This is a genomic window from Novosphingobium resinovorum, assembly GCF_027922145.1.
GTDB lineage: Bacteria > Pseudomonadota > Alphaproteobacteria > Sphingomonadales > Sphingomonadaceae > Novosphingobium > Novosphingobium resinovorum.
Map to the genome: position 1 here is coordinate 1 of NZ_BSFC01000027.1, position 41,120 is coordinate 41,120.

Annotated in this window: 43 protein-coding genes; 10 read left to right on the top strand and 33 right to left on the bottom strand. The window is 67.0% G+C overall.

Annotation, left to right across the window (positions count from 1 at the left end; translation table 11 throughout):
- The 4 genes from PKE80_RS17665 to PKE80_RS17680 form a co-directional block, all read right to left on the bottom strand.
- A partial coding sequence (locus tag PKE80_RS17665; protein WP_271183616.1) for an NAD(P)/FAD-dependent oxidoreductase occupies positions 1–537 on the bottom strand: 537 nt, incomplete at its 3' end.
- A 93-nt stretch (positions 538–630) separates the two neighbouring features.
- Positions 631–1,623 (bottom strand): LLM class flavin-dependent oxidoreductase, encoded by a 993-nt coding sequence (locus PKE80_RS17670; protein ID WP_036525801.1) that lies wholly within the window; start codon positions 1,621–1,623, stop codon positions 631–633.
- 10 nt (positions 1,624–1,633) lie between these two features.
- Complete coding sequence (locus tag PKE80_RS17675; protein WP_211150663.1) at positions 1,634–2,515, bottom strand: tetratricopeptide repeat protein; 882 nt, start codon at positions 2,513–2,515, stop codon at positions 1,634–1,636.
- Positions 2,516–2,520: 5 nt separating this feature from the next.
- Complete coding sequence (locus PKE80_RS17680; RefSeq protein ID WP_271183617.1) at positions 2,521–3,297, bottom strand: alpha/beta hydrolase; 777 nt, start codon at positions 3,295–3,297, stop codon at positions 2,521–2,523.
- Positions 3,298–3,547: 250 nt separating this feature from the next.
- Between PKE80_RS17680 and PKE80_RS17685 the strand changes: the two genes are divergently transcribed.
- The gene (locus PKE80_RS17685) at positions 3,548–4,885 is read left to right on the top strand and encodes a glycosyltransferase family 39 protein (RefSeq protein WP_271183618.1); all 1,338 of its coding nucleotides are present in this window, start codon (positions 3,548–3,550) and stop codon (positions 4,883–4,885) included.
- Between the two features lie 151 nt (positions 4,886–5,036).
- On the opposite strand, the gene PKE80_RS17690 is transcribed toward PKE80_RS17685, so the two are convergent.
- Genes PKE80_RS17690 through PKE80_RS17700 form a run of 3 tightly spaced genes read right to left on the bottom strand, consistent with a single transcriptional unit; the run spans position 5,037 to position 6,009 of the window.
- Complete coding sequence (locus PKE80_RS17690) at positions 5,037–5,189, bottom strand: hypothetical protein (RefSeq protein ID WP_155986255.1); 153 nt, start codon at positions 5,187–5,189, stop codon at positions 5,037–5,039.
- A gap of 44 nt (positions 5,190–5,233) precedes the next feature.
- Positions 5,234–5,428, bottom strand: coding sequence for a helix-turn-helix transcriptional regulator (locus PKE80_RS17695; protein ID WP_036525793.1), 195 nt, complete (start codon positions 5,426–5,428; stop codon positions 5,234–5,236).
- Positions 5,425–6,009: a hypothetical protein gene (locus PKE80_RS17700; RefSeq protein ID WP_069708527.1), complete on the bottom strand. Its 585-nt coding sequence runs from the start codon at positions 6,007–6,009 to the stop codon at positions 5,425–5,427. The genes PKE80_RS17695 and PKE80_RS17700 overlap by 4 nt, the downstream gene beginning before the upstream one ends.
- A gap of 404 nt (positions 6,010–6,413) precedes the next feature.
- Here PKE80_RS17700 and thrS point away from each other — a divergent pair, with 404 nt between their 5' ends.
- Together thrS and PKE80_RS17710 are read left to right on the top strand one after the other, a co-directional pair.
- Positions 6,414–8,408, top strand: a complete 1,995-nt coding sequence (gene thrS / locus PKE80_RS17705) for a threonine--tRNA ligase (protein WP_271183619.1) — start codon at positions 6,414–6,416, stop codon at positions 8,406–8,408.
- Positions 8,405–9,082 carry a spermidine synthase gene (locus PKE80_RS17710; protein WP_271183620.1) on the top strand — a complete coding sequence of 226 codons (678 nt, stop codon included), beginning with the start codon at positions 8,405–8,407 and terminating at the stop codon, positions 9,080–9,082. Before thrS ends, PKE80_RS17710 begins: the two co-directional genes overlap by 4 nt.
- Before the next feature lie 233 nt (positions 9,083–9,315).
- On the opposite strand, the gene PKE80_RS17715 is transcribed toward PKE80_RS17710, so the two are convergent.
- The 6 genes from PKE80_RS17715 to PKE80_RS17740 form a co-directional block, all read right to left on the bottom strand.
- Positions 9,316–9,540, bottom strand: a complete 225-nt coding sequence (locus PKE80_RS17715) for a hypothetical protein (protein WP_271183621.1) — start codon at positions 9,538–9,540, stop codon at positions 9,316–9,318.
- Positions 9,541–9,550: 10 nt separating this feature from the next.
- On the bottom strand, positions 9,551–10,438 hold the full coding sequence (locus tag PKE80_RS17720; protein WP_036525784.1) for a bestrophin family protein: 888 nt from the start codon (positions 10,436–10,438) through the stop codon (positions 9,551–9,553).
- Between the two features lie 22 nt (positions 10,439–10,460).
- The gene (locus PKE80_RS17725; protein ID WP_051586844.1) at positions 10,461–10,691 is read right to left on the bottom strand and encodes a hypothetical protein; all 231 of its coding nucleotides are present in this window, start codon (positions 10,689–10,691) and stop codon (positions 10,461–10,463) included.
- 195 nt (positions 10,692–10,886) lie between these two features.
- A complete protein-coding gene (locus PKE80_RS17730; protein ID WP_256434585.1) occupies positions 10,887–11,012 on the bottom strand; it encodes a hypothetical protein in 126 nt (41 codons plus the stop codon).
- A gap of 49 nt (positions 11,013–11,061) precedes the next feature.
- Positions 11,062–12,054: an agmatine deiminase family protein gene (locus PKE80_RS17735; protein ID WP_271183622.1), complete on the bottom strand. Its 993-nt coding sequence runs from the start codon at positions 12,052–12,054 to the stop codon at positions 11,062–11,064.
- Positions 12,039–13,766, bottom strand: a complete 1,728-nt coding sequence (locus PKE80_RS17740) for a M28 family metallopeptidase (RefSeq protein WP_271183623.1) — start codon at positions 13,764–13,766, stop codon at positions 12,039–12,041. Before PKE80_RS17740 ends, PKE80_RS17735 begins: the two co-directional genes overlap by 16 nt.
- Before the next feature lie 218 nt (positions 13,767–13,984).
- On the opposite strand from PKE80_RS17740, the gene PKE80_RS17745 reads away from it, so the two are divergent.
- The 5 genes from PKE80_RS17745 to PKE80_RS17765 all read left to right on the top strand — a co-directional run bounded on the left by PKE80_RS17745 (position 13,985) and on the right by PKE80_RS17765 (position 19,454).
- Positions 13,985–16,699, top strand: coding sequence for a bifunctional [glutamine synthetase] adenylyltransferase/[glutamine synthetase]-adenylyl-L-tyrosine phosphorylase (locus PKE80_RS17745; protein WP_271183624.1), 2,715 nt, complete (start codon positions 13,985–13,987; stop codon positions 16,697–16,699).
- Positions 16,696–17,166: a peroxiredoxin gene (locus tag PKE80_RS17750; protein ID WP_211150671.1), complete on the top strand. Its 471-nt coding sequence runs from the start codon at positions 16,696–16,698 to the stop codon at positions 17,164–17,166. The genes PKE80_RS17745 and PKE80_RS17750 overlap by 4 nt, the downstream gene beginning before the upstream one ends.
- Before the next feature lie 104 nt (positions 17,167–17,270).
- The gene (locus PKE80_RS17755) at positions 17,271–18,059 is read left to right on the top strand and encodes a ferritin-like domain-containing protein (RefSeq protein ID WP_271183625.1); all 789 of its coding nucleotides are present in this window, start codon (positions 17,271–17,273) and stop codon (positions 18,057–18,059) included.
- Between the two features lie 229 nt (positions 18,060–18,288).
- Positions 18,289–18,891, top strand: a complete 603-nt coding sequence (locus tag PKE80_RS17760) for a M23 family metallopeptidase (protein ID WP_271183626.1) — start codon at positions 18,289–18,291, stop codon at positions 18,889–18,891.
- Positions 18,892–19,181: 290 nt separating this feature from the next.
- Positions 19,182–19,454: a PilZ domain-containing protein gene (locus PKE80_RS17765; protein WP_211150673.1), complete on the top strand. Its 273-nt coding sequence runs from the start codon at positions 19,182–19,184 to the stop codon at positions 19,452–19,454.
- Positions 19,455–19,457: 3 nt separating this feature from the next.
- On the opposite strand, the gene hemN is transcribed toward PKE80_RS17765, so the two are convergent.
- The 10 genes from hemN to ccoN form a co-directional block, all read right to left on the bottom strand.
- On the bottom strand, positions 19,458–20,771 hold the full coding sequence (gene hemN, locus PKE80_RS17770; protein ID WP_271183627.1) for an oxygen-independent coproporphyrinogen III oxidase: 1,314 nt from the start codon (positions 20,769–20,771) through the stop codon (positions 19,458–19,460).
- 31 nt (positions 20,772–20,802) lie between these two features.
- Positions 20,803–21,021 (bottom strand): hypothetical protein, encoded by a 219-nt coding sequence (locus tag PKE80_RS17775; RefSeq protein WP_271183628.1) that lies wholly within the window; start codon positions 21,019–21,021, stop codon positions 20,803–20,805.
- The gene (gene ccoS, locus PKE80_RS17780; protein ID WP_008832429.1) at positions 21,018–21,164 is read right to left on the bottom strand and encodes a cbb3-type cytochrome oxidase assembly protein CcoS; all 147 of its coding nucleotides are present in this window, start codon (positions 21,162–21,164) and stop codon (positions 21,018–21,020) included. The genes PKE80_RS17775 and ccoS overlap by 4 nt, the downstream gene beginning before the upstream one ends.
- Positions 21,161–23,317: a heavy metal translocating P-type ATPase gene (locus tag PKE80_RS17785; protein ID WP_271183629.1), complete on the bottom strand. Its 2,157-nt coding sequence runs from the start codon at positions 23,315–23,317 to the stop codon at positions 21,161–21,163. Before PKE80_RS17785 ends, ccoS begins: the two co-directional genes overlap by 4 nt.
- Complete coding sequence (locus tag PKE80_RS17790; RefSeq protein WP_271183630.1) at positions 23,314–23,862, bottom strand: FixH family protein; 549 nt, start codon at positions 23,860–23,862, stop codon at positions 23,314–23,316. The genes PKE80_RS17785 and PKE80_RS17790 overlap by 4 nt, the downstream gene beginning before the upstream one ends.
- Positions 23,859–25,322, bottom strand: coding sequence for a cytochrome c oxidase accessory protein CcoG (ccoG, locus tag PKE80_RS17795; RefSeq protein ID WP_271183631.1), 1,464 nt, complete (start codon positions 25,320–25,322; stop codon positions 23,859–23,861). The genes PKE80_RS17790 and ccoG overlap by 4 nt, the downstream gene beginning before the upstream one ends.
- 125 nt (positions 25,323–25,447) lie before the next feature.
- Positions 25,448–26,359 carry a cytochrome-c oxidase, cbb3-type subunit III gene (gene ccoP / locus PKE80_RS17800; RefSeq protein ID WP_271183632.1) on the bottom strand — a complete coding sequence of 304 codons (912 nt, stop codon included), beginning with the start codon at positions 26,357–26,359 and terminating at the stop codon, positions 25,448–25,450.
- The gene (locus tag PKE80_RS17805) at positions 26,352–26,534 is read right to left on the bottom strand and encodes a cbb3-type cytochrome c oxidase subunit 3 (RefSeq protein ID WP_008828422.1); all 183 of its coding nucleotides are present in this window, start codon (positions 26,532–26,534) and stop codon (positions 26,352–26,354) included. Before PKE80_RS17805 ends, ccoP begins: the two co-directional genes overlap by 8 nt.
- On the bottom strand, positions 26,531–27,280 hold the full coding sequence (gene ccoO, locus PKE80_RS17810) for a cytochrome-c oxidase, cbb3-type subunit II (protein WP_271183633.1): 750 nt from the start codon (positions 27,278–27,280) through the stop codon (positions 26,531–26,533). Before ccoO ends, PKE80_RS17805 begins: the two co-directional genes overlap by 4 nt.
- A 21-nt stretch (positions 27,281–27,301) precedes the next feature.
- A complete protein-coding gene (ccoN, locus tag PKE80_RS17815; RefSeq protein WP_271183634.1) occupies positions 27,302–28,945 on the bottom strand; it encodes a cytochrome-c oxidase, cbb3-type subunit I in 1,644 nt (547 codons plus the stop codon).
- A gap of 423 nt (positions 28,946–29,368) precedes the next feature.
- Here ccoN and PKE80_RS17820 point away from each other — a divergent pair, with 423 nt between their 5' ends.
- Positions 29,369–30,067, top strand: coding sequence for an OmpW/AlkL family protein (locus PKE80_RS17820; RefSeq protein ID WP_271183635.1), 699 nt, complete (start codon positions 29,369–29,371; stop codon positions 30,065–30,067).
- A gap of 639 nt (positions 30,068–30,706) precedes the next feature.
- Here PKE80_RS17820 and PKE80_RS17825 read toward each other — a convergent pair.
- The 9 genes from PKE80_RS17825 to cyoA form a co-directional block, all read right to left on the bottom strand.
- The gene (locus tag PKE80_RS17825) at positions 30,707–31,153 is read right to left on the bottom strand and encodes a GtrA family protein (protein ID WP_271183636.1); all 447 of its coding nucleotides are present in this window, start codon (positions 31,151–31,153) and stop codon (positions 30,707–30,709) included.
- Positions 31,154–31,214: 61 nt separating this feature from the next.
- Entirely contained in the window at positions 31,215–31,916 is a 702-nt protein-coding gene (locus tag PKE80_RS17830) for a Crp/Fnr family transcriptional regulator (protein ID WP_008831369.1), read from the bottom strand.
- A gap of 141 nt (positions 31,917–32,057) precedes the next feature.
- Positions 32,058–32,612: a response regulator transcription factor gene (locus PKE80_RS17835; RefSeq protein WP_069708543.1), complete on the bottom strand. Its 555-nt coding sequence runs from the start codon at positions 32,610–32,612 to the stop codon at positions 32,058–32,060.
- Positions 32,609–33,970 carry an ATP-binding protein gene (locus PKE80_RS17840; protein ID WP_370425348.1) on the bottom strand — a complete coding sequence of 454 codons (1,362 nt, stop codon included), beginning with the start codon at positions 33,968–33,970 and terminating at the stop codon, positions 32,609–32,611. Before PKE80_RS17840 ends, PKE80_RS17835 begins: the two co-directional genes overlap by 4 nt.
- Positions 33,955–34,608 (bottom strand): SURF1 family protein, encoded by a 654-nt coding sequence (locus tag PKE80_RS17845; protein WP_271183638.1) that lies wholly within the window; start codon positions 34,606–34,608, stop codon positions 33,955–33,957. Before PKE80_RS17845 ends, PKE80_RS17840 begins: the two co-directional genes overlap by 16 nt.
- A 65-nt stretch (positions 34,609–34,673) precedes the next feature.
- Complete coding sequence (gene cyoD, locus PKE80_RS17850) at positions 34,674–35,066, bottom strand: cytochrome o ubiquinol oxidase subunit IV (protein ID WP_008831373.1); 393 nt, start codon at positions 35,064–35,066, stop codon at positions 34,674–34,676.
- The gene (gene cyoC, locus PKE80_RS17855) at positions 35,066–35,707 is read right to left on the bottom strand and encodes a cytochrome o ubiquinol oxidase subunit III (protein WP_271183639.1); all 642 of its coding nucleotides are present in this window, start codon (positions 35,705–35,707) and stop codon (positions 35,066–35,068) included. The genes cyoD and cyoC overlap by 1 nt, the downstream gene beginning before the upstream one ends.
- A gap of 3 nt (positions 35,708–35,710) precedes the next feature.
- Positions 35,711–37,723, bottom strand: a complete 2,013-nt coding sequence (gene cyoB / locus PKE80_RS17860; protein WP_271183640.1) for a cytochrome o ubiquinol oxidase subunit I — start codon at positions 37,721–37,723, stop codon at positions 35,711–35,713.
- Positions 37,724–37,728: 5 nt separating this feature from the next.
- Complete coding sequence (gene cyoA, locus PKE80_RS17865; protein ID WP_271183641.1) at positions 37,729–39,060, bottom strand: ubiquinol oxidase subunit II; 1,332 nt, start codon at positions 39,058–39,060, stop codon at positions 37,729–37,731.
- Positions 39,061–39,248: 188 nt separating this feature from the next.
- On the opposite strand from cyoA, the gene PKE80_RS17870 reads away from it, so the two are divergent.
- Positions 39,249–40,562 carry an MFS transporter gene (locus PKE80_RS17870; protein WP_069708547.1) on the top strand — a complete coding sequence of 438 codons (1,314 nt, stop codon included), beginning with the start codon at positions 39,249–39,251 and terminating at the stop codon, positions 40,560–40,562.
- A gap of 246 nt (positions 40,563–40,808) precedes the next feature.
- On the opposite strand, the gene PKE80_RS17875 is transcribed toward PKE80_RS17870, so the two are convergent.
- On the bottom strand, positions 40,809–40,952 hold the full coding sequence (locus PKE80_RS17875; protein ID WP_271183642.1) for a hypothetical protein: 144 nt from the start codon (positions 40,950–40,952) through the stop codon (positions 40,809–40,811).
- Positions 40,953–41,120 lie beyond the last annotated feature (168 nt).

Consider the following 41,120-nt stretch of genomic DNA (forward strand, 5'->3'; position numbering starts at 1 on the left):
CGGCAGGGCTTCGAGCAGGACCACGTTCAGCCCCATCTTCGACAGCACCGCCGCTGCCTCGAGCCCGATATAGCCGCCGCCGATGACGACGATGTTCTTCGTGCCCGCATCGACCTCGGCCATCAGCATGTCGCAGTCCTCGCGGGTGCGCACCGCGTGGACGCCCGCCAGCTCGGCGCCGCCGCACGACAGGCGCCGCGGATCGCCGCCGGTCGCCCAGACCAGCTTGCCGTAACCGAAGGTCGTGCCGTTCGAGAGCGTCAGTTCCTTCACATCGGCGTCCACCCTGGTGACTTCGGTGGAGAGCCTGAAAGTCACCTCCTTCTCAGCCCAGAACGTCGGCGGGCGGATGTAGAGACGATCGAAGGTCTTCTCGCGCGCGAAGTATTCCTTGGAGAGCGGCGGGCGCTCGTAAGGATGCTCCGGCTCGCGGCCGATGACGGTGATGGTTCCGGTGAACCCGTTCTGGCGCAGGGCGAGCGCGCACTGCGCTCCCCCATGTCCCGCTCCCACGATGACGACGTCTGATTTTTCCATGGCGCGTTGAGTTCCGCAATTTAACCGCGCGGTCAATGCCCCAGGCGAAATCTAGTTACCTTGATAGGGGGCATCGCATTGCTGGACAAACGTTCAGCCTACAGGCTGCTTCATCGCGTCCATCGTCAGTTCCAGCGAGCGAATCTGCGCCTCGGGATCATACGTGGCGATGCTGACGATCAGTTCGTCCGCCTGCGTGCGGGCGACGAAGTCCTCTATCCCCTGCCGCACCGTCGCCGGGCTGCCGACCGCGCTGACCGAGCGGACCTGCTCCAGCATCGCCCGCGCCGCGCCGGGAAGACCGGCGCGGTAATCGCGTACCGGCGGCTTCAGGCGGCCCGGATTGCCCGAGCGCAGCGCCACGAAGCTCTGGTCGGTGGAGGAGGACAGGTAGACCGCCTCCTCGTCCGTATCGGCGGCGACCACGTTGATCGCGGCCATGAAGTGCGGCTTCGCCAGGGTTTCGGAGGGCTCGAACCGCTCGCGGTAGACGCGCGCGGCATCATCCAGTGCGGCGGGAGCGAAGTGCGAGGCGAAGGCGTAAGGCAGGCCCAGCATCGCCGCCAGCTGCGCGCCGAACAGGCTGGAGCCGAGAATCCACATCTCGACATCCGCCCCCGCGGCCTGAGGCGAAGGAACGCCGCCCGCCGCCTGCCCCTGGAACCGGGCACGCAGTTCCACCACGTCGTTGGGGAAGCGCTCGGACGCGGCGTGGATGTCCTTGCGCAGCGCATGGGCCAACCGCCCGTCGGCGCCCGGCGCGCGGCCGAGACCGAGATCGACGCGGCCGGGGAACAGCGCCGCCAGCGTGCCGAACTGCTCGGAGATCACGTAAGGCGTGTGGTTGGGCAGCATGATCCCGCCCGCGCCAATGCGGATCGTGCTGGTCGCATTGCCGAGATGCGCGAGCACCACCGAGGTCGCGCCGCCCGCGATGCCGTCCATGCCGTGATGCTCGGCCACCCAGTAGCGCCGGTATCCCGCGCGCTCGGCCGCCTGCGCGGTCCTTACGGAGATATCGAGCGCCTCCGCGACAGTGCCGTCTTCGCGGACGGTGACGAGATCGAGGACGGACATCGGGATCATGGGAGAAACCTTATTTTGCCGGATCAGGAGAGCCGAGCTGGGATAGGTACTGCTTCGCCGTCACCGCAGCGTCACTGGAAGGCGCGGCCGCGACGACCGATTCCCAGCTGCGCCGCGCGGCGGCATCGTTGTGCGAGAGCATGGCGATGACGCCCGCCTCCAGCCCGATCTCGGGGTCTTGCGGAGCGAGGCTCGCAGCTTTCTCGATCTGGGTCTGCGCCTGTGCCAGCTTGTCCTGACGGCGCGAAAGCGTGGCCGAAAGCAGCCACGCCTGCGCATTGTCCGGCTGCGCGGCGCGCGCTTCGGCAAGGGCGTTGGCGGCCTCGTCGGGCTGCTTCACGGCGACCAGCCCGCGCGCACGGTCGAGCGCTATCGAGGCGGTGAGGTCCGCATCGCCGACGATCTTGGCGTCCGTCGCTGCAGGGGCGAGCAGCGAGAGCGCCTGCCCCGCCTGCCCGGCGGCGAGCGCGGCATTGCCCGCCATCGCCCCCAGACGCGCGCGGCTTGCATGGTCGGCAGGATCCGCGGCATCGCGGGCATTGGTGAAGGCGGTGCGCGCCTCGTCCCAGCGGTCGAGGTCGCTGAGCGCCACGCCGAGGCACAGGCCCGCACGCACCCGCTCGCGCCCGATGGCGTCGGCCAGCGCGCTGCGGGCGAGTTCGGCGGATTTCTCCGGGTTCGCCTCGACCGCGCTCATGCAACCGGCGCTGCTGCGGGCGGCAGGCATGGCGACGTTCTGCGCCTCGCGGGCGCGGCGGTCGCGGTCTTCCTTGTCCTTCTTCTCGATGATCTCCAGCGGCAGCTGCGAAGCATAGGGCCGTGCCGAACTCGGCAGGCTGGAAGCAGGGCCGACCTGGGCCATCAGCGGAAGGAGGAGAAGCAGCGAGGACATGGGGATCAGGACTCCGGGGTGCCCTCTGCGCGGGGCCCTGCCAACGGAAGCACCAGTTCCGCGACGGTGCGCAGGAGCAGGCGAATGTCGGCATCACGCGAGAGGCGATGATCGCCGTCCTTGATCAGCGTGACCTGCACGTCGGCTGAACGCAGTTTCTCCGCCAGCTTCAGGGAGATTTCAAAAGGCACGTCGGGATCGCGCTGGCCGTGGAGCAGGCGCACCGGGGCGTCGATGGCGATCTCGCCCTCCAGCAGCAGGTTGGCCTGTCCGTCTGCCCAGAAACCGGGGTGCGTGGGGGTCGGCTCGGGGCCGTAGGGATTGTCCTCGAAGAGGATTTCCCCGTCCGCGAGCAGCGCCTTGTCCATCTGGGGGATGCCCCATTCGGTGAAGTCCGGCGCCGGTGCGATGCCGACGAGGCCCGCCAGCCGGTCCCCCAGCGCGAGGCCCGCCATCAGCATCAGCCAGCCGCCCATCGAGGAACCGACCAGCACGATCTTCTCCTCGGTTTCCAGCGCGGCGACGAGCGCGAGCACTTCCTGTTTCCAGCGCGTGAGCGTGCCGTCGGCAAAGTCGCCCGGCGATGCGCCGCAGCCGGAATAGTCGAACAGCAGGCAGGGGAGCCCGCTGGCGCGCGCCATCTCGAACAGGGCGGCGGCCTTGGAACCGGCCATGTCGGACATGTAGCCGGGGAGGAAGACGATGACCGGGCCAGTGCCGGGAGTGAAACGGTAGGCGATCGAACGCCCGTCGGAGAGATCGAGATAACTGGTCGAGGTCATGGTGCCCTTAGTGGGAAGTGGTTGGCTGCAGGGCAAGGCGACGGTGCGAATTAAGAAAAGGCCCACCCCCGGCCCCTCCCGCAAGCGGGAGGGGAGAAGAAGGCGGCATCGCCCTCCCGCTTGCGGGAGGGCCGGGAGGCTTGGCCCGCAGGGCCTAGCCGGACGGGGTGGGCCAGATTGGTATCGAAACCTCTGGACGCCCTTACCGTAATGCGATCTTAAGTCCCGACCGCTAACCGTTCGGGCCGATATGAGCGCCAAGGTCATCCACTTCCCCACCCGCCCGTCCCGGCTTGCGCTGCGGCTCGAATGGTTCGCCACCGATCGCTCGGTGCTGCTCGGTATCTGGGCGCTGTATTTCGCGCTGCGGGTGGCGGTGCTGCTGATCGACGTGGCGCCAACGTCCGATGCGGAGTGGTATTTCACGCGCGCCGTCAGTCTCGCGGCGGGCCAAGGCTATCTCGACAACCAAGGGGCGCCCACCGCGTTCTGGCCCGCAGGCTGGCCGATCGCGCTGGGGCTGGTGTTCGCCAAGTTCGGCGCCGGCCAGGTTTCGCTCGGCCTGTTCAACCTCGTGAGCGCAATGCTGATCGGCGCCATGGCGCTGGCGCTGGGGCGCCGCCTGTTCGGCTCGGAGGGCGCAGCGCGCGCCGGGCTGTTGCTGCTGGCGGTCTACCCCAACGCGATCGGCTACGTCCCGCTGGCGCTGACCGAGGTGTTCTACACCGCGCTGCTGATGGCGGGATGCTGGGTGATCGTGACGCGCACCAGCCGCTGGCACCTCGTCAGCGCCGGGTTCCTGTTCGGCGTTGCCACCATGGTCAAGGCGCAGACGCTGGTGGTAGTGCCGCTGCTGTTCGCGATCGAGTGGCTAAGGATGGGGCAGGTGTGGAAGCGCTTCCCGCGCCTTTTCGGTGAGGGATTGCTGGTGCTCGCGCTCGCCGCGCTGACGGTGCTGCCCTGGACGATCCGCAACGAGATCCAGCTGGGCCACTGGGTCGCGGTCTCGACCAACGGCGGCTATACGCTCCTCACCGGCAACCACGACACCGCGACCGGCGACTACACCCCCGACGCGCCGGTGGTGAAGGAGCTGATGGCCCGCCCCGGCCTCGACGAAGTGGCGCGCGACGCCGAGGCGCGGCGACTGGGAATGGCGTGGATCACCGCGCATCCCGACCGCTTCGCCAAGCTGCTGCCGAAGAAGTTCCTGCGCCTCTGGCTGCCCGATGGCGAGGCCGAGTGGGCCTATCAGGGCGGCGCGCCGGGCTATGCGCGGTTCGAGATGGTCTATCGCGCGGTGCGGGTGCTCAATCAGGGGTACTACGTGCTGCTGATGGCGGCTTTTGGCGCCGCGTTCTTCGTGATGATCGCAAGACGTCGGCGCGACGGGCAGCGGTGGATCGGCTGGTGGCTGCTGCCTTACGGGATCGCGCTCTATCCGACGCTGATCTGCCTCGTGTTCTCGGGCCAGTCGCGGTTTCACTATCCGGTGATGCCGTGGGTCTGCATGACGGCCGGGTGGCTGGCGATGACGGCGCTGGGCAAGCTGAGCGAACGCGGAACGCACGTGCATACTCTGCACTGAAGGGCTCGAGCCCTGGACGGGTGGTTGTGAACCGGCAACGTGGCAGCGTGAGGCGCAGGGGCTTCGACAAGCTCAGCCTGAGCGGATTTCAGAAATACCCCTATTCCCGCTCAGGCTGAGCTTGTCGAAGCCCCTGCGCAGAAAGCACCGCTCAGTACAGGATCGGCGCCACGACCCGCAGGATCACCTTGCCATCGGCACGGATCGTGCCGAAACCGGTCTCCTCACGCGGCCGGGCAGGTTCGGCGGCGGACTGGAACAGTCCCAGCGACACCGCGACAGCCGCCGCGATCGCTACCGCCACGCCGACCCGTGCCCCACGCCTTCGCTTCAACGGCCCGCCAGCCATCACTCGCCCCTCTGGAATATCTCTTCGATCGTCATACCAAAGAGGTCGGCGATGCGAAAGGCCAGCGGCAGCGAGGGATCGTAGCGCCCCGTCTCGATCGCGTTGACGCTCTGGCGCGAGACTTCCAGCCGCTCGGCCAGATCCTGCTGGCTCCAGCCGCGCTCGGCGCGCAGGACCTTGAGGCGGTTCTTCACGCCTCCCTCCAGCGATTGACGATAGAGCTGGCGCCCAGTCCCACCGCCCACACCGGCACGGCGGCCCAGCCGGGAACGTGCGGGACCAGTTCGAACGTCTCGAGGAAGCCCCAGACGGTCGCCACCGCCAGCAGCAGCCCGGTGGCCCAGAGAGCCGCGTTGATGACACGCAGGCGAAGATACTCGTCGGTCTCCTCCACCAGATAGCGCGCCATCGTCCACAGCATGAAGAAGATCGGCAGCGCCGGCAGCAGCGCCAGCAGCCAGAGCAGAGGCCCGGATGCGCCGGACTTGGCCCCGAAGACGGCCACGAACAGGAAGATCACATAACCGAACGCCCAGATCAGGCCCCGGCGATTGTAGCGCCGCGTTGCGGGAGACAGCGCTCCGCACGCTGCCTGTGCCTTCTCGGAAGCGCGGACCAGCGGGATCAGCAGCAGCATCGGTGGGATCATCACCAGCGCCGAGGGAATCGACCCCAGATCCAGCGCACGCGCGGCGAACCCTGTGCCGAACATGCCTACGAAAAACGCGCCACCCCAGAACCAAGCGGGTCCGCGCGACAGGGTTTGGTCCGTCATGACAAGCCTCCTTGCTTATGTGTAAAGGACGTTTGTCACTCTAGTCATCATAAGTCAAGCAACATTGACATTATGGAAAGTAACCTCGTCGTCATCGGGTGATCCCGGGACCACGCTTGGCTTTCCGCGCCCGAATCGCTACATCGCGCTCATGCTGTTGCGCACCGCCAAGACTACGACCCAGACTACTCGGCTCGTCCGGGCACGGTTGGTCGCAGGCTGATCACGCGAACCGCCGTCGCCCGGATTTCGGGCGAGATTGGCGTCTCTCGTTTCCGAAATAGAGCCATTTCAGCCGACGCCGCACCTTCACCCGGAGGCGCGCCTGTGCCATGGCGCCCCCAAAGGTTTTCCGCCCACATGCTCTGGTATGGCATGGGGCAAACGAGAGAATGAGTTCGTCCATGTCCGAAATGTTCAAGATCAGCCTGCCCGACGGTTCCGTGCGCGAGATGCCGCAAGGCTCGACCCCGGCCGACGTCGCTGCCGCCATCGGCCCCGGCCTCGCCAAGGCCGCCCTCGCCGCGAAGATCGACGGTGAGCTGGTCGACCTGTCGCGCCCCTTCACCGGCGACGCCAGCCTCGCGCTCGTCACCAGCCGCGACGAGGCCGAAGCGCTGGACCTCGCCCGCCACGACTTCGCGCACGTCCTTGCCGAAGCGGTGCAGGCGCTGTTCCCCGGCACGCAGATCACCTTCGGTCCTTCGACGAACGACGGCTTCTACTACGACTTCGCCCCGGCAGAGCGCCCGTTCACCGACGAGGACCTGCCCGCGATCGAGGCGGAGATGCGCAAGATCATCGCCGCCAACAAGCCGCTGCGCCGCGAAGTGTGGGACCGCGAACAGCTCATTAGCCGCTGGAAGCAGCAGGGTGAGAGCTTCAAGGCCGAATGGGCCGCCGAACTCCCCGGCGACGAGCCGCTGACGGTCTACTGGTCGGGCGACGACTGGCTCGACATGTGCCGCGGTCCGCACCTGCCCTCGACCGGCAAGCTGGACCCCGCCGCCTTCAAGCTGACGCGCGTATCGGGCGCCTACTGGCGCGGCGACCAGAACAACGCGATGCTTTCGCGCATCTACGGCACCGGCTGGCTCAACAAGAAGCAGTTGGCCGAGCACCTGACGCGCCTCGAAGAAGCCGCCAAGCGCGACCACCGCAAGCTCGGTAATGAGATGGACCTGTTCCACCTCCAGCACGAAGCGCACGGCTCGGTGTTCTGGCACCCCAAGGGCTACGTGATCTATCGCGCGCTCGAAGACTACATGCGCCGCGCCGTCAACGACGCGGGCTGCAAGGAAGTGAAGACGCCGCAGGTCATGGACGCGCGCCAGTGGGAGCAGTCCGGCCACTGGGGCAAGTACCGCGAGAACATGTTCGTCATCCCCGACGAAGTGCCCAACACCGAGGACGACGGCCCGATCATCTCGGACGACGCGCAGTGGATGGCGCTCAAGCCGATGAACTGCCCGGCGCACGTCCTGATCTTCAAGCAGGGCATCAAGTCCTATCGCGACCTGCCGCTGCGCATCGTCGAGAACGGCTGCTGCCACCGCAACGAGCCGCACGGCGCGCTCCACGGCCTGATGCGCGTGCGCCAGTTCACGCAGGACGACGGCCACATCTTCTGCCGCGAAGACCAGATCGTCGGCGAAGTGCAGGCGTTCTGCGAGATGGCGGACCGGGTCTACCGCGACTTCGGCTTCACTTACGCGATCAAGCTGGCACTGCGCCCGGACAACCGCATCGGCACCGACGAGCAGTGGGACAAGGCCGAGGCCGAACTGCGCGACGCCGTGGTGCGTGCCGGTCTCGCCACCGAGGAATACGGCTGGGAGGAACTGCCCGGCGAAGGCGCGTTCTATGCGCCCAAGCTGGAATGGCACCTGACCGACGCGATCGGCCGCACCTGGCAGGTCGGCACGATCCAGTCCGACCGCATGCTGCCCGAGCGCCTCGACGCGCACTACATCGGCGAAGACGGCGAGAAACACCGCCCGGTCATGCTGCACCGCGCGATCTTCGGTTCGTACGAGCGCTTCATCGGCATCCTGATCGAGCACTTCGCGGGCAAGCTGCCGGTGTGGCTGGCCCCGGTTCAGGCCGTGGTGACGACGATCGTTTCGGACGCCGACGGCTATGCCGCCGAAGTCGCCGCCAAGCTGAAGGCGGCGGGCGTGCGCGTCGAAACCGACGTGCGCAACGAGAAGATCAACTACAAGGTGCGCGAACACTCGCTCAAGAAGGTCCCGCACCTCGTCGTCGTCGGCAAGCGCGAGGCGGAGGAAGGCACCGTCGCCCTGCGCACGCTCGGCGCCGAGCACCAGAAGGTCATGACCCTCGATGAAGCCATCGCCCTGCTGACGGCAGAGGCGACCGCGCCGGATCTGAAGGCATGATCCAGCGCGAACTCCTCGACAGTGCATGGATTCCGGACGGCGAGAAGCTTGAGCTGTTCCGCCACGACAAGGATTTCATGATCGTCATCGGCCACAACGAGCTGATGAGCACGCGCAAGTGGGGCTCGGAAGAGGCCCTTGCGACGATGGCCTACGACCGGATCAAGGGCTCTTCCAAGCGCCCGCACTTCCTGATCGGCGGCTACGGCATGGGCTTCACCCTGCGCGCCGCGCTTCGGGTTCTGCCCGCCGATGCGAAGATCACCGTCGTCGAACTGGTGCCCGAAATCATCCAGTGGGCACGCGGCCCGATGGCCCACCTGACCGGGGACTGCCTCGAAGACCCGCGCGTCAACCTCGTGATGGGCGATGTCGCGCAGGCCATCGTCGACGGCCACGGCGACTACGATGCGATCCTGCTCGACGTCGACAACGGCCCCGACGGGCTGGTGCGCGAAGACAACAACGTCATCTATTCCAAGGTCGGCCTGCGCGAAGCCTACGGGGCGCTGACCCCGGACGGCGTGCTGGCGATCTGGTCGGCCGGCGCCGATCCCGCCTTCACCCGCCGCATCGAACGGGCGAGATTCGCGGTGGACGAAGTGAAGGTCCACGCGCGCAGCAACGGCAAGGGGCCGAAGCACGTCATCTGGTTTGCGTCGAAGAGCGAGTAAAGGAAAATCCTGGGGCCATCGCCCCAGACCCCTTTACTGTCGTCGTAGCGCGCGCTGCAGCGTTCCGTATGGATTGCAGGCCAAAATAGCCTGCGGCGCTTTACCTCACTCTCGTCATTGCGAGCGCAGCGAAGCAATCCAGGGCGGTGCAGCACTGCCCTGGATTGCTTCGCTGCGCTCGCAATGACGAAATTTTGGGCCTCACATTTTGTGCGCAATGCCGCTGCACGCAATCAGCTCGACGGTAACAGGGGTGCAGGGGAGCCATGCTCCCCTGCTTTCTTCTTCGAGCCCTTCGAAACCGCCACGATCACCGCACTGCCGAGCAATATCCCGGTAACCATGGTCCCAACCGCCAGAAGCCCGACCGGACTGAAATCCGCCCGGGCTTCCGCGCTGAAGACCTTGCCGAAGCGCAGCGCAGCGCTGGTGACCTGACGATCCTTGTAGAGCTTCATACCCCCAAGATTACCACAGCACCCCGTGCTTGTCAGGCTGGACGGGTGCGGGCGCTGGCTCGCCGATCGCCTGCAGGAGGTCGATCTCGATCGTGCGGCACATGGAATTGAGCGGCAGGTCGTGGACGTCGTTGGCGAAGGGGTCGACGAGATCGTCACCGATCGCCAGCACCGCGAGGAACATCAGCCCTGCGATCGTCGAGCCCAGCGGCGTCGCGAACTGCAACGTCTCGACCAGCCCGATCGGCAGGAGGACGCAGAACAGGTGGGTGAACACTTCGGGGATGAAGCGGTACTGGAACGGCAACGGCGTGTTCTTGAGCCGCTCCATGCCGCCTTGCGAGTTGGCAATATCGACGAGGACCGCCTCCATCTGCGTCTGCTGGATGGTGTCGATCCAGCCCTTGCGGCGAGCCTGATCGATGCGGCGGCCGGTGCCGTCGAGAATGCCGTTGGCGACGTTGACGCGGCTGAATGCGGGGTCCTTCTCGTCACCGGGAAATACGCGAAGGACTTCCTCGTCCTGCGGCAGACGGCGGAGCTGGCAGCGCAGCGCGTTGACGTAGGCGATCTGGCGATAGACGATCTCCCGCTTCAGCTCCGACGCCTCGGGGTCGGGCATGAAGTTGCGGGCCGCACGCGCGATGTTGCGGCTGGCGTTGATCATCAGGCCCCACAGCCCGCGCCCTTCCCACCAGCGCTGGTAGGCCGAGTTGCTGCGAAAGCCGAGGAACAGCGCCAGCGCCGAGCCGAACAGCGTGATCGGCAGCTCCGGCGCCTTGAACGGGAGTATGTAATAAGTGATCGTGACGATCACGTCCCACACGAAGAGCAGCGTCAGCGGCTTCCAGATCTCCTGGATGACGCGGGTGGAACTCGGTATCTTGGCGACGATCATTGGGTCCTGGCAGGCTCCGTTGTCACGGTTTCGGGCTCACGGGCTCGGCAGCGGCGGGGCCGACCTTGGGAGCACCCTCGGTCGAACGGGCCATCGCGATCGAAGTTCCGGTGGCGGGCCGGATCGAGAACCAGTCTACACGGTCCACGGCGACCAGAAAGGCCAGAACGCCGCAACCGAACAGGAAAAGCAGGCCGTTGCCGATGAACGATTCGCGCACGCGGGCGCGGTCGGCGTCAGTCATGTTGCGCATTGTCATCTCCATCAAAGGGTCGCCTTAAAGATTGGGGACGCCCGATTTCGATTGCATCATTCCAATGCGACAAAACTTTGCTGCAACGCAATATCTAGGTGTGCAGTGCAACAAGCGAGACAAGACGCAGCCACGCTCTGTCACGAAACGTTGAATTTGTTTGAAAAGATTGCCGGCCGATGAACGGCATGGCGCTCAGAAGGGCAGTGCGTCGCGCGCGAGGATGAGCGCCAATGCGCAGCCACCGACGATCAGCGGGCGCAACCATTCGCTCCCGATGACGGGACGATGAACCTGCGCGAGAGCGACGATGCGAGCCATGCGCGCGACTATGCACGCGCAGTGGTTTCCAAAGCGTTAAGGCAACGTGTCAGACCGACGGCATCTGCTGGCTGGAACAGTGGAAGGAACCGCCGCCCGCCAGCACCGCATCAGCCATGACGCCCAGAGTGTCGCGGTCCGGGAACAGCGCGGCGATGGCGGCGACGCCCTCCTCGTCATGCTCGGTTCCGTAGATCGGCACGACCACCAGCTTCGAGGTGATCGCGAAGTTCATGTAGCTGGCAGGCTCTACCCGGCCATCGGTCTCGACCCGGCCCGGCGAAGGGACTTCGGCAACCTTGACGCCCATCGCCTCGGCCCGCGCCTTCGCGTCGGCGTAGATCGCGGCGTTGGGATCGTCCCTGCCGGTCGCGCGCGGCACCGCCAGCAGGTTCGGCGCCACGAACCGGGCGAGGTTGTCGACGTGACCGTCGGTGTGGTCGTTGATCAGGCCATCGCCCAGCCACAACACGCGTTCGTAACCGAGATCGCGCTGCAGCCGCATGTCGAGGTCGGCGCGGGTAAGGTGCGGGTTGCGGTTGGGGTTGAGGAAGACCTGCTCGGTCACCGCCACCAACCCGGTGCCGTCGCCATCGATCGCGCCGCCTTCGAGAATCCAGTCTGCCATCTCGACGTCGAGACCCGCATCGCGCGCCAGTTCCTCGCCGATCTCCTGATCGCCGTCCATCAGGTACTTGCCGCCCCAGCCGTTGAAGCCGAAGCGCATGCCCTTGCGGTTACCATGCGAGTCCACGGTAACAAGCGGCCCGGTATCCCGCAGCCAGACGTCGCCATAGCGGCGGGTTTCGAGCTTCACCTTGTCCGACACCAGTTCCAATGCGCGGGCGCGATTCGCCTCGTCGCGCACGATCAGCCGCACTTCCTGTCCGCTCTCGGCGACGGCGCTGGCGAAATCCGCCATCTGCTCCTGCGCGCGTTCGAGGAAGCCGGGCCACTCGACCGGATCATGCGGAAAACCAATCCACAACCAGTCCTGCGCGGCCCATTCGGGGGGGAGAGTGAAAGTCACTTGGTGTTGCATCCCTTGGTTGCAGCGGCGCAGTCCCGGTCGTGGATGGCCTTGTCGCGGATCGCGCGGAATTCGTCGCCTGCGCGCCAGTTCGGCCACATCGTGCCGTCCGCCAGCGTGCGGCCGAGGTCGTAGAACAGTTCGACGTCCTGGGTGATGCCGCTCCAGTCCCAGTTTTCCGAGTATTCATCGGCCGGGGCGTGGTAGCGGTTGTCGGTGTAGTCCTGCGCGGCCTTCTCGCCCGCCGCCGTACCGCCGTTCATGAGGTCGCCGCTGCGCTCGACGTTGAACATCGGCACGCCGCGCTTGGCGAGGCTGAAGTGGTCGGAGCGGTAGTAGCCGCCGCGCTCCGGGTGATCCTCAGGCACGTCGGTCAGCCCACGCGCCTTCAGCGCAGCGAGGTAGAGGTCGCCCAGCTCGGACTTGTCGCCGCCGGTCTGGGTGTAGGACTTCGCGCGGCCCGCAGGCAGCAGCGCATCCATGTTCACTCCGCCGACGGTGTGATCGAGCGGATAGATCGGGTTGGCGCCGTAGAACTCGGAGCCAAGCAGCCCCGATTCCTCTAGCGTCAGCGCCACGAAGACCTGGCTGCGCTCGGCAGGCCCGGTCTCGGCATTCATCTTCGCGATGGCGGTGAGCGCCGCGACGCCGTCGGCATTGTCGACCGCGCCGTTGCAGATGTCGTCGTTCGGCTTGCCTCTCTGCGGCGTGCAGTGGCCGAGGTGGTCCCAGTGCGCCGAATAGAGCACGACCTCGTCCGGCCGCGACTTGCCCGGCAGCACGCCGACGACGTTGTTGGACGTCGAGCGGCGGATGGCATTGTCGAACCCGAAGCTGACCTTGAGACCGAGCGGGACCGGCCTGAAGCCCTTGGTCTGCGCCGCTTTCGTCAGCGCTGCGAGGTCCTTGCCCGAGGCTTTGAGAATCGCCTCAGCCACGGGCTTCTGGATCCAGCCGTTGGCGACGGTCTGGTCCATCGCGTCGTTCGGGGTCTGCACCGAATACTGCGCGCCGGTCCAGCTGGAGTTGACGACGTTCCAGCCGTAGGCCGCCGGGAACGTGTCATGCACGATCAGCGCGGCGGTCGCGCCCTGCCGGGCGGCTTCCTCGAACTTGTAGGTCCAGCGGCCGTAGTAGGTCATGCGGCGGCCCTTGAAGAGGCCCTGCTCGCCCTCCATCGCATAGTCCGGGTCGTTGACGAGGATCACCGCCGTCTTGCCCTTCATGTCCAGCCCGGCATAGTCGTTCCAGCCGAGTTCGGGCGCGTTGATGCCGTAGCCGACGAAGACCAGTTCGCTGTCCTGCACCTGCGACTTCGGCGTTACCCGGTAGCTCGACGCGACATAGTCGTCGCCCGGCTTGAACGAGAGCGACGACGCCGCGCCGGAAACCCTGAGCGGCGTATAGTCGCTCGCGGTGATCTCCACGGTCGGCACCGGCTGGAGCCACTGGCCCTTGTTGCCCGGCTGCAGGCCCGCCGCCTTGAACTGGGCGACGATGTAGTCGAGCACCTTCGGCTCGATCGCGGTGCTCGGCGCGCGGCCCTCGAAGTCGTCGGCGGAGAGGCGCTTGGTGACGGCCTTCATCAGGTCCACCGGAACGTCCGGCTGCGCGCCTGCATCGGCGGGCGGCTTCAGCGCGGTGCCCTTGGGCAAGGGTTGGGCCGAAGCGGCGAGCGAAACGCCAAGCGCGGCCAGCGCGACGAGCGGCAGGTAAGGCTTCATGGGGGGACCTCCAGACGAACGGGCGCACAGGTGCCAGACGGCGCGGATGGGGGCAAGGGCCACCCACCCCGCTGCGAGTAGGCAGCAAGCTGCCAACTCTCGCTACCCCTCCCGCAAGCGGGAGGGGCACCCCTTCTTCTCCCCTCCCGCTTGCGGGAGGGGGCGGGGGTGGGTCAGCGCGCTTGCCCAAACCGCAAGCCACGGGCAGAACGCCCGCCATGAGTGCCGACTGGACCAGCGCGATCGACCGCGCCCGCGCCCATGCGCCGTTCCTTGCGAACGCGCTCGATCGCCTTCCCGCCGTGACGGAACTGCTGCAGGCCGGCAATGGTCAGGCCGCCCTCGCGCTGGCCCGCAAGGCAGGGGAGGGCGTCGCCGACACCGCCTCCGCCCTGCGCCGGGAGAAGCAGGCGCTCGGCCTCGCTCTCGCCATCGGCGACCTTGCGGGGGCCTTCCCGCTGCTGGAGGTGACCGGCGCCCTCTCCGCCTTCGCCGACCGGGCACTCGACACTGCGATCGTCGCCGGAATCCGCCGCCGCGTGCCGGACTACGACCCTGCCGAGCCAAAAGGCTTCTTCGCCCTCGCACTGGGCAAGCACGGCGCCGGGGAGCTGAACTACAGCTCCGACATCGACCCGATCCTGCTGTTCGACCCGAAACTCCTGCCCCGCCGCGAGCGCGACGAGCCCGGCGAGGCCGCCCAGCGCGTCGCCCGCGCGGTCGTCGAGATCCTCTCGCACGTCGGACACGAAGGCTACGTCTTCCGCGTCGACCTGCGCCTGCGTCCGGCCTCCGAAGTCAGCCCGCTGGCGATCCCGGTCGAAGGCGCGCTGAGCCATTACGAATCCTCCGCCCTGACCTGGGAACGCGCCGCCTTCATCCGTGCCCGGTCCTGCGCCGGGGACGTCGCGGCGGGCGAGGCGTTCCTCGCCGCGATCCGCCCCTTCGTCTGGCGCCGCAGCCTCGACTTCGGCGCCATCGCCGAGATCGGCCGCCTGACCGCGCAGATTCGCGCCAGCACGCGCGGCTCCCCGCAAGTCGGCCCCGGTTTCGACCTCAAGAAAGGCCGCGGCGGCATCCGCGAGATCGAGTTCTACGCCCAGACCCACCAGCTGATCCACGGCGGCCGCCACCCGGCGCTGCGCCTGCGCGGCACCCGCGCGACGCTCGACGCGCTGGCCGAGGCGGGGCTGGTTCCGGCCGAGGAAGCGCGCCTGCTCGGCGAGCACTACGACCGTCTGCGCACGATCGAGCATCGTCTGCAGATGCAGCACGACCAGCAGACCCACAGCCTGCCGAAAACCGCCGAGGGCATCGAGGCGGTTGCCCGGCTCGACGGCATGGCGAGCGGTCAGGCCCTGCTCGACGAACTCACCGCCATCACCGAGGCGGTGGGCGAGCGCTACGACACGCTGATCATGGCGAATACGCCCACCGGCGCGGTCGCGGTGCCCGACCAGTCGACCATGCCCGAGGACCTCGAAGCACTGGGCTTCGCCGATCCCGCCGCCGTCGCCCAGCGCATCGAGGGCTGGCTCGGCGGCAAGGTCCGCGCCCTGCGTTCCGATGCCGCGCGGGCGGCGTTCGTCGCGATCGCCCCGGACCTCCTCGCCGCGCTTGCCGCCGCGCCCGAACCCGATCGCGCGCTCGCCCGGTGGGAGCAGTTGCTCGGCAACCTGCCGAGCGCCATCAACCTGTTCAACCTGCTGCAGGCCCGCCCGGCGCTGATCGAGATGCTGGCGCGCATTCTCGGCCTTGCCCCGCCGCTGGCCGATGCCCTCGCCCGCCGCGCCGACCTGCTCGACCCGCTGATCGACGCCAGCGCCTTCGACCTGCCCGGCAGCGTTGCGGAACTGGTCGCCGAACTGACGCGGTTCGAGGCGGGCGACGACTACGAACGCAAGCTCGACGCGGTGCGGCGCAAGGTGGGCGAACTGCGCTTCAAGCTGGGCGTCCAGCTGATCGAGGGCGCGAACGATCCCATCGCCATCGGCCACGCCCTCGCCCGCATCGCCGAGGCCGCGCTGGTCGTCCTTACCGATGCCACCGCCGAGGAATTCGAGGGCACCCATGGGCATATCGCGCAGAGCGAGATGCTGATCCTCGGCCTCGGCCGCATGGGCGGCGGAGTGCTGACCCACGCCTCGGACCTCGACCTTGTATACTTGTTCAGCGGTGACTTCCGCCGCGAGTCGGACGGCCGCCGCCCGCTGGGCGCCACGCATTATTACAACCGCCTGTCGCAGCGGGCGATCTCGGCGCTGTCGGTCGCGACCGCGCAAGGCGCATTGTTCGAGGTCGATACCCGCCTGCGCCCCTCCGGCGAGCAGGGGCCACCCGCAGCCAGCCTCGAAAGCTTCGAAACCTACCAGCGCGAGCAGGCGTGGACGTGGGAGCACATGGCGCTGTGCCGCGCCCGCCCGCTCTACGGCTCGCCCGAAGGCCGCGCGGCGCTGGCCGCAGTCGTGCACGCCGTCCTCACCGCCCCGCGCGATGCGGAAAAGCTGCGCGCCGACGTGCTGAACATGCGCGAGAAGATGGCCCGCCACAAGCCGCCGGGCGGCCCGCTCGACGTCAAACTGATGCGCGGCGGGCTGGTCGATCTGGAGTTCATCGTCCACTTCATCCAGCTGCGTGAACGCGGACCCGGCCTCGATCCCGATCTCGGCGAGGCGGTGCGCGGACTGGCCGCAGCGGGACTCGTCGATGCCGCGCTGGTCGAGGCGCACGACGCGCTTACCCGCCTGCTCGTCGCCGGACGGCTGCTGGCGCCCGATGCGCAAGTGCCTGGCCCTGCAGCGCGCTTGGCACTCGTGCGCGCATGCGGCTATGGGGACTGGGAAGCGCTCGAAACGGGCCTCGCAACGGCGCGCCGCCACATCGCGGACGCCTGGCGCGCGGCCTTCGACGAAACCCTGGAGATAGACGCATGACCCGCCCGCACATCGGCGACCCGTTCCCCGACATTGCCCTTGAAACGCCGGACGGCGGCAGCGTGAAAGCCTCCGACTTCGCCGGTCGCAAGCTGGTGGTGTTCTTCTACCCCAAGGACGCGACCCCCGGCTGCACCACCGAAAACATCGAGTTTTCCGCGCTGCAGGGCGAGTTCGAAGCGGCAAACACCGCCCTTCTCGGCGTCAGCAAGGACTCGGCGAAGAAGCACCAGAACTTCATCGCCAAGCACGACCTCAAGGCCCCGCTCGCGACCGATGCGGAGGAGAACGGTCTCTCCGACGCGCTCGGCATCTGGACCGAGAAGCAGAACTATGGCCGCACCTACATGGGCATGGTCCGCACCACGTATCTGATCGGAGCGGACGGCAAGATCGCGCAAGTCTGGGACAAGGTGAAGGTCAAGGACCACGCCGCCAAGGTGCTGGAAGCCGCAAAGGCGCTGTAACTCACTCCTCGTCATTGCGAGCGCAGCGAAGCAGTCCAGAGCAGTCTCAAGCCGCCCTGGATTGCTTCGCTGCGCTCGCAATGACGAAACTTGGGAGAACTGCAATGCAGACCACCATCGCCGCCGCCATCCGTGCCGCCCTGCTCGAATGCGACCCGCACGCCAAGGTGATGGCGACGCGCAAGGTCGCGCGCGACTGGCGGCTCGGGAGGCTCGCCTTCGCGTTCGACGCCGCCATGCCCGAGACCCCCGGCCGTCCGGACTCGCCCGAACTGCTGCCGCCCGGCAAGATGCCCCGGCGCAAGGGAGGGGGCGAACGGGGCCGCATCGCCCTGTGGCACGCGCTCGCGCATATCGAGTTCGTGGCGATCGATCTCGCGCTCGATATGGCCGGGCGGTTCGGGCAATCGATGGGGCGGCAGTTCGTGTCCGACTTTCTCAAGGTCGCAGCGGACGAGGCCATGCATTTTTCCCTGATCGACAGGCATTTGCGCACGCAAGGCAGCCACTACGGCGCCCTGCCCGCCCATGACGGACTGTGGAGCGCCGCGCACGAGACGCGGGGCGATGTCGGCGGTCGCCTCGCCGTCGTGCCGATGGTGCTGGAAGCCCGCGCGCTGGACGTCACGCCCACGGCGATCGAGCGGGTCCGCACGATGGGCGACGAACGCGGCGCATGCATCCTCGAACGCATCCTTGACGACGAAATCGCCCACGTTCGATTCGGCGCAAATCATTTCGCCAACCACGCTGAACGGTTGGGCGAGGACCCGGGAGAGCTGTGGAAATCCTTGGTTTTTCGTTACTTTCACGGGTCGGTTAAACCGCCGTTCAACGACTCGGCGCGGCTCGCTGCCGGTTTGTCGCGCGATCTGTATACCGCGCTTGCCTGAGCCAAAACTAACGGCATAAGTCACACTCACGAGACGGCGGGGGGTTCCGACGATCTCCATACTCCTTGGCGCGACCGGTTTCGGCGTGCTCAAAATAGCGTCGCTTTCCTCGGAATGACGGCGGATAAGCAAGGTATTGCGAGTGGTCGTAACGAAATTTTTCGCCAAGTTCCGCGCAGTGACCGGCGTTTTCGTCGCAGCGGGACTGTCCATTGCAGCGCAACCTGCAATGGCCAACAGCAGCGCTGCCGCTGCCGACATTTCCTCCACCCTGCGCACCAGCCAGGCCGCGAACCAGTCGGTCACCGGCGGTGAGGACGAGCAGTTCAGCCAGCTGTTCAGCTCCTGGCAGAACTATGAGGAAACCGGCCTTGCCGCCGCCAAGCCCAAGGCAGCCGTCGGCGGCATCGCCACCGTCGCCATCCCCTCGCGCAACCCCCTCGCTCAAGAGCGCATGACCAGCACCTTCGGCATGCGCGAACACCCCATTCTCGGCGGTCGCCGCGCCCACAAGGGCGTCGATCTCGCCGCTCCCACCGGCACCCCGGTCTACGCCACCGCAGACGGCACCGTCAGCCGCGCCTCGTGGTTCAGCGGCTACGGCCTGTTCATCTCGCTCGAGCACGGCGGCGAGATGCAGACCCGCTACGGCCACATGTCGCGCCTGAACGTTGCGGAAGGCCAGCGCGTCCACAAGGGCGACATCATCGGTTACGTCGGTTCCACCGGCAACTCGACCGGCCCGCACCTCCACTACGAAGTGCGCGTCGACGGCGAGGCCGTGAACCCGGTCCCCTACATGCAGCAGCCGAGCCTTGCTTCGGCCAACTGACCAGCGTTTTCCTGTTGAGAGGAGGAAGAGGCGGCTCACAAGGCCGCCTTTTCTTTTGCCTGTGTTCCGCGATGCGCCAAAAAAAAGGGGGCAGCCCGTCACGAGGGTGGGCCGCCCCTTGAAGTTGGGGAGAAGCGGTTACCGCACCGGGGCTCCGCCGGAGCGGAAGGGGTTGGTGCGGTGGACCGGCAAGACGGTCTTCGCACTGGCGGCCGCGTCTCGCATTGATCGCGGTCAAATACGCCAGAACCCGCTGAAGTTCTTCTGCGCGCCGCCGTTCTTGGCCTGAAATGGACACGTCCCGCTTCCGGCCCACCCCGATCCTGCGCGAGCGCCGCCGCAGGCGCTGCACGCGCTTTGCGCTGACCGATTCGCGCGGAGGGGAAATTGCCGTGATCGTACGCGACATATCCTCGCGCGGGCTCAGTGCCGCTGCGGCGGGGGAGCCGCCCCGCCTCAACGAAGTGGTGCGCGCCACGCTGGAGGACGGCCGCGAGGTCTGGGGCCTCGTGCGCTGGCGCGAGGGCAACCTTTTCGGGGTGGAGTTCGATACGCGGGGGTGACGCTCACACCGCCGAACTGAAGCGCCGCAGCGAATCCTTGCGATACGGGTCGAACCGCGCCGCGATCGAGCGCGCGTAAGGCAGTCCGCCCGGCAGCACGACGAGGTCGCCGCCATCGGTCTCGCACAATCCGGCATCGAGGTAGGGGCGCAGCAGCGGCCCGGCCTCCTGCCACAAGTCCGCCGCCACAGGCGCGCGGCCCTGGCACAGCAGCGCCTCTATCACCGCGCCGCGCCGCTGGTCCTCGGCGCTCCGGACGATCCCGCGCGTCGCGGTCAGGCGGTCCTGCGAGAGCATCATGCGATAGCGCCCGGTGTTCTTCTCGTTCTGGACGAGCAGGTCCGGGAAGCCGCCGATCGCAGAGGCGCCCAGCCCCAGCAGGACCGGCGCCTGATCGTCGGTGAAGCCCTGAAAGTTGCGCCGAAGGTGTCCGGTCAGCGTCGCCTGCGCCAGCGGATCGCCGGGCAGCGCGAAATGGTCGAAGCCCACCGCGACATAGCCCCGGTCCAGCAGGAAGGCGTGCCCGTAAGCCGCCATGGCGAAGCGCGCCTCGGCACCGGGCAGTTCGCTCGCATCGATCTTGCGCTGGCGGGGGATCAGGTGCGGAACGTGGGCATAGCCGAACAGCGCGATGCGATCGGCGCCGAGCGCGACGGCGCGCTCCAGCGAATCCTTCAGGTGCGCCATGGTCTGGCCGGGCAGCCCGTACATCAGATCGAAGTTCAGCGAACCCACGCCCGCGCCGCGCAGCATGGCGACGGCCTGCTCGATCATCGCCGTCGGCTGAACCCGGCCGATCGCCCGCTGCAACGGCTCCGCAAAGGTCTGCACGCCGAGGCTGGCGCGCGCGATCCCGACCGAGGCGATCACCCCCGCCCACCCGGGGCCAAGGGTGCGCGGGTCCAGTTCGATCGAAGTGACCGGGTGCGAGGTCTCGAACTGCAGCGTCAGCGCATCGACCAGCCGCACGAAGTCGATCGGCGAAATGCCGTTGGGACTGCCGCCGCCGAAAGCGATACGCGTGACCCGCGCGCCTGTGGGAAGGCGTTCGGCGACGAGATCAATCTCGCGGTGAAGCGCGTCGAGGTAGCTGGCTACCCTGTCCCGCCGGTTGGCGACGCTGGTGTTGCAGCCGCAATACCAGCAGATCTTCTCGCAGAACGGGATGTGGACATAGAGCGATACCTCGCCCTGCGTGCGCTCCAGCGCCTCCTCGTATTGGCCCGCGCCTATCCCGCCAGCGAACTCGGCGGCGGTGGGGAAGCTGGTGTAGCGCGGCACGGGAATCGCCAGCAGTTCGGGGTGATAGGTCCACATGGCCGCAACTTTGCCTTATCCCTCAGCGCCGTCATTGCGATCGATCAAGCCGCTTGCGTTTGGAATCGGAATGGCAGCCCTTGGCGCAACATGGCCCCTGCGGCGGTCCCGGAGGTGCGGGGACCGGCACGCTCACCGCACCGCCATTGCAGGTCATGGCGACAAACTCACGCGCCTCGACCTGCAGCGGGCCGACCATCGCCGGGACCAGCGCCAGCGTGCCGAACAGGGCGATCAGGCGCCGCGTCATGGCGCATCCTCGTCGATCAGGATGCGGTTGGCGGCGCCGTCCATATCCTCGTACTGGCCCGAGCGCATCGTCCAGAAGAACGTGCCCAGCGCGCAGAGCCCCATCGCCAGCGACAGCGGGATCATGAAGCCGAGAATCGTCATTGCGCTTCCTTCCCTGCCGCGCGCGCCAGCCGCAGCGAATTGCCGACCACCAGCAGCGAACTGCCCGACATCGCCAGCGCCGCCACCAGCGGGGTGACGTGGCCGAGGATCGCCAGCGGCACCGCCAGCACGTTGTAGCCCACCGCCATCGCGAAGTTCTGGCGCACCACCCGCATCGTGGCCCGCGCGACCTTCACCGCCGTCGCCACCGGCATCAGCCGCTCGCCGACGAAGACGCCGTCGGCCGCCTGCTGCGACACGTCGCTCGCCCCGCCGGGCGCGAGGCTGACGTGGGCGCCCGCCAGCGCCGGGCCGTCATTGAGCCCGTCGCCCACCATCAGCACCTTGTGGCCAAGCGCCGCGCGGCGTTCGAGCAGCGCCAGCTTGTCCGCCGGGCGCATCGCCGCGGTGGCGAACAGGCCCAGTTTCCGCGCGACACCGCCGACCGCTTCCACCCTGTCGCCCGAGGCGATCGCGGCGATGAGGCCCTGCGCCTTCAGCGCCGCCAATGTCTCGGTCACGTCGGGGCGCAGGCTGTCGGCGAAGGTAATGCGGGTGCGGGTGCCATCGACGAGCAGGTCGACGGCGAGAGTGTCGGTCTCCACCTCCGGCCGCAGCAGCGCGACTTCGGCACCGTCGCAGCGCCCGATCATGCCGGAGCCGGTGGCCTCGCGCACCAGTTCGACGGCTGCGGGCTCCACACCTTCGCCGCGCAGCGCATGGGCGAGGCCACGGCTCAGCGGATGGCGGCTCGCCTGCGCCAGACCCAGCGCGATGGCGCGGCTGCGCGGGCCGAGCATGGCCAGCGTGACCGGGCGCGGTTCGCCCAGCGTCAGGGTGCCGGTCTTGTCGAGCAACACTTCGTCCGCCTCGGCCAGCCGCTCCAGCGCCGAGCCGTCCTTGATGAGCAGGCCCCGCCGCATCAGCGCCCCCGCCGCGACGACTTGCGCCGCCGGAACCGCAAGGCCGAGCGCGCAGGGGCAGGTGATGATGAGGACGGCGGTGGCGATCGTCAGCGCCTTGTAGACGCTCGCCCCTGCGATCAGCCAACTGCAGAAGCTGAGGAACGCGAGGGTGTGGACGGCGGGCGCATAGAGCCGCGCCGCGCGGTCCGCCACGCGCACGTAGCGCGAGCGGGACTGGCCCGCCTCGTCCATCAGCCGCGCGATGTCGGCGATGGCGGTGTCCTGCGCAGCGGCGGTGACGCGCACCCGCACCGGGTTGCCGAGGTTGATCGTGCCCGCGTGGACGAGGTCGCCAGTCACGGCGGGGCGCGGGGCGCTCTCGCCGGTGAGCATCGCGGTGTCGATGGTGGTGCGGCCTTCGACGACCTCGCCGTCGGCGGCGAGCGCTTCGCCTGCCGCCACCAGCATCGTCATGCCGGGGCGCAGCTTGTCGGCCTCGACGTAGCGGGCGGTGCCGTCCTCGCCGATCACTTGCGCGCCCCGCCCCATGCGGCCGAGCAGGGCGGCGATGCCGGAGCGGGCGCGGCCGCGCATCATCGCGTCGAGCGTGCGGCCCGCGAGCAGGAAGAACAGCAGCATCACCGCGCCGTCGAAGTAGGCGTGCTCGCCTCCGGCCAGCGTTTCGTAGAGGCTCATGCCCGTCGCCAGGATCACGCCGATGGAGATCGGCACGTCCATGTTGGTGCGCCGGTACTTCAGCGCCATCCACGCCGAGGCGAAGAACGGGCGGCCCGAATAGACCACCACCGGGATGCCGATCAGGGCGCTGATCCAGTGGAACATGCCGCGCGTCACCGCGTCGGTGCCCGACCAGACCGAGACCGAGAACAGCATGATGTTCATCATGCCGAAGCCCGCCACCGCCAGCGCGCGGATCAGGCGCTTCGTCTCCACATCGTCGCGGGCGAGCGGGTTGTCGGCGGCGCGTTCGGCCTCGAAGCCGAGTTTGCGCAGCTCCTCGATCAGCGTTTCGGCATCGAGCGTCTCGGCATGGCTGACGGCGACGCGCTTGGCGGAGAGGTTCACACGCGCCGAAGCCACGCCGGGGACGAGCCCGAGGCCGCGTTCGATCTTGCCGATGCAGCCGGCGCAGCGGATGCCGGGGACGGTGAAGCGGCTGTCGATGCTGGGCGCGGTATCGAGTGCGGTTTCGGCGGGGACCGACGGCGGGGGTGTGATCGCGTTCATGCGCCGATCTCCTGTTCGGTGCGCCATTGGCGGCCCTCGGTTTCGACATCGAAGCGCAGGGTCCAGCGGCCTGCGGGCAGCGGCCGGGTGCTGATCCAGTGCCCGCCCTCGCGGTGGAAGGTGAGTGCGGTGTCGGGGAGGCGGCCGAGGGGGTGGCGGGCCACGGCGGTGAGCTTGGTGTGGGCGGCGGGGGCTTCGACAAGCTCAGCCTGAGCGGGATTTATAGCAGCGCTATTACCTCCCACCCGCTCATCCTGAGCTTGTCGAAGGATGGATGGCGCGACCTTCAAATCCACTACCACCCTGCCCTCGGCCCCGCGCCGCGCTTCCAGCCGCCACCCGAGCGCCTTCTCCTTCGCCGCTTCATCCAGCCAGCGGTTGAAGTCCTGGCTGGCGACGTAGGAGTTCTCCACCACGATCCCGCCGAAGGTGGTGCTGGCGAGCGTCGCCATCGTCACGTTGACTGCCAGCACCACGCCGAACCCGGCGACGAGGATCGCAGTCATATGCTTTCCATTGAAAGGCTTGCGGGTTTGCACGGTCATGGGATCGCCTCCTGCGGCGTGTCGAAGGTCACTTCGGATAGGGCGGTCTCGCGCGCCTCGCCCTCGGCGGTGACGCGGAAGGCGAAGTCCTGCGCGGCGGTTGTCGCCAGACCTGGGGCAGGCGCGACGACGTAGACGCGCAGGGGCAGCGTGGCGTCGGCGGGGATCGTGCGGGTGAGGGTACGGGCGGCGTCGGCGCGGGCGCTGTCGTCGGTCCACATCACCGCGCCGGGGAGACCGACGATGGCGATCTCCATCCTGCGCGGGCGGCCCTCCATGTTGCGCAGGCGCAAGGTGTAGGCGCCCCGCACCGAGCCGTCGCTCAGGAGGATGTACGGCGGGTTGCGATCCTTGGCGACGGTCAGTCCGGTGTGGACGCGGGTGCCCAGCGCGAACAGCAGGGCAAGGCCGATGCCCGCCCAGACCGCGAGGTACGCCAGCGTGCGCGGGCGCCAGATCAGCTTCAGGTGGCGCGTCGGCGGCTGTCCCGCCTTCTCGCGCTCGGCATCGTCCAGCGTGGCGTAGTCGATCAACCCGCGCGGGCGGCCGATGTCTTGCATCACCCGGTCGCAGGCGTCGATGCACAGGGCGCAGGTGATGCAGCCGACTTGCGGGCCCTGGCGGATGTCGATGCCGGTGGGGCAGACGGCGACGCACTGGTTGCAGTCGATGCAGTCGCCGAACACGTCGGGCGCTTTCTGCGACTTCTTGAGGCTGGCGCGCGGTTCGCCGCGGAAGTCCTTGTAGGTGACGGTCAGCGATTTCTCATCGGTCATCGCGGTCTGGATGCGCGGCCAGGGGCACATGTAGATGCACACCTGTTCGCGCATGAAGCCGCCGAGCACGAAGGTGGTCGCGGTCAGCGTCGCCACGGTGGCGTAGGCGACGGGGTCGGCGGTGCCGCTCCAGAACGCGGTCCAGAGCGTAGGCGCGTCGGCGAAGTAGTAAATCCACGCGCCGCCAGTGGCGAGGCTGATGGCGAGGTAGATCGCCCACTTCACCAGCCGCCGGGCGATCTTGGCCGGTCCCCACGGGGCCTTGTAGAGCCGCATTCGCGCATTGCGGTCGCCGTCGATCAGGCGGTCGACGTGCTGGAACAGGTCGGTCCAGACGGTCTGCGGACAGGCATAGCCGCACCACGCCCGCCCCACCGCGCTGGTGACGAGGAACAGGCCGATGCCCGCCATGATGAGCAGGCCCGCCACGAAGTAGAACTCGTGCGGCCAGATCTCGATGCCGAACATGTAGAAGCGGCGGTGGGCGAGGTCGATCAGCACCGCCTGGGTTGGCGCATAAGGGCCGCGATCCCAGCGCAGCCACGGCGTGACCCAGTAGACCGCGAGGCACAGCGCCATGATCGCCCACTTGATGCGGCGGAACTTGCCGTCGATGCGGCGATTGAAGACGGGCTCTCGCTTTGCGTAGAGCGAGAGCTGGGTCATGTCGGGGGGCTTGTTCATGGTACTTGTCCCGCCTGGGAGTGCTTCCTTTTTCTCCGTCATCCCCGCGAAGGCGGGGACCCATCTCCTGAACTGGCATGTTGCACGGTCATCAGATGGGTTCCCGCCTTCGCGGGAATGACGGGTCAGGGGGTGGCGGCAGCTTCGGGCTCGGGCGCAGGCGTCTGTTCACCCCCGCCGAGCGAGTGGACGTAGGCCGCCAGCATCTTGATCGTCACCGGATCGAGACGGCCGGTCCATGCGGGCATCACCCCCATGTGCGGCTTGCTGACCTGCGCGACGACATCGTCCTTCGTGCCGCCGTCGAGCCAGATCGCATCGGTCAGGTTGGGCGCGCCGAACTGGCGGCTGCCCTTGCCTGCCGGGCCGTGGCAGACGGCGCAGTTGTCGGCGAAGAGCTTCGCGCCCTCGGCGTTGCCGCGCGCCTTGCCCGAAAGCGAGAGGACATGGCTTGCCACCGCGTCGATCTGCGCCGCCGTCAGCAGGCCATCGCTGCCGAAGTTCGGCATGATCGACTGCCGCGTGACGTCATCGCCGGGCTGGCGGATGCCGTGGAGCAACGTCGTCTCGATGGTTTTCAGATCGCCGCCCCAGAGCCAGTCGTCGTCGTTGAGGTTGGGGAAGCCCTTCGACCCCGCCGCGCCGGCGCCGTGGCACTGGACGCAGTTGATCCTGAACGCCGCCGCGCCGCCCGCCACCGCCGCGCGCATCAGTTCGGGGTGCTTCGGCAGCTCCTCGATTCTCATGTCCGCCAGCGCCGCCACGGTCTTCGCGCGGGTGGCGGCGGCGGCCTTCATGTCCTTGTCCAGCTCGCCCCGGCTGGTCCAGCCGAGCGTGCCTTGCGTCGCGCTCGAAAGCATCGGCCACGCCGGGTAGACCACGCTGTAGCCCAGCGCGAAGACGATGCAGGCGTAGAAGGTCCAGAGCCACCAGCGCGGCAGCGGGGTGTTGAGTTCCTCGATCCCGTCCCACTCGTGGCCGACGGTTTCCGTGTTCGTGGCTTCGTCGAGGCGTCCTTTTGGATGATGCTCAGCCATCGTTCTCGTCCTTGAAGATCATCGTCGCGGCGGCGTCGTTCTTCGCGCGGTGGCCGGGCCGGAAGGGCCAGGCGATCAGCACGACGAACACCACCAGCATCGCCAGCAGGCCCCAGCTGTCGGCCAGATGCCGCAGCATGTCGTACGTGGAATGGGTGCTGAGGGAGAAGGTCATCGCCCCTTCTCCTTGGCCAACTGCTCCTGCGCGGCGGCGGCGTTGACATCGACCATGGTGCCCAGCACCTGCAGATAGGCGACGAGCGCATCCATCTCGGTCACGCGGCTGGGGTCGCCGTCGAAGTCGCGGATCTGCGCCTTGGGGTAGCGCTTGAGCAGGTCGCCGGGATCGGCTTCCGGGGCGGCCTGCGCGTTGAGGTCGGCCAGCGCGCTGGTGATGTCGCGGTCGGTGTAGGGCACGCCCACGCGGCGCAGCGCCGTCAGGTTCGCGGCGGGGTCGGCGACTTGCAGGTCACGCTCGGCGAGGAAGCCGTACTTCGGCATCACCGATTCGGGCACGACGCCTTCGGGGTTCGTCAGGTGCTGGACGTGCCAGCTGTCCGAATACTTGCCGCCCACGCGCGCAAGGTCAGGCCCGGTGCGCTTGGAGCCCCACTGGAACGGATGGTCGTACATCGATTCCGCCGCGAGGCTGTAGTGGCCGTAGCGCTCCACCTCGTCGCGGAAGGGGCGGATCATCTGGCTGTGGCAGACGTAGCAGCCCTCGCGCACGTAGATGTCGCGGCCCGCCTGCTCCAGCGGGGTATAGGGGCGCACGCCCTGAACTTTCTCGATGGTGTTGTCGATCCAGAACAGCGGCGCGATCTCGACGATGCCGCCGATGGCGACGACGACCAGCGCGCAGATGCCCAGCAAGGTGATATTCTTTTCAAGCGTCTTGTGGCGTTCGACGATGGTGGTCATGGTTCTTGTCCCTGTTCGTCGTCAGTTCGCGAGGATCGGGCGGTCGGCGGCGGGATCGTAGGCGGCATCGCGCAGGGGCTTTTCCTCGCGCAGCTTGCCGAGGATCGTGGCCCAGACGTTGACCGTCATGATGACCCCGCCCGCGAGGTAGAGCGCGCCGCCGAAGGCGCGCAGCGCATACATCGGATGGAGCGCCGCCACGGAGTCTGCGAAGGAGTTCACGAGGTAGCCGTCGGCGCCATATTCGCGCCACATCAGGCCCTGGGTGATGCCCGCCACCCACATGCTGGCGGCGTAGAAAACGATCCCCAGCGTCGCGAGCCAGAAGTGCCAGTTCACCATGCGCAGCGAGTACAGGCGCTCACGGCCCCACAGGCGCGGCACGAGGTAGTAGATCGCGCCGAAGGTGATCATCCCGTTCCAGCCCAGCGCGCCGGAGTGGACGTGGCCGATGGTCCAGTCGGTGTAGTGCGAGAGCGAGTTGACGCTCTTGATGCTCATCACCGGGCCTTCGAAGGTGCTCATGCCGTAGAAGGCCAGCGCCATCACCATCATGCGGATGATCGGATCGGTGCGGACCTTGTCCCAGGCGCCGTTGAGCGTCATCAGCCCGTTGATCATGCCGCCCCAGCTCGGCATCCACAGCATGATCGAGAACACCATGCCCAGCGTCTGCGCCCAGTCGGGCAGCGCGGTGTAGTGCAGGTGATGCGGCCCCGCCCAGATGTAGAGGAAGATCAGCGACCAGAAGTGGATGATGGACAGGCGGTAGGAATAGACCGGCCGCTCGGCCTGCTTGGGCACGAAGTAGTACATCATCGCCAGGAAGCCGGCGGTCAGGAAGAAGCCCACCGCATTGTGGCCGTACCACCACTGCACCAGCGCGCCCTGCACGCCCGCGAACAGCGGGTAGCTCTTGGAACCCAGCAGGCTGACCGGCAGGTCAAGGTTGTTGACCACATGCAGCATCGCCACGGTGACGATGAAGGCGAGGTAGAACCAGTTGGCGACGTAGATGTGCGGTTCCGAGCGCCTCACGATCGTGCCGACGAAGACCGCGAGGTAGCAGACCCATACCACCGTCAGCCACCAGTCGACGTACCATTCGGGCTCTGCGTATTCCTTGCCCTCGCTGATGCCGAGGAGGTAGCCGGTGGCGGCCAGCACGATGAACAGCTGGTAGCCCCAGAACACGAAACGGGCGAGACCGGGGAAGGCCAGCCGCGCGCGGCAGGTGCGCTGGACGACGTAGAAGCTCGTCGCGATCAGGGCATTGCCGCCGAACGCGAAGATCACCGCCGACGTGTGCAGCGGGCGGACCCGGCCGAAGTTGAGGTAGGGCTCCAGATTGAGCCAGGGCCAGGTCAGCTGCGCGGCGATGAACACGCCCGCCAGGAACCCCGCCATGCCCCAGAACACCGTGGCGATCATGCCCCAGCGGATCGGGTCGTCGTCATAGCGCCCCTGATCGGGGAAGCGCAGCACGCCGCGCGCGATGCCGTCATAGTCGGCGCCGCGCAGGGTGAACCACAAGGCGGTCATCGCCGCGATGGCGACGATCCCCATGTGGATGGCGAAGCCCTGATCCACCGCCAGCGCGGAGGCCATCACGGCAAGGAAGAGCACGGCAAGCCACACGCCTGCCCGCGCCAGCACCGAAACCATAAGCTGTCTCTTTTCGAGATGAGTTGCTGATCAGGGTCCGCCTTGGGCGCAGGAGCCGGGAGTCGCATTGACGGGGATCAAAAACCCTCGTCGTCCCGGACCTGATCCGGGACCGCTGGCCGTGAACGGCCCGCCTCGCGGTGCGCGCAGCAGGGGCTTCGACAAGCTCAGCCTGAGCGGTGTTGAGAGGAGAGGTTATCAGTCCCGCTCAGGCTGAGCTTGTCGAAGCCCCCGCCGGGCAGCACGCGCCTAAAGACAGCCACCGGTCCCGGATCAGGTCCGGGACGACGGGGCGACAGCAAAATTCTCCCCGACTTGCGCCCGATCAATTCATCCCGGTTGCATGAAGCGCAAACCGCAAGGGCCGCTCAAGAGGGGGGACATGCATGGTGCAGCCCCGGCGGTCATTCGAAAGACAGCGATATGCGCAAGATCACCCTGCTCGCCGCCGCGCTTGCGGCCACTGCCTTCACCACGCCCGCGATGGCCGGAAGCCCGGACGGCAGGTTTCAGGTCAAGGTGCTCGCGACCGGGGTTCTGCCCGACGGCGGCATCGACAAGGTCAAGTCGATCGATTCGGGCCTTGCCGCCACGCTGACCGGCATGGGCGTCACCGACGTCGACGCCCGGGCGAACGACAACGTCGTGCCCACCCTCGCGGTCGAATACTTCTTCACCAAGGCCGTCTCGGTCGAGACGATCTGCTGCTTCACCCAGCATCACGTGGGCGGTGCGGCGGACCTTGCGGGCACGCGGCTGGTCGATCACGTGCTGATCCTGCCCGCGACCGTGACCGCCAAGTACCACCTCGACACCGGCACCCCGATCAAGCCTTATGTCGGCGCCGGCCCCGCGCTGTTCTTCGTGTTCGACGAAAAGCCCGGCGCCACCGCGCAGGCGCTCGGCGTGGACAAGGTGAAGATGTCCAATTCCTTCGGCGTCGCGCTGCAGGCGGGCGTGGACATCGCGCTCGGCCAGAGCGGCTACGGCGTGACGCTCGATGCCAAGAAGTACTTCATCAAGCCGACCGCCAGCTTCTATGCCGATGGGGCGAAGGTGCTGGAAACGAAGCACGACCTCGACCCGTGGGTGCTGAGCGCGGGCCTGTCGTACCGGTTCTAAGCGCGCTTGCCCTTGACAAATATAACCACATGGGTTATATGGCCCAGCATCCGGAGCGGCGAATGATCACGTCGCTCCGGTGTATCGGGTCGGCGTCGTGGGCCGGGATGCGGTTTCAACCGTGGCCATGCAACCCACGCGTCCGTTCGAAGACCCGGACTGTCCCTGCGCTACCGGAAACGCCGTCCATACGTTCCTGCGACACGTCGTTGGGCATGGGACGGCCATCCCGGATAGCCTTCGGCCGATAACGCTGCGAACCCTAACGATGGCCACATGGGACAAGTCCGATGGAATACAGGTCGAGCCGGGCTGCACCGTGAGTTACCCGGCCGCTCGCCAGAGCTTCACGGAAAACAAAACCCCGCGTCCCGGTGAGGACGCTCCCGACGCCGACCCGATGTTACCTTCGGATGCGTTGATTTCCCCGGCGTAATGGCCCGCACTCGCCAGCGGGTATTTTTGCGTGACCCCGCTGCACGAACGACATCGTCATCCCAGCGAAAGCTGGGACCGCTGGCCTGTTACGGCCAACTATCGTTCAAACGCCCTGCCGAGGGTTGGGCTTTGCGCGGCCAGCGGTCCCAGCCTTCGCCAGGATGACGGTGTTGGGTGACGATGTTCCCGCATCCTACCCATTCACACTTCGTGGAAGTTCAATGTCGCGTTCAGGATGAACACCAGCGTGCCCGAACACAGCGAGACGATCACCCGCGCGAGCAGATAATGCGCGTCGAACACCGTGGTCAGCAGCGCGAAACCGCCGAGGATCACCGCCAGCCCCACCAGCGCGTTGGTGAGGTAATAGACATAGCCGGTGAAGATCCCGCGATCGCTCTCCCGAAACACCCAGACCCGTGCAAGGCCGTAATTCAGCGAGTTGGCGAAGAGGAACCCCGCCGTCACCGCCACGAACTTGTCGATGCCAAGCTGCGAGACCATCAGCCAGATCAGCGCCATGTCGATCGCGAAGCACAGGCACGAGGCCACGGCATTGCGCACGAACAGCACGGCGGTGTGCCGACTGAACAGGCCGTAGTGCGGGTGAGCGCCAAGGGAGCCCGGCACGATGGGCGAATGAAACATGCCAGTGGCAACGCCGCCGCCTCGCCATGGTTTCCCGCGAGCCGGTAACAGGGACGAACCGTTACCCTGCCTCGGCGACCAGCGTGTCGAAATCAAGGATCGTCACTTCGCGGCGCGAGGGCAGGTCGATCACGCCCTCGTTCTTGAGCCGGGTGAACTGGCGGCTGACGGTCTCGATGGTCAGGCCCAGCACGTCGGCGATCTGCTGGCGCGAGAACGGCAGGGTCAGGATGCGCCGCCCCGGATGCTCGAAATCGATCCGGCAGCCGGCGCCGCCGAGCCGTTCGGTCATCTCGACGAGGAAGCTCGCCATCTTCTCCGCCGCCGACTTGCGGCCGAGCAGCAGCATCCAGCGGCGCGTGCGGTCCAGTTCGCCCAGCGTGCGTTCGAGCAGCTTGTGCTCCAGCGCCGGATGCTCGCGCGCGAAGGCGTCGAAGTCGCGGCGGGAGAACACGCAGACGCTGGCGTCGGTCAGCGCCGTGACACCGTGCCCGGTGGTGCCGCCGAAGGGGCGGCCGATGAAGTCGGAAGGATAGACCACGCCGACGATCTGCTCGCGCCCGTCCTCGGTGTTGGTGGAGAGCTTGAGCACGCCGTCGATGACATTGGCGACGAGGACCGAATCCTCGCCCTCCCAGATGATCGATTCCCCGGCGGTCAGCTTGCGCGTGCGCCCGATCGCATTGAGCGCATTGAGTTCGCCGGCGTCGAGCGCGGCACAGATCGCCCGGTTGCGGACGACGCAAAGATCACAGCTGGACATGGTTTCCGATCACCGGGGGCTTCTCGTGGGTTGTATAGCGTATTGGCGGCTCGCGGGAAACTGCAGGGGCTTCGACAGGCTCAGCCTGAGCGGGGTTGGAGGTTTACGCTACCTCCGCTCACCCTGAGCTTGTCGAAGGTGTCAAACCTGCCGCTTCTCGAGCTTGCGCGCCAGCGTGCGGCGGTGGAGGCCGAGGCGGCGCGCGGTTTCGGAGATGTTGAATTCGCACTCCACCAGCGTCTGGTGGATGTACTCCCACTCCAGCGTCTTGATCGAGGTCTTGCGGCCCTCCACCGGCACGCTGGCATCGCCGCGCAGCGACGCGAAGGCCGCCTCGATGTCGTCGGTGTTGGAGGGTTTGGCGAGATAGTGCGAGGCGCCCAGTTTGATCGCCTCGACGGCGGTGGCGATGCTGGCGTAGCCGGTCAGCACGACGATGCGCGTCTGCGGCGCATGGGCATGAAGCGCCTCGACCACGGTGAGGCCGGAACCCGCGCCGAGTTTCAGGTCCACCACCGCGAACTCGAAGCTGTCCGCCAGGAACAGCGCCTCGGCCTCTTCGGGGCTTGCAGCGGAGGCGACGCGGTAGCCGCGTCGTTCGAAAGAGCGGCGCAGGGTTCGCGCGAAAGTGGGGTCGTCCTCGACGATGAGCAGGCTGGCGCCCGTCGCGCCGATGGCGGAGGGAGTGTCGGTCATTGCTTCTCCTGCCGTTGTTCTTGTTCTTCGAGCGCCAGTGTAGCGAGGGGGATCGCCAGTTGCACGCTCGCACCGCCGGTTTCACGGTTCTCCACCGAGACCGCGCCGCCCAGCTTGCGGATCACGTTGACGACGAGGAACAGGCCGAGCCCGCCCCCGTCGCGCCCCTTGGTCGAGATATAGGGCTGGCCGATGCGGCGCAGCACTTCGGGCGCGAAGCCGGGGCCGCGGTCGCTTACGGTCAGCATGACCTGCCGTCCCGGACTCTGGGCAGCGCCCTCCCCTTCCAGCCAGACCTCGATCAGGACGAGGTCGGGCGAGACCTCGATGGCGTTGTCGATGACGTTGCCAACGATCTGGCGCAGGCCCGGATCGGCGATGATCTCGACGTCACCCGCCATGCGGTCGATCACGCGCAGTTCGCCGGGGATGCGGGTGCGCCATTCCTCGGCGAGATCGTCGATGAAGCCGCGCACGGTGGTCACCGCCGGATCGACGCCGCGCACTTCACCCGCCGACATCAGGATGCCCGACACGATCGTCTTGCAGCGCTCCAGCTCGCGGCGCACGTCAGCAAGATCGGCGGCCATGTCGGGGTCGTCCCTGATCGTCGGCTCGTGGCTCCAGTCGCCCAGGATCACCGAGATCGACGAGAGCGGGGTGCCCAGTTCATGCGCCGCGCCCGAGGCGAGCAGGCCCATGCGGATGATGTGGTCCTCCTCCGCAGCCTGCTGGTAGTAGTCGGCGAGGCGCGCATCGCTTTCGCGCCGGTTGCGGTCGAGCCGCACGACGAAGACGATCAGCAGCACGGCGGCGAGCACGAAGCAGAACAGGCTGCCGTAGATGTAGAGGTGGAAGTGATCGCCCGCCAAGCGATCGGGCAGCTGCAGCGGCTCGTAGAAGAAGGTCAACAGCGCCATGCACAGGCAGGCGTTGAGCGCGACCAGCCAACTCCAGCGCGCCTCCAGGATGATCGCGCCGATGACGATCTGGAGGAGGAACAGGAAGGTGAACGGGTTTGTCGCCCCGCCCGAGTAATAAAGCTGCCAGCACAGCGCGACGACGTCGATCATCAGCGCCGAGAACATCTCGCGCTGGGTGAACGATTCGCGCTGCAGCACGACGCGCGCGACGGTCAGGTTGATGACGATCAACAGCAGCGGCGCCAGCAGCAGCGGCGCCAGCGGCAGGCGGACCTTGAGCACGGCAGAGACCACGACGATGGTGGCCAGCTGCCCGAACACCGCCGTCCAGCGCAGCTGGGTGAGCAGGACGACGCTGGAGCGGCTCGGCGTACTGCCCGGCACCTCCGGCGGCGCGAAGAGCGCCGCCAGGCGCTCGATCACGCCCGGCGCCATGTATAGGCGAGCGCGACCAGCGACAGCGCCGCCATCGCGAACCAGGTCAAGGCATAGCTGAGATGGCTGTCGGGGAACGTGATCTGGGTGAGGCCGGGTACGGGCTTGAGGGCGGGCGCGGTAGTCGCCTGCTCCGTCTGGACATCGACGAAGGCAGGGGAGACGGCGCCCAGCTTGCGCGCTTGCGCCAGCGCGGCGGTATCGCGCGAGTACCAGCGATCGTCCTGCGGGGCGTTGGATTGCAGGATACTGCCCTTGGGCTCGGGCAGGCGCAGCAGGCCGACGATCGACACCTTACCCGCAGGCGCCGAGGCTCCGGCGTCGGCGCGGGTGGTCCCGGCGGGCACGAAGCCGCGGTTGATCCACAGGAGCCTGCCGTCTTCGAGGCGCAGCGGCGTCATCGTCCAGTAGCCCGTTCCGCGTTCCGTGGCGGCCCGCACCAGCGCGGTCGCAGGCCCGTCATAGACGCCCGAGACGCGGACGCGAAGATATTCGAGATCGGGGCCGAGGCTGCCGTCCTGCGGCAGCGCCTGTGGAGCGGCATGGACGCGCGCATCGACGCGGGCGATCAGCGCGTGCTTCCAGTGCATCCGCTGGATCTGCCAGATGCCCAGGCCCACGAACATCGCGAAGGCCACTAGCAGAAGCGCGGCAAGCCCGATGGGCCGCCGCGCTCCTTTTGCCGCCGTTGTGCGGTCCTCGGTCAGGGCAGCTGGCCCATGTCGTGGACGCTCATCGGCATCATGTTGGTGTTGAGGTGGAACATGACCCACAGCGAACCGGACAGCGTGATGATGACCAGAACGATCGTGAAGATCAGCGCCATGACCGTCCAGCCGTTCTCCGACTTGGTGTTCATGTGCAGGAAGTAGATCATGTGGACCACGATCTGCACCACGGCGAAGGCCATGATGACCAGCGCGGTGGTCTGCTTGTCGGGGATCGCGCCCGTCATCACCAGCCAGAACGGGATCGCGGTGAGCACGACCGACAGCAGGAAGCCGACGACGTACTCGCGCATCGAGCCATGGCTCGCGCCGTGCTCGTCGTGGTGATCGTGCGCGGCGGGGTTGGGGTGGGCGTGTTCGTTCGCCATCACAGCATTCCCATCAGGTAGACGAAGGTGAAGACGCCGATCCAGATGACGTCGAGGAAGTGCCAGAACAGCGACAGGCACATGAGGCGGCGCTTGTTGGCCGGGATCAGGCCCTTCTTGCCGACCTGCACCACCAGCGTGAACAGCCAGATCAGGCCGAAGGTGACGTGCAGACCGTGGGTGCCCACCAGCGAGAAGAACGCGGTGAGGAAGCCCGAGCGCATCGGCGTCGCACCCTCGTGGATGAGGTTGCTGAACTCGTAGAGTTCGATGCCGAGGAAGCATGCGCCGAACACGGCGGTGACCAGCAGCCAGGCTTGCGTCGCGCCCTTGTTGTTCTTCTCCATGGCCAGCATGGCGAAGCCGTAAGTGATCGACGAGAACAGCAGCATGGCGGTGTTGAGCGCCACCAGCGGCAGCTCGAACAGGTCCTTCGGCCCCGGCCCGGCGGCCAGGCTGCCGCCCAGCACGCCGTATGCCGCGAAGAGCATGGCGAAGATGAGACAGTCGCTCATCAGGTAGACCCAGAAGCCCAGCATGGTGCTGCCGCCTTCGGGGTGGTCATGCTCGTTCAGGTCGTAGAACGCGGCCTGAAGCTGCGCCTGATCGAGGGTGTGCGTTGGAGCGGTGTTGGCGGTCATGTCTCAGGCTCCCGCGGCGGCGAGCTGGCGGGTGCGTTCCGCCTCGGTCGCTTCGACCGTCTCGACGGGGATGTGGTAGTCCCGCTTGTAGTTGAACGTATGGAAGATCGCGTAGCCGATGATCCCGGCGAACGAGACCGCCGCGAGCCACCAGATGTACCAGATCATCGCGAAGCCGAGCGACGTCGACAGACCCGCCAGGATCAGGCCGGTCCCCGTGCCGCTGGGCATGTGGATCGGACGGAAGCCGGAAGTCGGACGCTGGACGCCGCAGCGCTTCATGTCGTCCCAGGCGTCGAGGTCGTGGACCAGCGGGGTGAAGGCGAAGTTGTACTCCGGCGGCGGCGACGAGGTCGACCACTCCAGCGTACGACCGTTCCACGGATCGCCCGTCTCGTCCTTCAGTTCCTCGCGCTTCCAGATGGAGACGGCGAACTGGACCAGCATGGCGCCGATGCCACCGGCGATCATCACGGCGCCGAAGGCGGCGATGACGAACCAGATCTGGATCGACGGATCGTCGAACACGCGCATGCGGCGGGTCACGCCCATCAGGCCGAGGATATAGAGCGGCATGAAGGCGAACCAGAAGCCCGGAACCCACAGCCAGAAGCTGACCTTGCCCCAGAACTGGTTGAGCTTGAAGCCGAAGGCCTTGGGCCACCAGAAGTTGATCGCCGCGAAGATGCCGAACAGCACGCCGCCGATGATCACGTTATGGAAGTGCGCGATCAGGAACAGCGAGTTGTGCAGCACGAAGTCCGCAGGCGGCACCGCGAGCAGCACGCCGGTCATGCCGCCGACCGTGAAGGTCAGCATGAACGCGACGGTCCACATCATCGGCAGCTCGTAGCGGATGCGGCCGCGATACATCGTGAACAGCCAGTTGAACAGCTTCGCGCCGGTCGGGATCGAGATCACCATGGTGGTGATGCCGAAGAACGAGTTGACGCTCGCGCCCGAACCCATCGTGAAGAAGTGGTGCAGCCACACGAGGTACGACAGGATGGTGATGACCAGCGTGGCGTAGACCATCGACGAGTAGCCGAACAGGCGCTTGCCCGAGAAGGTCGAGACGACTTCCGAGAACACGCCGAACAGCGGCAGGATGAGGATGTAGACCTCGGGGTGGCCCCAGATCCAGATCAGGTTCACGTACATCATCGGCGAGCCGCCGAAGTCGTTCGAGAAGAAGTTGAAGCCGAGGTAGCGGTCGACGGTCAGCATCGTCATCACCGCCGTCAGCACCGGGAAGGCGGCGACGATCAGGATGTTGGTGCACAGCGAGGTCCAGGTGAACACCGGCATGCGCATCATGGTCATGCCGGGCGCGCGCATCTTGACGATGGTGCACACCAGGTTGACGCCCGAAAGCAGCGTACCGACACCCGCGATCTGCAGGGACCAGATGTAGTAGTCGACGCCGACCCACGGGCTGTACGCCAGGTTCGACAGCGGCGGATAGGCCAGCCAGCCGGTCTGCGCGAACTCGCCCACGAACAGCGACATCATGGTGAGCACCGCACCGGCGGTGGTCATCCAGAAGCTGAAGTTGTTCAGGAACGGGAAGCTGACGTCGCGCGCACCGATCTGCAGCGGCACGATGTAGTTCATGAGGCCCGTGACGAAAGGCATCGCCACGAAGAAGATCATGATGACACCGTGCGCGGTGAAGACCTGGTCGTAGTGGTGGGCGTTGAGGTAACCGTCGTTGCCGTTGAACGCCATCGCCTGCTGGGCGCGCATCATGATCGCGTCGGCGAAGCCGCGCAGGAACATGACCAGACCCAGGATCATGTACATGATGCCGATCTTCTTGTGATCGACGCTGGTGAACCACTCCTTCCAGAGATAGCCCCAGAGCTTGAAGTAGGTCAGGCCCGCGACGAGCGCGGCGCCGCCGAGCATCACGACCACGAAGGTCGCGAGCACGATCGGCTCCTGCGGGATGGCATCCAGCCACAGGCGCCCGAGTAGCGGACTCCAGTGGTTATGGGCTTCGGCTTCGATGGCCATGAGTGTCAGTTCCGCGAATTCAGGGAAATGTGAGCGGGCTTGGCGGGCAATGCAGGCGCATCCTCACCGCCGAAGCCGATCGACTGCGGCGCGGGGATCCCGGCGCCGTTCAGCGAGCGAAGGTCGGAAGGCGCCTTGACGGAACCGTCGCGCACCTGGCCGGGCATCTGCTCGCACAGCGCACGGACCCAGGCCAGCTCGCGCTTGACCGCGTCGCTGGGGTTCGCGCTCTCGGCAACCGCGCTGTCGCGGCCGTCCTTGTCGTACGACAGCATCTGCACGTTGCGGATGCCCGCCTTGCCCATACCGCCGCGCGCATCGAGAGCCATCATCTCGCTCATGCACATCTTGCCCGGCTGGACGCACATGTTGACGACGGCGTCATAGAGCTTGGGATCGACGTTGGCGAAGCGGATCGCCGGAACCTTCTGCGTCGGCTTCTCGAGTTCGAGGTAGGCCGCACGGTCGAGGGTGCCGCCCATCTGCTTGGCGGGAACGCCGGTGAACGCTTCGGCGGCGATCACGTCGCCCGCAGGCTGCGGCTTGGTGCCCGTGGTCTTCACATCACCGACCCACTTGGCGAAGTCCGCGTCCGAAACCGAACGCATCTTGAAGCGCATGTGGGTGAAGCCCGCGCCCGAGTAGTTGGCCGAGAAGCCGACCGACTCGACGTTCGAGTTCATCACCGCGTGCAGGCGCGTTTCCATGCCCGGCATCGCGTAGATCTGGCCCGCCATCGCCGGAACGTAGAACGAGTTCATGACGTTCGCGGAGGTGATCTTGAAGTTCAGCGGGCGGCCGCTCGGCACGACCAGTTCGTTGACCGTGGCAACGCCCTGCTCGGGGTAGATGAACAGCCACTTCCAGTCGAGCGCGACGACTTCCACCTCGAGAGGCTTCGCATCCTGCGAAACCTGGGTCTGGGCGTCGATGCGGCCGATGGTGCGGTAGGGATCGAGAAGGTGGGTGCTGGTCCAGGTCACGGCGCCAAGGCAGATGATGATGAGCAGCGGCGCGGCCCAGATCATCAGTTCGAGCTGGGTCGAGTGATCCCAGTCCGGCTCGTACTTCGCGTCCTTGTTATTGGCGCGGTAGCGCCACGCGAAGATCACCACCGCCAGCATCACCGGCACGACGATGAGCAGCATCAGCAGCGTCGCGACGACCACGAGGTCGCCCTGCTGCTGTGCAACATCGCCCGACGGCTTGAGCACGAGGGTGTTGCACGCCGACAGCGCAGCGGTCAGCCCGAGGGCGCCCACGACGCGCATCGCGCGGTTACGGAACGGGCCGAAACGACGGCCGGGCGGGTTCAGACGTGACTCGGGCGGTTGCATGGCGCGTCGCCTAGGCCCGTGCTGCGGATGCGAACATAGGACATTTTGTCCAATCCCCTTACGGCGTTTCAGATACAATAGGGCGGCCAATTGTGAAGCCGCGCGTCCGTCGCGCCGGTGCGATTCGCGGACGGGCGGGACTCTCGCTTATTCCCGTGTTATACCAGACGAAGGCCGAGATACGCCAGATGAGCACAACCACGACCCCGACCCGCGAGGAACTCGGCCTGCCGACGTTCAAGCCGCACCACGCGATTTCGCCCGGCGAGATCGCGATCGGCGTGATCATCGGCCGTACCTCGGAATTCTTCGACTTCTTCGTCTACGCCATCGCCTCGGTGCTGGTGTTCCCGAAGCTGTTCTTTCCCTTCGTCGATCCGCTGACCGGCACGCTCTACAGCTTCGCGATCTTCGCGCTGGCCTTCATCGCGCGCCCGTTCGGTTCGCTGTTCTTCATGGCGCTCGACCGTGCCTACGGCCGCGGCGTCAAGCTGACGATCGCGCTGTTCGGTCTCGGCGGCTCCACTGCCGCGATCGCCTTCCTGCCGACCTATGAGACCATGGGCGCCACCGCAATCTGGCTGCTGGCGATCTTCCGCATCGCGCAGGGCTTCGCACTCGGCGGCACGTGGGACGGCCTGGCTTCGCTGCTCGCGCTCAACGCCCCGGAAAACCGCCGTGGCTGGTGGGCGATGGTGCCGCAGCTCGGTGCGCCGTTCGGCCTCATCGTCGCCAGCGCGCTGTTCGCCTACATGATCGCCGTGCTGCCCGCCGCCGACTTCCTGGAGTGGGGCTGGCGCTATCCGTTCTTCGTGGCGCTCGCGATCAACGTCGTGGCGCTCTTCGCGCGCCTGCGCATCGTCGTCACCGAGGAATTCCAGACCCTGTTCGAAAGCCGCGACTTGCAGCCCGTCAGCGTCATGGGCACCGTCAGCAAGGAAGGCCGCACCGTCCTGATCGGCGCCTTCGCCCCACTCGCCAGCTTCGCGATGTTCCACATGGTCACCGTGTTCCCGCTCTCGTGGGTGTTCCTCTTCACCAAGGAAGCGCCGACCCGCTTCCTGCTGATCGAAGTGCTGGCCGCCGTCTTCGGCCTCGTCGCCGTGCTGTTCTCGGGCCGCCTCGCCGACCGTTACGGCCGCCGCACCCTGCTCGGCACTTGCGCTGTCGGCATCGCGGTGTTCAGCGGCTTCGCGCCGCAGCTGCTCGACGGAGGCACGGCCGGCGAGCTGGTGTTCATGATCGGCGGCTTCATCCTGCTGGGCCTGTCATTCGGCCAGTCCTCGGGCGTCGTCGCCTCGGCTTTCCCGACCGACCACCGCTACACCGGCTCGGCGCTCACCAGCGACCTTGCCTGGCTGTTCGGCGCCGGCTTCGCCCCGCTGGCGGCGCTGCTGCTCTCCACCCACTTCGGCCTAATCGCCTCGGGCGGCTACCTGCTCTCGGGCGCACTGGCGACCCTGCTGGCCCTGTGGCTGAACAAGGAACTCGCAAGCCGCTGAGGCCGGCGATACCTCAACCCTCAGACAAAAGGGGCCGCAACCATGAAGGTTGCGGCCCCTTTTTCATGTCAGGTCGGGATGGCAGTCAGTCCCTCGGGTGAAATCCCTGCATATCAAGGATCACGCGGTTCAGGGCCTCTCCGATGTCAGCCCGGAATAGTTGCGCCGTCTGCCCTGCATAGGCATCCATGGTTCCCTCCGCCCGTGCGGACTACCACCCGGCGTGGAATGCGACGAAAAGGATCTTCACTCTTCTGCCAGGGCCGCCCATGTCCCGGGATCGGCGTTCTGGCCACCCTGTCCCAGCAGCCTTCCGATCTGAGAGCGCGCGGCCTGCACCTGGCTGGCCGAAGGGTCGCGGGCACGGTTGGCCACCAGGTCGCCTAGCACGAGACAGGCGGTCATGACGTCGCCAGCATCGTCTGACCGCAACCGGAAGCCTCGCGTCAGTCCTGCATAGATGGCGGGATATCGTTCTGCAGCAGTTGTGGCTCGGCCAGCGCCGCAGCCTTCGGGTCCCAGGCTTTCAGACGCCCCAGAAAGTTTGCCTGCGCCTGC

Bases quoted from the DNA above. Each gene is read 5' to 3' on its own strand.
- PKE80_RS17870 (WP_069708547.1), top strand. From the start codon at position 39,249: ATGAGCACAACCACGACCCCGACCCGCGAGGAACTCGGCCTGCCGACG.
- PKE80_RS17840 (WP_370425348.1), bottom strand. From the start codon at position 33,970: ATGGCGCCGGGCGTGATCGAGCGCCTGGCGGCGCTCTTCGCGCCGCCG.
- PKE80_RS17725 (WP_051586844.1), bottom strand. From the start codon at position 10,691: ATGCGCAACATGACTGACGCCGACCGCGCCCGCGTGCGCGAATCGTTC.
- cyoB (WP_271183640.1), bottom strand. From the start codon at position 37,723: ATGGCCATCGAAGCCGAAGCCCATAACCACTGGAGTCCGCTACTCGGG.
- PKE80_RS17670 (WP_036525801.1), bottom strand. From the start codon at position 1,623: ATGATCCCGATGTCCGTCCTCGATCTCGTCACCGTCCGCGAAGACGGC.
- PKE80_RS17745 (WP_271183624.1), top strand. From the start codon at position 13,985: ATGAGTGCCGACTGGACCAGCGCGATCGACCGCGCCCGCGCCCATGCG.
- ccoS (WP_008832429.1), bottom strand. From the start codon at position 21,164: ATGACGATTCTCGGCTTCATGATCCCGCTGTCGCTGGCGATGGGGCTC.
- PKE80_RS17675 (WP_211150663.1), bottom strand. From the start codon at position 2,515: ATGTCCTCGCTGCTTCTCCTCCTTCCGCTGATGGCCCAGGTCGGCCCT.
- PKE80_RS17760 (WP_271183626.1), top strand. From the start codon at position 18,289: ATGGCCAACAGCAGCGCTGCCGCTGCCGACATTTCCTCCACCCTGCGC.
- PKE80_RS17830 (WP_008831369.1), bottom strand. From the start codon at position 31,916: ATGTCCAGCTGTGATCTTTGCGTCGTCCGCAACCGGGCGATCTGTGCC.
- PKE80_RS17715 (WP_271183621.1), bottom strand. From the start codon at position 9,540: ATGAAGCTCTACAAGGATCGTCAGGTCACCAGCGCTGCGCTGCGCTTC.
- ccoP (WP_271183632.1), bottom strand. From the start codon at position 26,359: ATGGCTGAGCATCATCCAAAAGGACGCCTCGACGAAGCCACGAACACG.
- ccoG (WP_271183631.1), bottom strand. From the start codon at position 25,322: ATGAACAAGCCCCCCGACATGACCCAGCTCTCGCTCTACGCAAAGCGA.
- PKE80_RS17835 (WP_069708543.1), bottom strand. From the start codon at position 32,612: ATGACCGACACTCCCTCCGCCATCGGCGCGACGGGCGCCAGCCTGCTC.
- PKE80_RS17735 (WP_271183622.1), bottom strand. From the start codon at position 12,054: ATGCAACACCAAGTGACTTTCACTCTCCCCCCCGAATGGGCCGCGCAG.
- PKE80_RS17720 (WP_036525784.1), bottom strand. From the start codon at position 10,438: ATGATCGTCGCCAAGATACCGAGTTCCACCCGCGTCATCCAGGAGATC.
- PKE80_RS17710 (WP_271183620.1), top strand. From the start codon at position 8,405: ATGATCCAGCGCGAACTCCTCGACAGTGCATGGATTCCGGACGGCGAG.
- cyoC (WP_271183639.1), bottom strand. From the start codon at position 35,707: ATGACCGCCAACACCGCTCCAACGCACACCCTCGATCAGGCGCAGCTT.
- PKE80_RS17825 (WP_271183636.1), bottom strand. From the start codon at position 31,153: ATGTTTCATTCGCCCATCGTGCCGGGCTCCCTTGGCGCTCACCCGCAC.
- PKE80_RS17680 (WP_271183617.1), bottom strand. From the start codon at position 3,297: ATGACCTCGACCAGTTATCTCGATCTCTCCGACGGGCGTTCGATCGCC.
- PKE80_RS17700 (WP_069708527.1), bottom strand. From the start codon at position 6,009: ATGACGGACCAAACCCTGTCGCGCGGACCCGCTTGGTTCTGGGGTGGC.
- cyoD (WP_008831373.1), bottom strand. From the start codon at position 35,066: ATGGCGAACGAACACGCCCACCCCAACCCCGCCGCGCACGATCACCAC.
- PKE80_RS17805 (WP_008828422.1), bottom strand. From the start codon at position 26,534: ATGACCTTCTCCCTCAGCACCCATTCCACGTACGACATGCTGCGGCAT.
- PKE80_RS17750 (WP_211150671.1), top strand. From the start codon at position 16,696: ATGACCCGCCCGCACATCGGCGACCCGTTCCCCGACATTGCCCTTGAA.
- PKE80_RS17685 (WP_271183618.1), top strand. From the start codon at position 3,548: ATGAGCGCCAAGGTCATCCACTTCCCCACCCGCCCGTCCCGGCTTGCG.
- thrS (WP_271183619.1), top strand. From the start codon at position 6,414: ATGTCCGAAATGTTCAAGATCAGCCTGCCCGACGGTTCCGTGCGCGAG.
- PKE80_RS17730 (WP_256434585.1), bottom strand. From the start codon at position 11,012: ATGGCTCGCATCGTCGCTCTCGCGCAGGTTCATCGTCCCGTCATCGGG.
- ccoN (WP_271183634.1), bottom strand. From the start codon at position 28,945: ATGGTTTCGGTGCTGGCGCGGGCAGGCGTGTGGCTTGCCGTGCTCTTC.
- PKE80_RS17755 (WP_271183625.1), top strand. From the start codon at position 17,271: ATGCAGACCACCATCGCCGCCGCCATCCGTGCCGCCCTGCTCGAATGC.
- PKE80_RS17765 (WP_211150673.1), top strand. From the start codon at position 19,182: ATGGACACGTCCCGCTTCCGGCCCACCCCGATCCTGCGCGAGCGCCGC.
- hemN (WP_271183627.1), bottom strand. From the start codon at position 20,771: ATGTGGACCTATCACCCCGAACTGCTGGCGATTCCCGTGCCGCGCTAC.
- PKE80_RS17740 (WP_271183623.1), bottom strand. From the start codon at position 13,766: ATGAAGCCTTACCTGCCGCTCGTCGCGCTGGCCGCGCTTGGCGTTTCG.
- ccoO (WP_271183633.1), bottom strand. From the start codon at position 27,280: ATGACCACCATCGTCGAACGCCACAAGACGCTTGAAAAGAATATCACC.
- PKE80_RS17785 (WP_271183629.1), bottom strand. From the start codon at position 23,317: ATGAACGCGATCACACCCCCGCCGTCGGTCCCCGCCGAAACCGCACTC.
- PKE80_RS17790 (WP_271183630.1), bottom strand. From the start codon at position 23,862: ATGACCGTGCAAACCCGCAAGCCTTTCAATGGAAAGCATATGACTGCG.
- cyoA (WP_271183641.1), bottom strand. From the start codon at position 39,060: ATGCAACCGCCCGAGTCACGTCTGAACCCGCCCGGCCGTCGTTTCGGC.
- PKE80_RS17820 (WP_271183635.1), top strand. From the start codon at position 29,369: ATGCGCAAGATCACCCTGCTCGCCGCCGCGCTTGCGGCCACTGCCTTC.
- PKE80_RS17775 (WP_271183628.1), bottom strand. From the start codon at position 21,021: ATGACGCGGCGCCTGATCGCCCTGTTCGGCACGCTGGCGCTGGTCCCG.